The sequence below is a fragment of the Hyphomicrobium sp. genome (assembly GCF_036262015.1).
Classification (GTDB): Bacteria; Pseudomonadota; Alphaproteobacteria; order Rhizobiales; family Hyphomicrobiaceae; genus Hyphomicrobium_C.
This window is the reverse complement of the sequence record NZ_DATAJR010000008.1, coordinates 997,193-1,054,108: the sequence shown is the minus strand read 5'-3', so window position 1 is coordinate 1,054,108 and position 56,916 is coordinate 997,193. Positions and strand designations below refer to the sequence as shown.

Here is a 56,916-nt window from a genome sequence, read left to right as displayed (position 1 = left end):
CGCCATCGAATAGCTCGCATGAACGGGCTTCTCTGTGGCTCAACGAGTTCGTCGGGTTGCGGACCTAGGTCGGTGCCAAAACTACCCCCAATGTTTGCCGTGTCGAGGCATCCTTGGCGGGGAACATTCTCTTGCAAGGCGTAACGCGGCCGATGGCCCACAACGCACTCCTGTTCCGCGCCGGGGCCTCTGCCGGAGCGCAAGCTTCCGAAGCCAAAAAGTATTCCAAGGAGGAACACGTATGCGCAGATCAGGATGTGCAGCAGCACTACTGATGACGTCGGCACTGGCGATGCCCGCGTTCGCCAATCAGGACGTCATCAAGAACTCAAACGACTCGAAACAGTGGGCCCAGCCGACCGGAGACTATTCAAATCATCGGTTCTCGAAGCTTGACCAGATCAACGCGTCGAACGTTGGCGACCTCAAAGTCGCGTGGACCTTCTCGACGGGTGTTCTGCGCGGCCACGAGGGATCTCCGCTCGTGATCGGGAACGTCATGTATATTCACACGCCGTTCCCGAACAATATCTTCGCGCTCGATCTCGATGATGAGAACAAGATCCTTTGGAAGTACTCTCCAAAGCAGGACCCGTCAGTGATCGCCGTCATGTGCTGCGATACCGTCAATCGCGGCCTGGCCTACGCGGAAGGAAAGATCTTCCTCTATCAGGCCGACACGACCGTCGTCGCGCTCGACGCCAAGACCGGCAAGGAAGCCTGGAAGGCCGTCAACGGAGACCCAAAGAAGGGCGAGACCGGAACGATGGCTCCGATCGTGACCAAAGACAAGGTGATCGTCGGCATCTCCGGCGCCGAGTTCGGCATCAGGGGTCACGTCACCGCCTATGACATCGCGACCGGAAAGCGCGCTTGGCGCGGTTACAATGTCGGCCCGGACAACGAAATGCTGTTCGATCCCGAGAAGACATTGTCGCTCGGCAAGCCTGTCGGAAAGGACTCGTCGATCAAGACCTGGAACGGCGACCAGTGGAAGATCGGTGGCGGCTCGGTCTGGGGATGGTTTTCCTATGATCCCGACCTGAATCTCGTCTACTACGGCAGCGCCAACCCATCGACATGGAACCCGGCCCAGCGTGCTGGACCAGACGGCAAGCAGATCGACCAAAAGTGGACGATGGCGATCATCGCCCGAAACGTCGATACGGGTACCGCGGCGTGGGCCTATCAGATGACGCCGTTCGATGAGTGGGACTACGACGGTGTGAACGAGAACATCCTCGCCGAGCATGAGATCAACGGCAAGAAGCACAAAACGCTCGTTCATTTCGATCGTAACGGCTTCGCCTACACGCTCGACCGCACCAATGGCGAGCTCCTCGTCGCGAAGCCCTACGATCCGGACCTCAACTGGTCATCGGGCGTGGAAATGGACAAGACAAAGCCGAATTACGGCCGGCCAACGGTCATCGCGTCGAAGTCGACATTTCTGAACGGCCCGGACGTCAATTCGAAGAACATCTGCCCGGCGGCACTTGGCTTCAAGGATATGCAGCCGGCAGCCTACTCGCCTCAGACCGACCTGTACTACGTGCCGATCAACAACGTCTGCATGGACTACGAGCCGTTCAAGGTCTCGTACACGCCCGGCCAGCCGTATGTGGGTGCCACGCTTTCGATGTTCCCGCCGGAGGGTAAGACCAACACGGGACACGTCATTGCCTGGGACGCCGCGAAAGGCCAGATCGCCTTCAGTCACGATGAACGGTTCTCAGTGTGGTCAGGCGTGCTCGCCACGGCCGGCGGCATCTTCTGCCACGGAACGCTCGAAGGGTACTTCAAGTGTCGTGATCAGAAGGACGGCAAGGAGCTGTTCAAGCATCGCGTTCCGTCCGGCGTGATCGGCAATGTGTTTACCTACGAGCACAAAGGTAAGCAGTACATCGGCCTCTACTCTGGTGTAGGCGGCTGGGCCGGGATCGGGCTCGCTGCCGGACTCGACAAGCCGACCGACGGCCTCGGCGCCGTCGGCAACTACGCCGGCCTGAAGCAGTACACCGACCTCGGTGGCGCGCTTTCCGTCTACTCGCTGCCATAGCGCTTCCTCCAAAAAAGAGTTGCGGCTTGCGAGCACCTTGGACCGGCACCATTTCGTGCCGGTCCATCTTTCGTTTCGAGGCCCAGGAAGCTTGAACATGCTCGCTCCAGTTTCGGCCGTGGTTCTCTGCGGCAAAATCCAACCCCTCGGCGCCAAAGGTCACTCGAGCGGCATTGCCAAAGTGGTGACCGAAGGCCCTTGGCAGATCACGCGCGTCGGTCTCGTTGGCGACGCGCAGGGGGACCTCAAGCACCATGGCGGCCCTGAAAAAGCCGTGCATCACTATCCTCACGATCACTATGAAGTCTGGCGCGGCGAGATCGGCACGCATCCGCTGCTCGACAAGCCTGGAGCCTTCGGCGAGAACATTTCCACAACGGGCTGGACCGAACAGTCGGTCCATATTGGCGACATCGTCCGGCTCGGATCTGCCCTCTTGCAGGTCAGTCAGGGGAGGCAACCGTGCTGGAAGCTGAATGTACGCTTTGGACGCGACGACGTCGCCTCCCGCACCCAGTCAAGCGGACGCACCGGATGGTATTATCGCGTCCTCAAGGAAGGAACGGCCGAGCCGGCCGATCAGCTCAGCCTCGTCGAACGGCCGCGCCCCAAGTGGCCCCTGAGCCGGCTGGTCACGCTCTTGTACCGCGACAAAGATCTCTACGCTGAGCTAGAGGAAATGGCCGGGATCCCCGAATTAGCCAACAGCTGGCGAACGCTCGCCGCCCGCCGCGTTCAAGCCCGTGTCACGGAAGACTGGACCACAAGATTGAACGAACCTTCGAGGTGACTGGCCAATACCAACGTGGTGTCGGGCGGCATGGAGTAGTTCGCATGTGGTGCGCCTTTGACAAATGCAATCGACAAGGAGATATATGTTATAATATTACGCAAAATAGAACGGCGTGAGGGCCATTGGGATGAACGATCAAAACGTGTCGAAAGTGCTAAAAGGGTGCACGTTGGCATTCTCCTGCGCGTTGACGATGCTTGCCGCCGCACCCGTCTGCGCGTCTCAGGCCTTCATTCCGGAGTACGGACGCGGAACAGTCGTGGTTCTGGACCTCGCTGACAACAAGATCCTCGAACGCATCAAGACCGGAACAAGCACCTGGGGCGTCACCGTCGATGCGACGCGAAAAGTGGCGTACGTCACGAACAGCGGATCCGACGATGTTTCGGTCATCGACACAGAGACCCGCAAGGTCGTTGCAACAATCGACGTTGAACGCAATCCGACAGGCTTGTCGGCGACGGCGGACGGCCGGAAAGTTTACGTCGCGAATGCGGATGCCAATACCGTGTCCGTGATCGATGCCGCGACGCGTAGCGTCATCAAATCAATTGCCGTGCAAAAAAGCCCTCGGTGCATCGTGTCCCATCCGAGCTCCAAGTGGGTCTACGTAACGAACAACCACAGCAGCTCGATATCAGTCATATCGACTGAGACGGACGAAGTCGTGTCGGAGATTCCAGTCGTTGGCGAAAAACCCTACGGCATCGCCGTGCACCCGGATGGCAAGACCCTCTATGTGCCGGTTTTCGAAGCGAATGAACTCGCCGTCATCGATATCGAGACGAAGAAGACCGCAACTATTCCCGTCTCCGCCGGCCCGCAAGGCGTCGGCATCAGCGACGACGGGAAGGATGTCTATGTGTCCAGTGTGACGGAAAATGTCGTAACGGTCATCGATACGGCAACGATGCAAGTGAAGACGCGTATCGCGGTAGGAAATTTCCCCCGTGGCATGAGCTTCGATGCACGGACGAAGCGGATGTACGTTGCGACAACGCGGGCCAACACCGTCACGGTCATCGACGGAGCGACTTATCAGCCAATCGCCACGGTCGACGATCTACTCTGGCCCATGGCATTTGGAAACTTCATCGTTCAACGATGATCCATACTGCCGATCGCATGCCTACCGATCCTTACGCCTGAGTGTATCGGCGACAGTGTCACCTGGTACCTCAGGTGTTGAATGGGACACACGCAGTCTTCCGGGCCATAAATCCCACAAAAAATGGGGAGGAAGTCCCATTCACATGTGCGTCATAATGGATGTTATCTCTTCCCGGGAACATCTGTTGCGAAGTCTGTAAAGGCTTCCCGGCTCAGGTGCCGCGTGCATCTCATCCCAAAAAACAGCGTGCGTTGCGGGGCGAGGACGCCGCCTGCGACGCAAAAAAATATGCGTCCATGGAGGACATGTTGTGCGTATGCGTATCGATACCCTGCGATGAAGTGGAGCGAACGCCAGACATCCTCTTAGGACTCTGACCTGCGTTCGATCCCGATTTTCCAACGAAAACTAGAAAATGTGTCAACCCGCATCCGTGATGCGTTCGGGGGGAAGAGATGACTATTGCCAATTTGAAGGGGGTGCGTTGCAAGAGTATGCGAGTGCCATCGTGCTCCGGTGCAGCGCTTGCGCTCTATGCGTTCTCGTCCGTTGCGCCGGCTTTGGCACAAGAGACGCAGCTCGATCCGTTTGTAATCTCGGCGACGCGCAAATCTGAATCGCTGTCATCCTTGTCCAGCTCGGTCACAACCATCACCAAGGAGGAAATTGAGACCCAGGTTCGCCTGAGCAACAACGACTTGGCCGCAGCGCTCGGAAAGCTCGTTCCCGGGCTCTCCGTCGGCAATCAGACGATGAGCACCTACGGACAGACGCTCCGCGGCCGGAAGCCAATCATCCTTGTTGACGGCGTTCAGCAGAATCCGGCCTTCGATCCCGGCAAAAATCTTTGGGTGATCGATCCGGCCATGATTGAGCGGATCGAAGTCGTTCGGGGGACGACGGCGATCTATGGAGACGGCGCGACGGGTGGCTTGATCAACATCATCACTAAGAAGCCGACTGACGGGGCTCCCGTTCATACGACCGCGGTCGGTACGAATTTCTCGCTGTCGGGCCTCGAGGAGGACAGCTTCAGCAAGAGCATCAGCCACACCACGACCGGCAAGTCCGGCGCCATCGGATATGTTCTGGGCGCATCCTACGTCGACACAGGGGCTTTCTTTGATGCCGACGGCGATCGCATCGCGCCGAACCCGCATCGAGATGGAGGCATTTCGGACACCGAGCAGTGGGACTTCTTCGGAAAAATGTCGGTCGATATCGATCGGCTACAGACCGCTCAGATCACTCTGAATGCCTTCCAGAATCTTCAGGACACGAACTGGATCGGCGACCCGTCTCAGCACGAAGTCTACAACGGCGAGAAGGGGCGCGTCGTGAACGGCGCCCACTTCGATGATCCTGTTGGGGTGAGGAATCTCGCGGCGAACTTCGACTACAATCACCAGGACATCCTCGGAAGCGCCGTACACATCCAGGCCTTCTACAAAGATTACTGGGCACGCTCGACGCCGTTCTTCGGATTTGACCCCATCACGTATCAAGACCGGATCGAATCCGAAAAGGCGGGCGGCCGGCTCGAAATCGATACGCCGGTCTCGAGTGCGGCATCCGTCCTCTGGGGGCTCGACTATGTGCACGAGGACATTAAACAGAACGTTCGCGAAATGGATGCCGCAACGGTTGCCAGCAGCGGCCGGCGAATCTTCCGTTTCAATGGAAAAGAGTGGGGATGGCTGAACCCCTATGCGCAAGACAGCATCGCGGCGTTCGCTCAGGGTGAATGGCGCCCCCTTGATGCATTGACCCTGCGTGCCGGCGTCCGGCACGAAAAGGTTTTCATCGACGTCCCGACCTTCACCGTGCTCGGCACGAACAATGTCGTCGACGGGGGCAAACTTGATTTCGAGGCGACGCTCTTCAATGCCGGCGCAGTGTATGAGTTTTCGCCGTCGCTCAACGTGTTCGCCAACTTCTCTCAGGGCTTCTCCTTGCCGGACGTGCGGCAGGTTCTCCGGAGAGGCCGCGCAGGGCCCACAAGCACGCCGTTCAACGACGTCGATGGTCTGATCATCGAGCCGGAGCTGGTCGACAACTATGAGATCGGCGCCCGTGGAAACTGGGATCGCCTCAGCGCATCTGTCGCGGTCTTTTACAACGAATCCGACCTAGGCGCGAACCCGCCCCTCAATGTCAATTCGGCCATCGTGCGTGCTCCGGAGAAGATCTGGGGCATCGAGGTGACCACGGACGTGCGCGTGACCGAAACGCTGACGTTCGGCGGCACATTCACCTGGCTTGAAGGCAAGCAGGACCTCGAGACCGATACGGTGGGATGGATCTATCTCAACAACCAGCGCATCAGACCTCCGAAGGGCACAGCCTACATCGAGCATCAGACGACGCCTTGGATGAAGAACAGGTTCCAGATGCTCGCAAGCGGACACCGCGATCGGTTCGATGGCACCACTGACGCGTTTAAGCGGGAAATCAGCGGCTATGCGACGTTCGACTGGTTCAGCGAAATCAAGATCGGTGAAGACACCCTGATGCTGGGCGTCGAGAACATCTTCAACCGCCTGTACTACACGCCTCAGTCACAGCAGTTCCTCGAAGGCGACGTCACCCACGCCGCCGCTCAAGGAGCACTCTTCAGCGCGCGCTATACGCACAAATGGTGATGATCATGAGCCGGTTCTCTCGGTTGGTTCTGCTTCTGACAGTAGCGTTGGCATTCGGCACGACTGCGCCGGTGTCGGCAGAAACAATCGTCTATTCGACGGATGAGGGCGCCGGCTCCGTATCCATCATCGACGCGGAAAAGGGGGAAGTGATCGGTAGCATCGCCGTTGGCGACAAGCCGCGCGGTGCTGCCATCACGCCCGACGGCCGCACGATGTACGTCAGCGACCAACCAAACAATGCGCTGGTGGTCATCGATCTGGAACAGAGGAAGCGGGTGAGCAGTATCCGCCTCTCCTCGTCTCCGGAAGGCGTGGCCATTTCAGCAGACGGCAAGTGGATCGTTGTCGCCAACGAGGAGGCCAATACGGTCTCCTTCATCGACACAGCCGACAATACCGAGAAGTTTCAGGTCGCGACCCAAGGGGAGAATCCGGAAAGGGCCCAGTTCAGCCCCGACGGCAAGTGGCTCTACGTCACCGCCGAAAACGGGGCGGAGGTCGATGTCATCGACACGGCTCAGAGGAAATCGATCAAGCTGGTGACGGTTGGCGTGCATCCGCGAGACATTGCCTTCTCCGCGGACGGAAAGAGAGTATTCGTCGCATGCCAGGATTCCGAATTCATGGCCGTCCTGGACGCCACCACGCATGAAAGTCTGGCGCGTGTACCATTCCGAAAGGGTGGCGTTGGGCTAGCGGTGAACCCGGATGGCAAGACCGTCTACATCTCCAACAGGACCGATAACACCGTGACGGCGATCGATGCGTCCTCTCTGAAGATTTTGGCCGAAGTTCCCGTCGGCAAAAGGCCATGGAACATGGCGGCATCGCGCGACGGCAAACTGTTGTTTGTGGCCAACGGCAAATCGAACAGCGTCACCATCATTGATACCGCGACGAACACAGTAGCCAGGGAGGTTCCGGTGGGAGCTACGCCATGGGGCGTCTTCTTGCGTTGATACGCAGTGAAAGGGGCAGCAGCGCATGAGCGGTTCTGCTGACAATGGCTCCAGCGAAGATGCGCAGCCTCAAGACGAGGCTGCGCATCCGTTCGCGCCCGCCGAGGTCTATGCCCTGCCTTTCCGTTCCCTCCCATGGCCCCAGACGGAACTGCGTGACACGCCCGCGATCCGCGCTGCGAGTGTTTCTGCGTCCTTCGTTATTCATGTCTGCCTCGCCGCGGCCGCTGTGTTCTGGATAGGGGAGCAATCGGGCCTCATCAAAGAGATGTCCGACGCGATCAGCATCGAAATGCATCAAACCCCTATGACCGAGCAGCACGAGATCGAAGAGATGTCGGAGGTCGTGGAGGTTCCGGCGCCTGCGATCACAGCTGGCACGCCCGATGGCTTGAGCGAGCTCGAGCCGGTCGAAGCCGAAGCAGCCACCGCTGAGAGTGCCCCCTTGCCGCCTGTTTCCTCACAGGAGGGTATCGATGCCCTGAAGGGCGCCGAGACGGTGGACGAGGCCATCGGGACAGAGACGCGGGATGAAACCAAGCCGCACGAAGACGTCAGGGAACACAAACCCGAAAAGACGCAGCAACAGAAGGCCGCCGAAAGCACCGACAAAAAAGATGCAAAGTCGAAGAAAGGGATACCAGCCCCGGAAAATAGCGCGGGCGCCAAGGCGAAGGCCGCGCCAGTCTCTGCCAGCACGGGAAGCGTACTCAATTATGCGTCACGCGTGCGCGCAAAGGTCTCCGGGCATGTCCCTCGATCAGGGGCCGGAAAAGGTACCGTTGTGATTTCCTTTGCGGTCACGAAATCCGGCGGGCTCAGCGGAGCGCGTGTCTCGCGCTCGTCTGGAAACGCCGCCATCGACCGGGCAGCCTTGGCCGGAGTGCGCGCTTCCGCGCCGTTTCCGCCGCCGCCCGCTGGCGCATCACCCTCTCAGCTCAGGTTTTCCGTAGCCTTTCAGTTCCGCTGAGCATTCGGAGAATTTTGTCCGGCCGTGGCCCAACGCTGAAATGACTACAGACATTCGCTCTGAAGAGCTGTGCGCCGGAAGGACCCTGCTGGAGACCACCGCTCGGGAGCCTGAGCAGACACCCGATTGACCCGACAGCCGACTCGAGCCTCGGTCCAGTGCCTAAGCCGGATGTGACGGACGCAAGCCAAGCATATGGCAAATTCCATAGACGAGATCCGCGCGATTGAGTGTGTAAAAGTGGAAGTCCGTGATCCCGCGATCGACGAGGCCCATAACTTGCTCGGCGGCGAAGGCAGCGGCCGCAAGGCGATGCGTCTCACGATCGTCGTCTAGCCCGTCGAACCAGCGCGGCAGCAAGGCCGGAATGCTGACACCGGCCCGCGCGGCCACGGCCGCAACCTGGCGGAAGTTGTGAATCGGCAGGATGCCCGGAATGATGGGAACTGCGATTCCACGGGATCGCGCGAGGTCCTCGAAACGGAAAAACAGCTCATTGTCGAAGAAGAACTGTGTGATGATCCGATCTGCGCCGGCGTCGACCTTCGCCTTAAGCATCGCGATGTCGGCAGCGACGGTGGCTGCCTCCGGATGCTTCTCGGGATAGCCCGCGACCGTGATGTCAAAATTGGCAACGCGTTTGAGACCTGCGACAAGGTCGGCCGCGTACGCGTAGCTGTCGGACTTTGGCACGTACTCTTGATCGGGAGGCGGATCGCCACGCAATGCAACGACATTGCGTACGCCGAGATCCCAGTAGTTGCGTGCAATGGTGTCGATCTCGGCTCGGTTCGCTGCGATGCAGGTCAAATGCGCAGCCGGCCGGAGAGACGTTTCGCGCAGAATGCGCTCAATGGTTGCGTGCGTACGCGCAAGCGTTGCGCCACCAACACCGCAAGTCACGGCAACGCTGGTCGGTTGCATGGGCTCGAGCCGCCGGACGGACCGCCACAGCTTCTCCTCCATTGCGGTAGTCCGGGGCGGAAAGAACTCAAAGGACGCGCTAATGACGCCTTGCCCGAGGAGGCGACTGGTGCGCAGATGCGGCTGTTGACAGGGCGAGTACCGCGTTCGTCGCATCACAGGCATGCTTTCCTCTCCCGCTCCGTCAGCTGCTGGAAGCTAGTCCGCTGCAAATCTCCCGATGATGCGGGGCCTGCGTGGACCCTGAGCACATGCCCCGCCAGATAGAGCGATCCAAAAATGAGTACCCTGCCCGGCTCTCGCATAGCGGCCTGGGACAGCAGCAGTGCGTGGGCAAGTCCACGCGTCGGCACCGCGTCGAAACCTTCACGTTGAGCTATTGCGGCCAGATCGGTCGCGTTGAAGGCGTTCTCTTCATCGGGAATGGGAACCGCGTAGACTCGCGAGCAACGTCCTTTGAAGGATTCGATGACGGATGGAGCGTCCTTTGTATCCATCATCCCCCAGATCAGGTGCACCTCGCGCGGGTCGCGCGCGTTCAAAACATCGAGGTGTTTGGCAAGAGCGGCTCCGCCCGCAGTATTGTGCCCGCCGTCGAGCAAGACCTCGGTCTGCTCGCCGACATAGGCATCGAGACCGCCGTTGTTGAGGCGCTGCAGCCTCGCCGGCCACTTCGCCTTCGCAACGCCGTCCTCCAGCGCGTCGACCGTCAGTGCCTCGCCGAACAGCATGCTCGCAATCGCGATGGCGGTTCCGGCATTGTCGATCTGGTGCGCCCCTTCGAGGCAGGGCAACGGAAGATTAATCTGCCGTGTCGCCGAGTGAAAAATTAGTCGGCGGTCTCTCTCGAACACTTCGAAGTCGCGCCCAAAGACATGCAATGGAGCGCCGACGGCCGCCGCTTTGTCTTTGATGACGGCCAGGGCATCGGCCTCCTGTCGGCCGACAATGCACGGAACGCCAGGCTTGAGAATGCCCGCTTTCTCCGAGGCGATAGACGCCAGAGTGTTGCCAAGAAATCCGACGTGATCGATTGAGACCGGAGTTATCGCCGTGACGCGCGGCCGCTCAAGCACGTTCGTCGCATCCAACCGACCGCCCATACCCGTTTCAAGCAGCAGGATATCAGCCGGTACTTCCGAGAACGCGAGAAATGCGGCCGCGGTCGTGATTTCGAATTGCGTAATCGGCGCGCCATCGTTGGCAGCTTCAACCCGCGAAAGACAATCGACGAGCATTTCCTCCGAAATCTGCGCAGGTCCTTCTTTGCCCGCGAGGACGATACGTTCATGGAAGCTGACGAGGTGCGGTGACGTGTACGTGTGGGCGCGGAGGCCGAGCGACTCGGCAATCGCGCGCAAGAATGCGATGAGGGAGCCCTTACCGTTCGTACCCGCGACGTGAACCACAGGCGGAAGGCGACGCTCGGGATGTCCGAGCGTCGCGAGCAACCGCTCGACGCGATGTAGCGACAGATCGATTGCCTTTGGGTGAAGCCCTTTCAGTCGCTCAAGGAGTAGCGAGCTGGAAACAGGCCGCACGCGGCGGCTTTCAGAGCTTTCCGCAAACATAATCGTAGACATGTTCTTTTGCCTCACGACCGTCGCTGAGCAGCTGAGCAAGCTCGCCCGTTATTGCTGTCTTGAACTGCTCGTCCTTTATGGACGGCAGATTGATCTTGACGTTCATTATTGCACCCTCGAGCCCGGCGTAGGCCTGCTGCGCCGCCACGCCAAGATCGCTAAGCGCGTTGGGATTGGTTTTTCCAAGTAGGCTCTGAGAGAGGTTCAGTACGGTGATGCACTCCCGCGCAATCGAAAGCGGTGACTGGACAGCCTCCTTGTAACCTTGCTGGATCGCCGCTGCCCGCTTCTGCTTTTCGTCGTCAGTCCCTTTTGGCAACTTGAAGGCAGCCATGACGGAATTGAAGGCCTCGGTATCGAGATCGACGCGGCGGAGAAGACCTGCAGCAAGGCCATCGGCTTTGGGCAATGCGGATTTGATCTCGTCCGTGAAAGCCTCAAGGTCCTTCTTGCCGATGCTAAGGCGGCAGACCATGGCCACGAGCTCGGCACCGAGCGCGCCTGAAAGGGCCGCGACGCTTCCTCCTCCTGGAGCCGGAGCATCCGATCCGAGCACAAGGCCAAATTCTTCAAGTGTCATCTTTACGAGCATTTCGTCCTCATTTTTTTGTCCGGGTTCCTCTTTGAGCCCCGTCGCTTGCATCACATGAGGGCCTCAGAACAGCCCTTCGATCTCTCCTCTTTCGTTCAACTGAATCGTTTCCGCTGCAGGTGTGCGGGGCAGGCCCGGCATGGTCATGATTTCCCCGCAGATGCCGACGACGAAGCCTGCCCCTGCCGAGAGGCGCACTTCGCGCAATGGCAATTGAAAACCTGTCGGCGCCCCGCGCTTGTTGGGGTCAGTTGTGAAGGAGTACTGCGTCTTCGCCATGCAGACCGGCAGATGTCCGTATCCCGCCCGCTCCCACTGCGAAAGCTGCTCGCGGATCTTCGGGTCGGCAGTCACGCCTTCGGCACGGTAGATCTCTTTGGCGATGATCTCGATCTTTTCGAACAGGCCCTTGCCCTCAGGGTAGAGCGGCTTGAAGGTCGCCGTTCCAGACTTGCAAAGGTCAACGACTTTCCGTGCCAACTCCTCGGTGCCTTCCGATCCGAGCTCCCAATGCCGGCAAACGATCGCTTCCACGCCCTGACTCGAAGCATACGCTTTGAGCGCCTCGAGCTCAGTTTGGGAATCCTTGGCAAAATGGTTGATTGCGACAACGGCCGGAACACCGAATTTCTTCAGGTTCTCGATATGACGGCCAAGGTTGGCGCAACCCGCCTTCAGTGCCTCGACGTTCTCTGCCCCTAGATCCTCCTTCTTCACGCCACCATTCATCTTGAGAGCGCGCACAGTGGCCACGATCACGACCGCCTTGGGGCTCAGTCCTGCCTTGCGGCACTTGATGTCGAAGAACTTCTCAGCGCCAAGGTCTGCTCCGAAACCAGCCTCGGTGACGACGTAGTCAGCGAGCTTGAGCGCCGTTCGGGTTGCCGTTACCGAATTGCACCCATGCGCGATATTGGCGAACGGGCCACCGTGGACGAATGCCGGGTTATTCTCCAGCGTTTGGACAAGGTTGGGCATCAGGGCGTCTTTGAGCAGGACAGTCATGGCGCCATCGGCCTTGAGATCGCGGCAGTACACGGGCGAGCGGTCGCGCCGGTACGCAACGATCATGTCACCAAGCCGCTTCCTTAGATCGTCGAGCCCAGTCGCGAGACAGAAGATGGCCATCACCTCGGACGCGACCGTGATGTCGAAGCCCGACTGGGCGGGATATCCGTTTGCCGTACCGCCGAGAGAGGTCACGATATCGCGCAAGGCGCGGTCGTTCATATCGAGCACACGCCTCCACGCAATGCGCCGCGTATCCATATCCAGCGCATTGCCCCAATAGACATGATTGTCGATCATCGCGCTCAGCAGATTGTGTGCGCTGGTGATGGCATGGAAGTCGCCGGTGAAATGGAGATTGAGATCCTCCATCGGCACAACCTGCGCATAACCGCCGCCTGCCGCACCACCCTTCATGCCGAAGCACGGACCGAGCGAGGGCTCGCGCAGACAGATCATCGCCTTCTGGCCAATCCGGTTCAGTCCGTCGCCGAGCCCGACTGTCGTCGTCGTCTTTCCTTCGCCTGCCGGTGTGGGCGAGATCGCGGTGACAAGAACAAGGTTTCCATCAGGTCGAGATTTGACTTCGTCGATGTAATGGAAATCCACCTTGGCTTTGTGGGGTCCGTACCGAAACAGGTGCTTCTCCGAAATCTCGATCTTGGCCGCAACCTTTTCGATCGGCTGAAGCTTCGCAGCCCGCGCAACTTCGATGTCGCTGCCAACTTTTCTGACCATAGTGTGCCATCCCTCTAACGTTGCCATTCAGCTTTGAGCCGAATTTGTCACCTGGTTGTTCGCCAGAGGCGAGCAGCCAAATTTTGTATTGATATTGACGTGAGGTGGGGTGGGGCGGCTTCGATCTCACCGAACGTACAGGGGAGCCGTTCGCGCAGTGATTGATCGAAGCCGCACCCTATCCGGCTACGTCGCCCAGAAGATGAAGTGACCCGCTGCCATCGAGGCAATGCCGCCGGCGAGCGCAAGATAGGGAAGTACTCCAGCCCTGGTCGGGGGCAACTCCGTCTTCCCCTCCGGCACGAGGTCGGCCAGCATGTGAGGCGGGAACTTGCCCTTGTCCACGACGTAGTGCCGGTACCAGAACAGCGGTGTAGAGATGAACGCGGCGGCCAATCCCAGGAACAGGATGTGGTTGCCCCAGATATTGGCACCTGCACCGATGAGGAAGGCGTTCACGTAGGCAAGAACGATGCCCGCAGCCATGAGCAGCTTCGGCGTGCGGTATGGGCGCTTCGCGTCTGGATTGTCGAGGCGGTGGATCCAGCCGGCATTGAGGTTCAGGTAGTGGAACAGCACGTAATTGACGGCTGAAACGGCGAGTACGAACAGGTAGTCGGACATCAGCAGCAAGATCGCGTTGAAAGCCAAGTCCGTCCACATGGCGCGCGTCGGTACGCCGTTCTCGTTGAGCTGATCCAGGAATTTTGGCATCCAGCCGTCGTGACCGCCCTGGTAGAGCGTCCGTGAGGATCCGGCCATGGCGGTCATGATCCCAAGGAACAGGGTGAAAGTCAGCATGACTACGAGCAGCTTCGCCACGAAGTCGCTGGCGCCAACCATGCTGGCAAGTGCAGCGCCCACGCCTTCGCCGGTCACGATCCCGGGAGACAACATGTACTCGGTTCCCAGAACACCCTGGAAAACGAACGGCACGAGTGCATACAGGACGACGCAGAGCACGCCCGACCAGATAATTGATCGCGCACCATCACGTGCAGGATCCTTCATCTCGCTCATGTAACAGACAGCATTCTCCGCTGCGTACGCCGACCAGGCGGCGAGGAAGAGACCTCCAATTAGCAGTCGCCAGCCTTCGAGATTCCATTCGCCATTGAGCGGAACGAATGGCACGAAATTGTTCATCGTGACGCTCCCCGTGAAGAGCGGGATAATCGTCACGAAGAGCAGCGGAATGATACCGCCGAGCGTGAGAATGATCTGAACGCGGGCAGTCTTTGCGATGCCTGTGTGCTGAATGCTCCATACCGCCACCATCAGGATCGTCCCGATGACGAATTGCGCATTGATACGGATCGAGAGCCCTTCTTTGAGAAAGCCGAGATCAAAGAGCGTCAGCTTCCACGTAATGAGAGCGTGGTCTGGAGGAAGGAATATTGATAGAAGGTAGCCCGATCCCAAACCTGAGCCAATTGCGAGGATCGGGCTCCAGGCGAGCCAGTTCGACCACACCGACATCGGAGCGATGATGGCACTGTGTCGAATCCATGCGGTTGCACCGTAGACGGCCGTGCCTCCCGACTTGTTCGGGTGCATGCCCGCCATTTCGGCATAAGTGAAAATTGCCACGAATCCGATGAGAACAGAAATCAACCAGACCAAAGGTGAGATCGTACCGGTCACAGCGGATATTCCGCCGAGACTGAACATGACCAGTGCCGGAGATCCCGCGGCAATGAACACGACCTGCCACCAGTTCACGTCGCGTCTCATCGTGTGCGTGTCCGCGGGACTGTGAACTCGGTCACCGCCTTGCGCTATCCCGTACTCCATTGTCGGTCCTCCCAGGTACCGTAATGGAATCAAAAACCGGCTTCGCATTCTCGTTGAGCGGAAATGTTCTTGTCGAAGCCGGCCTTGATTGCCTCCCAGTTTGTTGATGATTGTCTTGGACGCGACGGCTCTAGCCCTCGAGCTCAAGCAGGTGGTTTTCTAGAATCTGGCTCTTGTAGTCCCAGGGACCGTTGATACCCTCGAGCTGCAGGTACCATTCAGCCGTCTGCACGAGGACCTCCGCCGCGATGGTGCCGCACACCTGTCCGGCCAGAACGTTCACGCCGTAGCGCGCGGCCTCTGCCTTAAGGAGATTGTAGATGCGGTGTAGTGGGGTCTTGAGCGGGTTGCTGACCTCAATGGAGACGATTGTCACCGCCTTGCCAGTACGACGATGCGTATTCGGGAGACCGATGACGCCCTGAATGTTCGTGAAGCCGCCGGACTTGCCACGCACATAGCTTGCGAGCTTCTTCGCAATGGCAAGATCGGTGGTGTCGAGAACGACGTTGAAGTAGGCGTCATGCTCATCGAGAGCACCGACGATGGTCGCGCCGGCAGTCGGATGCATCTTTGCCGGTCCGAGATCCGGGGCGCGATCCGGATCCTTGCCAATCACATCTCGTAGGCCCTCGTAGTTTCCTTTTCTGATAGCCGTGAGGCCCTCACGATCAGGCCGGCGAGCGTTCTTGCCGGTGAAGAAGATGGGCACGCCGTGGCGCTTGAACAGCTCCTTGCCCAGCTCCTCGGCGAACTCAACGCATTCCTCAATCGTGATATCCTTGGCCGGATAGATCTCAATCGTGTCGACCGCACCAATGCGAGGATGGCGTCCGTGCTGCTTCTCCATATCGATGAGTTCGTACGCCTTCGCTGCCGAAGCGAGGATCGCCTCCCTCATGGCCTCCGGCCGCCCAAGCACCTCGACCGGCAGGCGATCGAAGTCGGGATCCGGCTCGTAGCCGATGAGCTTCACCCCTTTCTTGTCGCGGAACGGAGCGACGATCTGATCGATAACCTCCTTGCGAGTCCCGTCGCTGAAATTCGGATCCGATAGAATATACTTCGCCATAGACTTCCTCCTGAGGTTGAATCCCGGTTTTGCGGGGCCGTCCGGAATTCCCTGTGGTGGTCGACACCTTGCGTCGATGTCCCCCTTTTTGATGGACCGAAGCGCGCACCGGTGGATCTGCCCACTGGACAACGCCGCTTACTGTCGCACCCTCACGCTATCTTCAAAAATGAATTAATCAAGCAATTAATTATCTCGCACTTGCGCCAGAAGGCTTGTGCGACGCGGAACACGAGATCATCTCTCGATGTGTTGTTGTCGCGGAAATGTCTTCGCTTGCCGGCGCAGATCTACGCACTCAGCCGGATTCGCGTTCTCGGTAGTGGAGCGGCCTTCGCATGCCATTGCCAAATGTCCGTCGCACGCGGAGACAGCAATTCGCAATGAGCCAACGCGCATATTTCATTATGCAATCAATTAAATTTCATGGGGCGCCTGTACGCATGCATCCCCTAAGCGCTTCGCCTGTTAGAAGCATCGAGTAGACGCAGACTGCGATAGCGAACGTTTGCGATGGCTGAGTGCCGCAAGACTGCGCTACTCGTAATTCCGCCGTATCACTCGTTTTGTGCAAAGCGGTAAGCCGCAGTCCCACGCTCTGTGGAAATCGGGCGCTGTTCGCACCAAAAGCCAACGTCGCGTCGGGTCCGCACGCCCCTCAGGTCTCGTCAAACGCTGTCGAAGAGCAGCCATGCATACTGCGCATGTTACGATCAGACTGCTGCACGGCTACACTCTGGCAGCTGGCACACCGGACGCGTCGATCACAAACCCTTTTTTTTGACGCGGAGTGTGTATTCCGGGTGGGAGGCACGACTTCGCGCTTGCCGCCAGCGCCGGCACTAATTAATTAGGCTATGAATTCAGCAAGGTCGAAGACGATGGCACTCAAAAAGAAGGAAGAACCGAAACTCGGGCGCAGGGCCGCAAAGACTGCGGGTCCAGATGCGGACGAACTCGCGCGCATTGCGCTGGATCTGTTCGCCGAGCGCCACTTTGCTTCGGTGACCATCAAGGACATTGGCAACGCTGCGAACGTAAACAGCGCCATGATCTACTACCATTACAAGGACAAGCTGGCCTTGTTCAACGCTGCCATCGACAGCGCAATAGACGAGGCCTTTCAGTTCTTTGCCGTTCATTGCCACAATGAGAAACACGAGAATGCCGTGTCGGCGATCACAGCGTGGATCGACGTGCACGTCGCGCTGCACAAGCGGCTGCGCAACGTCATCAAGATCAGCCTGGACTGCAGCGGACCGGAATTTGCGGACGCAAGAAGTTCAATCCGGCGCTTTTATAGTCACGAGAACAAGATTCTCCAGGAAATCATCCGCGACGGCATAAGAGGCGGGATATTTCGCCAGGTCGATCCGTCCGTAATCGCCACCATGGTCTCCGCATTCCTCGACGGCGTATTGGCGCGCTCGCTGATATTGAGGGATTTTGACATGCCGAAAACCGTCGAAGAGTTCAAGCGCGCGCTATGGCTACAGCTCGGCTACCGAGCCGTGCGAGGACGAGCCTCAGCGCGCGCCGAAGGGATCGATCGCAAATTCGCATGAACTGGAAGCAATCAATGAAGCCTGTCTTGATACTCCAAAACGACCCCAAAGAGGGCGCCGGCCTGCTCGCGACGCTGATGGCCACCCGCGGTCTAGATCAGTACGTTGCGCAAGGGTCTACTGCGCAATATTCGGATCTTGATGCTGATCGTTTCAGTGCGTTGGTCATTCTCGGCGGCCCTCAGAGCGCCTACGAGACTCAGAAGTACCCTTTCTTACAGGGAGAGATGGACCTCTGCAGAGCCTTCGTGGAGGCCGACAAGCCTATCGCAGGCTTTTGCCTCGGCGCCCAAATTCTGGCAGTTGCCTTGGGTGGTGAGGTTGTTGCGGGCAAGCAAAAAGAGATCGGTTGGTACGATCTCATGCTCAGCGACGAGACGTCAAGCGACGCGTTGATGAGGGACCATCCGCGAACGCTCCTCTCCTATCACTTCCACGGCGACGTCATACGTGATGTCCCGGGCAGCACGATTCTAGCCTCGTCCGAGATGACGGAATACCAGTTGTTCCGGTACGGAACGGCTGCATACGGCTTTCAATATCACGCCGAAGTCGATAGCCCCCTTCTGGCAGGGATGTGCCAGAACAATCGCGAATATCTCGCCGCGAATGGCATCGATGCCCAGAAGCTTGTCGATGAAAGCCGCTTGAACTTGCCTCCGTTCGAACAGCAGTGCGCAACCGTACTTGGACGTTGGCTTGATCTATTTTCCCGTGCGCCAGGAGTACATTGAAGACCCGGCGAGTAGCGCCTCCGCCAGTGCCTCGCTTGGCGCGCGGCACAGGGGCTTGCTGTTCGCCCCAACTGTCGGTGTCCGCTTGGGGCAGGTTGCGGCTCATTTTCGAGCTTCGGACAACACCATTTTCCACGGCATGACCCTGGAAAAAACCCATGATGGATAAAAAACCCATGATGGATGATGAGCGGACGCTGCGGACCGTCCGCTTGCGGCCGCGCAATGATCCCAAGCGAAAGTCGCGTCTGTTGCATTGTCACTGCAGAACGTTGTCCGCATACGATCACCATCGTCAGATGGTGGCTTTGGAGCCCCCCTGCTCTCGCCCGACACCCCTCACAGTATCTCAGTCAGCATCACTGGCTCTGCCATCAGACGAGTGGGTCGAACATGATCTCCCTAACCTCCTGTGCGCATCGGCAAGCGGCAGCGAACTTGGCAGCCCACTCTAGCGCCGCAGCGTGTGATAGTCGGTGGAGGTGAAGTTGTTCCGATCATGTCCGCATATTGGTAGCGATCGATCACATCCCTCCGGATCACCGACGGCGGCTCAAGCCCCGGAACGGACATCAATCTCGGCACGACGAAATATGTCGCTCAAGGAAATCCATGACGCGCGATGCCTGGCCCGGAAGGAAGTGGTAGCCCTCTTCGATGAAGCATATCTCCGCTTGCGGAGCGACCCGCTGCAATCTTTCCGTCGTGTTCCGTGAGTCCAGCAGAACGTCCCGCCCGCCGATTATCGTTAGAATCGGCATGTCAAGTCTGCGGAGTTGGGTGTCCGTCAGCTGCGGAATTTTGACCACGCGCGGCTTAATTGCTCGCCCTACGCCTTCCATGAGGTCGGCGAGCGGCCGCACCTCTTCCGGCAGTGTCCTCGGAGCGGGACCGAATACCAGCTCCCGCATTTTGCGCCTACCCCACGGGCCCAGCAAAAGCAGTGGCGCCGCTTTCAGGAGGAAGTTCTTCTGTCGGCCGATACCGGCCGGGCAGATCAACGCAAGCGCTCGAATGGCTGCTGGCCTTCTGCTGGCGTAGTCAAGTGCGAGCCATCCTCCCAGCGACGTGCCGACGATGGCGGCACGAGACAGTCCCAGCGCAGCAAAAACATTATCGAGCCAAAGGGCATGCGCATCCCCGCCGAGTTCGGGTCTCACTTGTGCGCTCAAGCCAGCCTCACCGATCACATCAACCGCGAACAGCCTGAACTTCGTTGACCACAGCGCAACATCGAGCATCCAGGACGCCGAGTTCGCCTGAGCGCCATGGAGCAGCACAACCGGTGGCGCGCCTTCGGGTCCGCAGACCAGGACGAATGTCGCGCCCTGACGTGTTGGCACTTGTAGCTCGGCTTTTGGAACCGGCCATTGCTCCAGAACCCTTCTGTATTGCGCCTCGATTCCTCTCGCCGCTTCGGCGCTCTTATAGACGAGGTTGCTCATGGCCGGGCCCTCAATTGCACCTCCAGCATCTCCAGCAGCTTGGCCACGTCGGACGGAATGCCGATCACCACCACTTTCATGGCTTTGGTGAGCGGATCGAATGCCGCTTCGAGATGCAGCGGCGGCGTGTCGGCATTGCCGGTCATTGCAGCGGCATGGAGAAACGTTGCCATTCGCTCTGCCCGATCCACTGAGACCTCGGGGATATCGACGATGCACGTCGTCCGCACATCTCCTGCTGTTTCGGATCTGCCATTCGCGACGCCGGCAAAGGCGTCCAGGTTGGCGCGAGCGATGCGATAGGACTTTCCGATCCGCGTTGCCGGTAGCCGCCCGTCGCGGATGTAGCGAAGGACAGTCTTGGGGTGCAGGTTCAGAAGCTCGGCCGCCTGCTCAACGGTGACTAGACTATCCGACATCATATATTCCCAATTGATCCATAAATTGGATACATTATAAGATTATTGGCAGCAATAAGGATCAATTGGGAAGATGGCGGTCGACGCTGGAAGAGAAATGAAAGCTAAGCTGCGTGGCGATATGCGCGCTGCCATGAAGGACGGCCGCTCCGTCGAGGTGGAGGTCATTCGAACGCTTGTCACCGCGATCGACAACGCTGAAGCGCCACCCATCGACGCAGTGAATTCATCGGTAAAAGTTGAACCGCTAGTACTGAGCAGTCCTCAAGTGCGTCTTGTGATCATGGAGGAGGTCCATGAGCGCGAGCGCGCAGCTGCTGAGTTGGAGCGTCTGGAGAAGGCGGATCGCGCCGAAGCTTTGCGTGCCGAAGCTCGTCTAGCAAAGCGATACGTCGAGTGATGAGTTTCGCAGCCCATCGGGAAAGAAGCGGAGTAAATCGAACGAGGCGAAGAAAATCAGCTCCTGACCCGAACGCAGCTCATCAGGAATGTTTCCTGGAGAATTTTTCCTAAAAGTCCACTCACAGGCAACAGCCTGTAACCAGACTGACGAGCGCTACATCTTCGACCTCTTGTCTGATGTCCAATGATGTGCCCTTGAGCGGGAGCTTAGCGGCGGTTTCGCGCTTTTCGTTTTTGCTTGCGGCGCTTGGGGGCAATTGTTCCTCGGTCAAGAGCCCGCATCGCAGGCGTTCCGATCGAAACGGACGGAGGCGTTTGAATTCGAATGCGCGTGTGCCCGCTTTCGCGACACGGCTCGAATCGCAGCAGCTTTGTTGCCAGCGTCTGCGCTTCCGCCTCATCGTGTGTCACCATGACGATGGTCGCTCCGGTGTTACGCCACAGATCACGCACCAGCAGTTGCAGTTGCGTTCGATTGGTCGGGTCCAGTGCACCGAACGGCTCATCGAGAAGAAGCAATTTTGGCCGGGCAATCATCGCCTGCGCAATCGCGAGACGTTGGCACATTCCACCTGAAAGTTCGTGCGGATACTTCTGTGCCGCTTTCTCAAGGCCGACATCCGCGAGCGCTCGCATGGCTCTATCACGGAGACCTCTAAGAGCGTCCCCGAACACCCAACCCGTACGCGGCGCGTGCTTGAATTTCAAACCCAGCAGGATGTTATCCAAAGCCGTCCTATGTGCGAAAACAGAATAGTTCTGGAAGACAACGCCGCGATCCGGCGTGGGATGGTCCGGCATCGGCGCACCCTCGAGGAGAACGCGTCCTTCGGCGGGCCGAAGCTGACCGAGGAGAAGCCGCAAGAACGTCGACTTGCCGCTTCCCGACGGTCCCGTGATTGCACAGAAACTCCCCCGCTCAACGGTGAGATTGATCCCTCTGAGGATCCACTGATTGCCAACCTCGACTCCGAGGCTCTGCACATCGATCGCGCTCATGGGTTGGCCCTGTTCGCATAAATCCAGGGCCCCATGTATTCGGCGCCGCGCTTGAGTACGTAATCGAGTGTAAACGCCAGAAGCGTAATCCAAAGGACGTAGGGGATGATCACATCCATCGCCATGTAGCGGCGCACCAGAAAAATGCGATAGCCAAGACCGCTCTGCGACGCGATGGCTTCTCCCGCCAACAAGAACAGCCAGGCCGACCCAAGACCCACTCGGACACTTTCCAGAAGGCGCGGCAGCATCTGCGGCAGCACGATGGTCTTCACAATGAGATAAGTGGAGGCGCCAAGCGTCTGCGCCTTGATCAAAACCTCCACCGGAATTTCCTGAGTTCGTGTCGCGATGTCGCGCGCGATGAATGGCGCAATGCCAATGACGATCAGGAAGATCTTGGATGCCTCACCCAGCCCCATAGAGATCAGAATGATGGGAAGGAGTGCGAATGGCGGAATGATCGAGACGACCGCAACGAACGGCGAGAACGTTGCGCGGACGAGCGGAAACAGACCGAGAGCGATACCGACGGTCAATCCGATCAAGGCAGCCAGTCCGAGCCCAATCGTGAGGCGCTCCAGGCTCGACAAAGTATCCGCGAGAAAGACACAAAGCCCCGAGTGGGGATCGATCGCGCCGCCGATCCGCTTCACACCCTCGTACATGGCAAATACGGACGGTAGCAGATTGTCGCGCGCGTTCGCGGCAAGGCGCGACGCAGACGCGTTGGCATAGGCAATTGCAATTATGACGAACGGGGCCGCCCCGAGAGCCAGAGCGGCTCTACGGGACGGCCTTGCGTTGATGAGCTGCGCCATGCTCACAGCTTTCCGGCCGCCGCTTGCACGATGAGGTCGCGATCGAAGCGCAGCAGCACGTTGTCCTTCTTACCCACGACCTCTCCGGTCGGGAGCTGAATTCCGATCGAGTCCGCGTCCTTGACTTCTTTTCCAAGTAGCTGGTAGCGATGCGCGAAATCGCGAACACGAACCAGAGTGTCTTTCGTCTGCGCACGATCGGCGAAGGCCAGGGCATCTGCGCCGTTCGAGAACAGCCCGACGGACGTAAGCTGCTGTTCGTAAGTCACCGGATCCGTCGCCGAGGTTTCCGCAAGCGCCTTGATCACTTCAGGCCGCTTGGGATCAGACTTGTTGTTGATGATCGAAGCCACTTCGTACCACGCACCTAGAAGCGCTTTGGCGTAGTTCGGGTTCTCCTGGAGTTTACTGGTGCGGACGATGATCGACTCGAAAATCTCGCCCGGGATATTCGAGCTGTCGAACACGATGTGCGCATCGCCGCTCTGCTTGAGCTGATCAATCTGCGGCTGCCAGGCTACCAGAGCTGAAAGCTCAGGCGCCTTGTACGCGGCGACGAAGTCCGCGTCTCCAATATTGGTCCGCTTGATGCTATCGAGCGGAATATTCGCCGTCTCGAGAGCGCGGTCCAAAAGGTAGTGGGAGACCGAATACTCGACGAGATGGGTAGTCTGCCCCTTAATGTCGACGAGCTTATCCTTCCCCTTCAGCACGATGGCGTCCGCCCCGTTCGAATAGTCGATGGGGAAGATCGTCGTATCGACGCCGTTGGCTACGGGAATAGAGTAGACATCGGCAATGCTTGCCAACACGCCATCAAGGCCGCCAGCGGAATACTGGTTTACGGATTCGACATAGTCGTTGAGTTGCACCAGCTCAATATTGACGTTGTATTTATCAGCCCACTTTTTCAGGATGCCGCTCTGCTGAGCATAGCTCCACGGAACCCACGGCGTGAACACGATCCACCCGAAGCGGAAGGTCGGCTTGTCTGCCGCCCACGCTCCGCCTGTCGATGTAAACACTGTCGCAAATGATGCGATCAGCATCGCAACTAGTCGCACGTTCCTCATCTTCCACTCCGATTTTCAAAGAACATCTTCAATCAAGATCAGAACGCCAGGAGGTTCTCTCTCAGCGTTTTGTGCGTATATTCGGTTCGCACCAGTCCGCGCCGTTGCAGCGCGGGCACGAGCCCATCGGTCACCGAAATCACATGTCGGCGATTGGTCGAAAGCGCAGGCGTGGTGATAAGGAAGCCGTCGCCGCCGACCTCTTCCATCGCGGCCTCCATTTGGTCAGCGACAGTGTCCGGCGTTCCGACAAGCTCGATTGACGCACAGATGCCACCCGAAGCTTCGATGACGAGTTGCCGGAGCGTCTTGTTTCTTCCCCACTGCTGGAATTTGTCGAGCGACCCCTGCTCGCCGTTCGTGACAAGCTTTTCCGGTAGGGGCTTGTCGAGATCGAACGCTTTGAAATTGATGTCGGTGATGGCCGAGATCAGCGCCAGGTTCTGTTCGATGAACGTGGCGTCATGCGCGGTACGCTCATATTGTGCCCTCGCCTCCTCGTCCGTCTCGCCAAGAACGGGCGTGACCAAAAACAGGACTTTAATATCGTCCGGATTCCGCCCGTGCTTCACTGCGCGCGCGCGTACGTCCTCACGGTAGGCTTTCATGCCTTCGATGCCGTTCTCGACAGCGATGATTGCGTCGGCATGCTTGGCCGCAAAATCGCGGCCCGTCGGCGAGCCACCCGCCTGCAAGAGCGTGGGACGCCCCTGCGGAGAGCGAAGCGTATTCAGCGGCCCGCGGCACTTGAAATACTTGCCCTGGAAATCGATCTTGCGGACCTTTGTGTGATCGACATAGGTCCCGGTTTCACGATCCCTTACGAGGGCGCCTTCTTCCCAGGAATCGATCAGCTGGTAGAAGAGATCCATATACTCATGGGCTACCTCGTAGCGCTTTTCCCGCGGCGGCAGCTCGTCCAGACCAAAGTTCTGCGCGGCGGCGTTTTCCGCGCTGGTCACGATGTTCCAGGCAAACCTTCCGTTGGTGAGATGGTCGACGGTGGAAGCGAGACGGGCAAGCAGGAAGGGCGGATATCCAAGCGTCGACATCGTCGCGACGACGCCGAGCCCCTTGGTGTGTGCTGCCATCAAGGTCGCCAAGGGCACCGGATCATGCTTCGGCGCCATGCCGAGGCCAAGCTTCAGGTAGCTTTCGAAGCTGTCACCATAGGCTTCCGGAATGGCCAGCTTGTCCTCAAGCATGATAAAATCGAAACCGGCTCGGTCGAGCGCGCGCGCCATGTCGATGTGGAAACTTCCGTCCCAGCTGTTACCGCCGTTGGAGAATGGGCCGTTCCATTCGTCGGCGGTAAAGTTGGTGAACCACCCCAGATGAAACTTCTTCTTCGTTCCTGAATTCGACGTCGTCTTTGACACTGTGTAGACCCCATGAAGTGAAATTTGCGCCCAACGGATTGGTCGCGGCATGCTCAGGCGAATGAAAGCTCGGCGGTGCTGGAAGCCGCGCTGTGCACTCGCGTTTTCAGTCGCTCGCTTGTTTCCCGCGCGTTTGCAGCAGCGATCGTCTTCCGGGCTTGTTCCAACGCCACAGCCGACTTGATCCAGCCGTAAGGGTTTTCAGGACGCGCCGTGATGCGCTCCGAGGCGAGCGAGGTTGCGAGATTTGTCCAACCGGAGCGGATGGCCGCTTCGAGAAGCGTACGATCGAGAACGTCGCGCTGCGCCGCCGAGCCGCCGAACTCCACCGCATGACCGCGCGCGTTCAGAATCTCCTCGGCGGCGTCGCGATAGCGCTGTTCGCCGAAGGCAAGAAACGCTCTCGCCAGCGGGATGCCGACGCGTCGGCCGTTGGCCCGGTTGTTCGTTTCCTTCCCATCCGATGAGACGAAAGCTTCGAGATTGGCGACGACCCGGCGCGCCTCGTCCAGCTTCCCCGCGCCCACGTGCGCCATCACTGCATGGACGTCATTAAAGACATAGTGAGACACATCCGGAAGAACGGTCTCCCACGAGGTTGAAAGCTCTTCGAAACGCGAGCGGACGTTCACGCCTTCCAAATGGATCCGCCACAGCAGGGCAGACGCGTCGAGAAGAACCAGCGCAATTTTCGGACTGTTGTCATGAAAGAGTGCCTGGTCGTAGACCTGCAGCGCGCGGTCGTATTCGCCAAGATCCAGATGAAACAGTCCCTTGTGCCACCAGTTGTGCGCACTGAAGAGGTTGCCCGACGCCCAGCTGTCATTCCGCGATCCTAGAAAAGAAAGCCCGGCGCCAATCGCACCGCGCATTTCGAGAGAATGCGTCACGGCGTGAATTGCCCACACGTCGTCGGGCCGATATTCGAGCGCGAGCCGGCCGTGGTCTTCCGCCCGCTCATACTCGCCGTTTTCCTCAAGGCCGAACGCGTAGCAGCCCTGAACGACACCGTATTGGGCATCGCTGCGATGCCACTGCCCCAGCTGACGTGCGACACGGTCTTTCAGATTTCGCGTATTGCCTGAGAAGAAGTCGAGTTCGTGCCCGATGCGAAGGCCGAGAATATCGCGCGGCTCATCCAGTCCCAGCCGGTCGAGAACGCGGGCCGCACGACGCATGTCCCCGGCAATCCAGGCATCGATCGCCTCAGCGTGCGCTCGCTCACGGTCCGACCAGGACGATACGTGAGCATGCTTCTTCAATTCCGTGATCGTGCTAGCAGCCACGGCCGTCGAAGCAGGCTCAGTCATGAACAGGTGCAAGTAGGCCTTGGCGAACGAAGCCATCGGAAAATTCGGACTGGCCGAGATCGCTTGATCGAGCGTGTCAAACACGGAGTTCTTGAACAGCACCAACTCGTCTATGCCCTGGCGATAGAGCCTGGCCGATTCAGCGTCCGCACCGGTTAGCGGCAGGCCTTGCAAGTCCACCTGCATTGGCTTTCTCACTTTCAGTAGGATGGTCGAAAGTTTCGCGACGAGTGCTGATTGCGGCGACAGCGCGTTCTTGATTTCCTAGTCAACGATCGCTTCCCCATACTTCCGCGTCCCCTTGGCCTGCACAGATTCCTGAGCGTTGATCCCGAGTTCCGGAAAGAGCAGCTCGGCGACACGATGCGCCTCTTCCAGATGCGGGTAGCCGGAGAGAATGAATGTCGAAATTCCGAGCGATTGGTATTCGCGCAGACGCGCAGCAACCGTTTGCGGATCTCCGACCAGCGCGGTGCCGTTCCCGCCCCGCGCCAATCCAATGCCGGCCCAGAGATTGGGACTGATCTCAAGATTGTCCCGGCGACCGCCATGCAGAGCAACCATGTGGCGTTGTCCGATAGATTGTGAGCGCGAGATTGTCTGCTGCGCCGCAGCTAGTTCCTCATCGGAGAGATCTTCTATCAATCGGTTGGCGGCGGCCCACGCCTCGTGGGCGGTTCGACGAACCACGACATGAATGCGCAATCCGAAGGAAACATGCCTGTCGGCAGCCTCTGCGAGAGCTCTCACCGTCTTGATTTTCTGAGCGACTTGCTCGGGCGGCTCGCCCCAGGTCAGGAATGTGTCGAAGAGATGTGCGCCGAGCTCATAAGAAGTCTGCGAAGAACCGCCGAAGTACGTTTGCGGTCTTACCTGAGGCGGAAACGAGAGCTGGGCCTGCTCGATACGCACGAACTCGCCAGCATGGCTGACGCGCTCTCCGTCAAGGAGCTTGTTGAATACATTCACCCACTCGTCGAGCTGCCGGTAACGTTCGGCATGATCGAGAAAGAGACCATCAGCAGCGTTTTCGACAGGGTCGGCCCCAGTGACGACGTTCACGAGAACGCGCCCCCGCGTCGCACGATCCAATGTCGCCGCCATGCGCGCTGCTACGGTTGGAGAAACCGTTCCGGGACGCACGGCTATGAGGAATTTCAGCCGTTCAGTGACTGAGGCAGCAACTGCCGAAACGATCCAGGGATCTTCGCAACTGTTGCCGGTTGGAACGAGAACGCCTTCATAGCCAAGAGAATCCGCCGCAAGAGCAACCTGTTTCAAATAGGAAGAATCTGGTTCACGCCCACCTACATCAATGCTGAGCGAGCGGCCGTCTCTATTCGTTGGCAAAAACCAAAAGACTCCAAGTTCACTTGGCGGTGATTTAGAATTTGATCTTTGCATCGTCGATCCAGCAGCCTCAGCTCACTCGCGCTTCGGCCGAGATTTCTAACGAGCACGAAAATCAAAACAACGATGATTTTCTGATATGCAAATCAAGCCGCTTGATGCGTACTCAAACGGCTTGACTTTGCATGTTTGCAAACAAGCAAATGAAGTTTTCGTATTTGCTCCTCAGCTCCCAAGTGGGGTAGCCACCTCGGCAGAGCGCTCGTCATCCTGCATCACGGATGCGCAACATTTGTCCTGTCAGCCAAGGCTTCCCATGAGCAGAAATACATCCCGCCGCCCTAGCGGTTCATTCAAAATCGCCGTGGTATCCGCTGGCCAACGCAATCCGTCACGCACGCGCACCTTGGCGCTCGCCATCGCGGATGCCATCGGCGATCGCGTGAAATCCGAGACAACAGTCGTTGACCTGTCGACACTGTGGAAACAGATCGCGGTGCTGGCCAGTCCTAGCGACGCCGATCAGGATGTGCGGGCCGCATTCGACGCCGTCGAAGACGCTGATCTTCTCGTCACTGCATCACCCATATTCAAGGCCTCCTACACGGGCGCATTCAAGCACTTCTTCGATCTGTTCGCGCCGGACGCCTTGGTAGCAAAGCATGTCATATTGGCAGCTACGGGCGGTTCAGAACGCCACTCTCTGGCACTGGAGCACAACTTCCGGCCTCTGTTCAGCTTCTTCGCCGCGCATACGCTCCCGACAACGGTCTATGCGGTTGATAGCGACATCGTCGACGGCGCCTACATCGTCGAGTCGGTTGCTCAGAGAATCGCGAAAGTCGCGGACGAGGCGGCACTCATTCTTCGTCAGCGGGACCAATATGATCTCGCAAACGTGGCCGCTGTTGCGAGCTAATCGCCGAGACATGGCCGTACGCTCGATATTCGACGACGGCCACTCACCAATCTGTACTCGCGCCCGATTGCGGGCACCCCGGCTCCAATCGGGCAGGTGGAGAAGGTGCGCGATCCGGCAATCGTCGTTGCGCTGATCAGAACGTAGCCGGCGTGTTGAACCAAAGCACACGCAACATCGTGTCGCCGGTGTTCCGATAGCCATGCGAGAGCTCTGATGGAAAATAGAAGGTATCGCCAGCATTCAGTGCGTAGGTCTCATCCCCCACTGAAAGCTCAAGCGTGCCCTCCAGCACGTATCCAAAATCCTCGCCCTTATGAACAATCCGGCCGTCACTCCCACAGCGCGGAGGCACCGTATGAATGTTGGCCTGGAACAACACCGGACCCGGCGACGGGGTCAGCAGCTCCAGGGACACGTCGCCCCCATCCGCACCGGCATTTTGAGCGATCGATGGGCGCGTCCCCTGACGCATCACCACCCGAGCGGCACTAGGATCGAACAGTGACGTCATATTCGTTCCGAGAATTGCCACCAGCCATGCAGCAAACCAATCGATGGTGTAATGCGATCGTTTTCGACTTTCGAGAGCATGCTTTCGGAACAGTCGACCCGGCTTGCCACCTCTTTCAGGGTCAGGCGTTTCGCGAGGCGAAACTGACGAAGCTTAGCGCCCATTTGCACCATGTTCGCCCGCGCCTCCGATACCATTGCGTTTCTCCCCGACCATTCGCCGCGCCAATTATACATTCTTCGAGGCAACGACAATCCAATTCGGGGATAATCACTCCCACATCATTTTCATATCAAATGCAGAAATACAGCAGGGTCACTTTAAGAGCCGGTTGAAGCGTTGGTCGCGTGTGCCGAAATAGCGATTTTCTCCAGGAGACTAAGAAGCACCTTATCGGCGCGGTTCGCTCGCTTGCTGCTGCCTAGGTGTGCAAGTGACGACGGTCGGACGTGCAGTCTGCCGTCCGACTTCCTGCTGCGGATACTACGCGGAGACCGAGTTCTGCGTTGCCGAGTTTGCGGACATCGAACCGATGTAGCGCAAGCCTAGTCGCGTGCGCAGATGGTGGGGGTTAGGCGATCGCGCCTTTTCAGCCCGCTAAGGCCTAGTAGTGCATTCTCGGAAACGGGTGGCGAGAACAGATAGCCTTGTCCCAAGGTGCATCCGCTAGCGAGAAGAAGTTCCCGTTGCTGCTCACTCTCTATGCCTTCGGCGAGCACCTCGCGACCAAGACACTGAGCCAATGAAATGACCGCTGTCACAATGGCTTTCGAGACAGCGTCCGAACCGATGTCAGTTACGAAGCTCCTATCGATCTTGAGCGTATCGAATGGCAGCTTCTTGAGATACGAGAGTGATGAGTAACCAGTGCCGAAATCGTCAATGGCAATTCGCACGCCGATGGATCTCAAGAAGCTCAGGGTTGCAATCGTCGCGTCGTCGTTGCTTACGAGCGCACCTTCGGTGATCTCCAATTCGAGATACTGAGGCGCAAGGCTCGCCTTGTGAAGCGCTGTTACGACGGACGCGGCGAACTCCGGATGCCGAATTTGACGTGCTGAAATGTTCACCGCCATGGAAGTCACGCTGCCCCCCTGATCGATGATCCGCCTCATTTGGGCGCAAGCCGATTGGAGGACCCAGCCTCCGATAGGCACCATCAGACCAGTCTCCTCCGCAACCGGCAGAAAATCGGCCGGTGGAACAAGACCGCGCGCAGGATCGTCCCAGCGAAGCAGAGCTTCAAATCCAAAAATTTGTTTGTCCGCCAGCGAAACGAGCGGTTGGTAGTGCAGGGCGAGTTCATTGCGATCAAGGGCGCGACGGAGCTGTATCTCAAGAGTAAGGCGGACGCTCGCCCCCGCGGTGAGGTCCGGGGAGTATGAGCGGTGCGTCGACTTGCCGGCCGTTTTTGCTTGGTACAGCGCCGTATCGGCCTGCTGGAGCAATGTTTCTGGATTGTTGCTGTCTCCCGGGAAGAAGCTCATGCCAACGCTCGCGCCGATACAGACTTCGTGTCCCGATGAAAGAACGAACGGCTTGCTGAGCCGCTTGATCAAGCTGGCCGCGACCTTCTCTGCCGCGTTTCGCGTCGCTTGCTCCAAGAGGACGATGAACTCGTCTCCGCCGAAGCGCGCCATAAAGTCATTCGCTCGAAGAGCTTCCTTGATCCGCTGCGCCGCGAGCGTAAGCAGCTCATCTCCGGCGCCATGGCCAAGGCTATCGTTGACTAGCTTGAATCGATCGAGGTCTACGAAGATGACAGCGCCTGTTACACTTTCCTTGTTGGCGCGCTCCAATGCTTGGTTGAGACGCAAGAGCAGAGACCGCCGGTTGGGCAACTGTGTGAGTTCGTCGTGATGCGCGAAGTGGTCGAGTTCGAGTTCGGACTTCTTGATGCGGCTCAGGTCGACGCTGGTTCCTACGTAGTAGGTGGGCTCGCCCACCCTATTTCTCACGCTGCTGATGGTCAGAAGTGCCGGATAGACGTCGCCGTGCTTTCGTCGGTTCCAAATCTCTCCTTGCCAATACCCGGATCGAGTCACATGGCTCCATATGTCTTGATAGAAAGATTTCTGGTGCCGACCGGATTGCAGGCTTCGCATGTTCTTCCCCACGATCTCGAGCGCGGAATAGCCCGTGATCGCGGTGAAAGCAGGATTGACGCCGATGACAGTGCCGCGGTTGTCCGTGACGACAATGGCCTCTTGCGTTGAGTTGAATACGATGTTGGCAAGATCGAGCGCGATGTCGGACACAGCACTCAGTGCACTGCACGATGTATTGGCCCGTTGCGCGGCGTTGATCGAAATCAGTTGGTCCATCGAATAACCCTCCACCTGCGACAAAATATGCAGTTCGGGGCCTATCGATGTGGTTAAAGGACCGCGCGTTTTTTGTTGGTCACATCAATGATAATCACACATCGGTCGAATCCTGAAACAACTGGTTTTGGAACGCAAGCAAATCGCCCCCTCTGTTGACGAACTCTTCCGTTCTTGCCGATATGTCGGCCAGAAGAGGCGGAGCGGATGTTGTCATTTGAAATCAGGGAGCTGCTACTGCAGCTGGGCAGGGGCATGCTTGCGGAGCGTTCGAACGATGCCCTCACGACTGCGCAATGGTTTGCATTGCGCTTTTTTTCAAGAGCCAACCTGTTCAGCCGGACATTGTCCGAGCTCGCAGCCTATCAGGCTACAACCAGGGGGACCGCCTCTCAAACCATCAAATCCCTTGAGGAACTGGGCTACATCAAGCGCGAGAGATCCACTCACGATGGCCGCAGCTCGATACTCAGCGTAACTGACAAAGCCCGGGCGCTGATGGACGAAGACCCGCTTGCGTCGATCTTCAAAGAAATAGATGCGTTGGACGAACAAGATCAAAAATTTCTGAGGAACATCCTCAGACAGCTCGTTGGGCAACTGGGGAGCGAGTCTCGGAAGACGGTCGGCACTTGCGGAGATTGTGTTTTTCTCCTGATGCGCCGCCTGAGTTCACGAAGCCACGGCACCAAGTCTGACTTCTTTTGCCAGTGCAACGAAATGCCCGTGAATGAAGCGGACCTAAAGCTCCTCTGCACTTCCTTCCGCGCGAAATATGAAACACGCGCGTGACCTGACCAAGTGATCCGGGCTTGAAAGTGTGAGCCTACGCCGCCCGGATGGTCGAGACGAAATCCGCTGCCACCTTGGCCAGCTCGTTGGCCTTGCTGTCCAGATGCTTCGCGGATGCCATGAATTGGCTCGCAGCGGAACCGGTCGAAGTCGCCGCTTGACTCAGACCGGTCGTATTCGAGGACACCTCGGCCGTACCCAACGCCGCCTCCTGGACATTGCGGGCAATCTCGACGGTCGCCGCTCCTTGTTCCTCGACGGCGGCGGCGATCGCCGTCGCGATCTGGTTGATTGACTGAATGACTTCGCTGATGGTTCCGATTGATGTAACGGCCTCTGCGGTCGAGTTCTGGACTTCGTTGATCTGTGTCCCGATCTCGGCCGTCGCCTTCGCGGTCTGCTGGGCGAGCGATTTCACTTCCTGAGCGACGACGGCGAAGCCTTTGCCTGCTTCGCCTGCGCGCGCGGCTTCGATCGTCGCGTTGAGCGCCAATAGGTTGGTCTGCCGGGCGATGTTGCTGATGAGATCGACCACGGTTCCGATCTTTCCCGAGGACCGCGCGAGTTCGCGGACCTTCTCTGAGGTCAGCTCCGCCATCCGCACGGCTTTGTCTGCGACCTCCGCCGAGCTCGTCACCTGGCGACTGATTTCGCGGACGGAAGCCGATAATTCATTTGCCGCTGCGGCGACGGTGCTTACGTTCGCCGAAGCCTGCTCCGACGTGGTGGCAACCATGGCCGACTGATCGGCCGTTTTCTGCGCCAAATCGGACATGGCGGCCGCCGCCGCCTGCAGCTCACTGGCAGTCGCGCTGACTGAGTTGACAACGCCCGTCACAGCCCCCTCGAACTCGTTTGCGAGGCGATCGAGCGTCGCGCGCCGATCTCGCCGCCCAGCCTCGAGGTAAACGGAAATCGCAAGATCCATGTCCACCATCGCGGCCCTTATGATCGCGTCCTGTAGGGCCGTCTTGAGGTCGATGCCTCGCCCGCGGATCATGCGGTCGATCTGCGCGTTTACTGGGCGCGATGTGCGCAGCTTGCTGTCGATAACGGCAACGAGGCCGGTGACCAGACCATTGTAGCCGCCAATGTACCAGCGCGGGTCGAGCCCAATTTTGTTGTGCGTTTCACCGATCCGCATGATCGAGGTCACGTAAGTCTCATCGAAGCGCCCGTCCATGATCATCGCCCAGTGGCGCAGTTGCGCCTGCTTGGCGCTTATCATGTGAGCGCGATCCTTAAAGAATGCGGTCGTTTCCTGAAAGCGGCTGACCTGATCGTAGAAGAGGTCGAGGACGGCCGGCAGCTCGGCCATGATGAAGGCCTTGTGCTCGCGCAGGATCACACCGGTGATCTCATCGATTCCATTGTAGGCTAAACGCGCTCGGATCGTGCCGTTGCCGCTCATTGAGCCCTCCATCCCATCTTCGTCAGAATCTGGACAATGGAGAGTTCTCATGGTGTTTGCGTGCGGCCAATCGTTTTGCGCGAATGCGTTTGTGCCGCTGACAGATTAATCCGCCGAAGGTTTTCCTTGATAAGGATGTAGTTTCGAAAAGCCAGCAAATACACCGAGTGCTGCCAATGATTAGCGAACAAATCGCGACGCTCGTACACCAGGCAGTCGAGAACAGGATCTTTCCCGGATGCGTCCTGGGTCTGGTGGAAAATGGCCGTCAGGACGTGCGTGCGTTCGGGAAGCCAATGTATGAAAGCGACGCACACCTTTCCGAGTCCAGCATCTATGACGTCGCCTCCATCACAAAGACGGTCGTTACCGCTACGCTGATGCATCTCCTGATCGATGCGGGGCGCTGCGGGCTGACGGAGCCTGTCTGCAAGTACATTCCCGAGTTTGCCGCCAACGGCAAAGGTGGCGTGCTGATCGAGCACTTGATGAGCTACACGGTCGAGCTCGCGTCGGCGTATGTCGACGATTGGAAAGGGGACACGACGCTTTGGACCTTTCCTGAGTTGCTGCAGCTTTTCTATGCCGCACCGCTCAAGACCGCGCCGGGCGAAAGCTATCGATATACGGACGCAACGGCAATCTTGCTGGGCGAGCTCATCCGCCGGATCGCCGGAGCCAACTTGGATGTCCTCGCGGAGCAGCGGATCTTCCTGCCGTTAGGCATGCGCGACAGCACCCTGATCCCCTCATGCGAGAACAAGCGTCGCATCGTACCAACGGGGTATCGCCCTGATGGGACGCTTCTCTGGGGGATCCCGAACGACGAAAAGGCTCATATCGCCTTTGCATCTGGAACGCAGTCAGGATTGGCGGGGCTATTCTCTACCGTGCCCGACATTCTGCGCTGGATCGAGATGGTCTTCGCCAGCGGCCGTGTGAACGGGCACGCGTTCCTCAGCCCGCGCGCAATCGAGCTAATGACGCATGACTACTATCCTGGAAAACGCTTTCGCAGCGCTCTCGGATGGGGCGACGGCAAAACCTATCAATCGCTCAATGGCGCCGGCGGCGAGAGCATACTCGCCAAAGGTGGCTATACCGGGTGCTTCATGGTAGGCGACGTCCGTACAAAGAAGGCGGTCGTCCTCCTTTCGAACCGGGTCTATCCTGAAAGGCCAGAGAACCTGGAGCCTTGGCAGGAGTTCCGCAGGACTGTCGTTCGGCGCATATTTGAGTAGTCCTTTGGCGAGCATCCGGAACAGCCCAATCCAATGAATGCACCGTCGCCGACCGACGCAAGCCCACGCTCAGCGATGCTGTCCGGGCTGACCGTCTATCTGCGCCCCCGCGTCCTGATCATCCTGCTCTTGGGATTTTCCTCCGGACTGCCGCATTCCGCGTCCAGAGCTTGGCCGACGACGAACAGGCCGCCGGGATGGCAAGCTACGTCGCTTCGTACCGCATCGGCATGCTGGCCTCCGGCGCGGGCGTGATCGGTCTTTCGGCATGGCTCGAGTCGAAGGGTCTGAGCAAAGAGGCGATCTGGCCGCTCGCCTACACCGGTGCCGCCTTGCTCGTGCTTGTCGGCCTGGCCGCAACCCTGCTGGCGCAAGAGCCGGCTAGTGCTGCGGATGATGCCGCAAATGTTCGGGCTGGCCCGCTCGAGCGCCTGTCTGAAACGGCAAAGGGAGCTTTCCTCGAATTCTTCAATCAAGATGCGGCCTTCTCAATCATGGCCTTCGTGGTGCTTTTCAAGCTCTGCGATACTCTGTCCGGCGCAATGACAGCACCCTTCGTCGCCTGCTTAGAAAGCTCACGTCTGGTTTGGGCCACTAGCGACGGTTAGCCGAAGCACCTCGTTGTCCGCTCATAACCTCTAAGCGGACCTGGATCAGCGGATGCATCGAAGCACGACCACGAATATGGGCGATGTCCGCTGTTGGGACACATCAACTGAGCCCCAGTCGCGATGCCGAGAAACCGGATGACCTGGGCGTCGACGCCGAAGTTCGGGCCGAGCTGCTCGCGGGAGATCCAACCCCACGAACGGTGAGGCGAGGAAGATCATTCAGGCGGCGTCCGCGAATTGTGGAAATTGTCGGCGCGTGATGCTCCGCTTGTTACACAGTTGGGCACCGCGAATTTCTCGTTTCGCCGCCTAATGTTGACTTCCTTCAAACTGCGTCTATCTTCATCAGCATGTTACAGCTTCCGACCCTACCCATCGCGCGACGCCGCATCAAACATGTCTTGGCCCGGGACGTCGTTACTGCGCTTTTAATAGCAGGGCAGTAAGCGACCGTTACCCGGGACGTCCTTCACAAACAGAGACGTGGACTGTGTTGTCGCCCAAAGCGAACGCACAGCGGAGCTGTGCCTGTAGGTTTTTCTGCCATACCTGCAGTCACCAGCTCCGACGAGGAGTGACCTCGCTCTCTTGGGTGCTTTTGAGCCGAACAGCGCCTCCGCAGCCAGCCAGAGGCTGACGGAGCTTGGCCTCCCCCAGCTCCTTCCACGAAACATCAACAGCAGGCTTAGCCTTTTTCATCGGTGCTTGCCTCGCCGCACTTAGAGCGAGGCTGAAGAGGCGACCAGCTCAGAAAGCTAAAAGGAAATCGAGATGCGCAAGCGCAAGGGTAAAGGCCGCAACTTGCCTGTTCCCGCCCGCAGCTATGCCTATGAAGGCCGCAACAACAGGAAACGCGAGAAGAAGAAAATATCAGAGAAACAAACTGGCGCATAAAGTCTGCAGACTAGGCCGGCGCAGTGGACTCCACGGCAACCGTACCCACCCACTGCGCCGCACCTCTGCGTCCCCCAAATTGTCCCGTAGATCCTGACGGATGACCGGACGGTCAATCGCTGGCGGGCGTGAGATCTCAAAAGCCGACTAAAGATGGTTAGCCGAAGCACATTGATGGCCGCTTGCCGTCGCCAAGTGTACGTGGCTACGCAGTCAAAGGAATGCATGACCGCGCATGTCTCTGCGACGGGCCAGTAGCAGAAGACGTACTGTTGCCTGCCAGGCAGCATTGACAATTCACGCGTGTCGTTGGATTTTTAGTGCCAGTGCGCTTTGGGGCGCCACCTGTCCGCGGCAAGGGAGCTGGCTCCCACCCATTCGAAGGCACGACTGCGTTCGATCCCTTCTTCCGGCCTGTCTCAGCGGACATCAGGCGACACGGAAGGAAGGTTGTCCATGAGCCGCACGCTCACCCCCGAGTCCTCTCTGGAACTCCTCAAGAAAGAGGCCAAGCGCTGGCTGAAGGCCCTGCGGGCCGGCGATCCAGAGGCCCGACGGCGCCTCGTCGCCGCCACTCCGGCCGCACCGGTTGATCCCAGCTTGCGGGACGTACAATTGGCGCTTGCACGCGAGCATGGTCTGCCCGGATGGGCCGATCTCAGGCAGGAGCTTTTTGATCTGGCCATGTCGCAGCGCAGCCTTGAGGAGCGCGTCGATATCGTGTTGCGTTCGGCCTGGGGCGGTGATCTGTCTGCCGCCCTGCGTATCCTCTCTCGCTGGCCCGAGATCGCTACCCATGATCTTTACATTGCCGCTGCGGCGGGAAACCCCGCTGAGGTCGAACGACGTCTTGCTGCCGATCCGGGCGCCGCTACGCGCAAGGGCGGGCCGCTCGATTGGGAGCCCTTGCTCTATGTCGCCTATGCGCGATTGCCCGACGGCGAGAGATACGCGCTCGATGTCGCGAGGATCCTGCTCGACCATGGCGCCAACGCGAACGCGCAGTTCGACGATGGCTGGGGCAATCCGTTCAAGGTTCTCACCGGCGCGATCGGCCAAGGCGAAGGCGATAAGCGCCAGCATCCTCAGGCGCATGAGCTGGCTCTGCTGTTGATTGAGCGCGGTGCCGATCCTTACGACTTTCAGTCGCTCTACAACACCTCGATCACACGCGACGCGACGACCTGGCTCGATTTCCTTTGGGCTGAGTCCGAGCGGCGCGATCGTCTGGAAAAATGGCGTGATCCAGCAACGAAGATCGGCGGCAACGTTCCGCTTTGCGCTCTGGACTACCTGCTCGGCAATGCTGTTGCCTACAATCATATTCTCCGCGCCGAATGGCTGTTGACGCACGGCGCCAACGCCGACGGCGTTCATGCGTACTCGGGCCGTCCCCTCAGAGAGGAGGCACTGATTTACGGTCACGCGGCGATGGCGGAACTGCTGGTTCGTTGTGGTGCCAGCGTGTCGCCACTCGAAGGCCAGGCTGCATTCCAGGCTGCGTGTATGCGGGGCGATCGCGATGCAGCCCGCAGGCTGGCTGATCAGCATCCAGAATGCCTGCACGATCCGGCTCCCATGCTGACCGCAGCGCGCCAGGGCCGCGCGGATGTGGTCGAGCTGCTGCTCGAGCTTGGAATGGACGTCGATGTCGCCGACGAGATCGAGCAGCGCGGACTTCAGGTCGCCGTCGCGGGCGGGTCGCTGGAGGTGGTCAAGCTGCTGGTCGCCCATGGCGCCGATATCGACCGGCCCACGACGAGCTTTGGCGGCGGGGCGATGGGATATGCGGCCCATTTTGATCGCCGAGAGATCGCCACCTTCCTCATGCCGCTCAGTCGCGATGTGCTTGAGCTCACCTATCTGGGGATGGCGGAGCGGGTGCGCGAGTTGTTCGCCGAGGATCCTCAACTCGCCAACGCAGTTTCCAAAAAATTCGGCGTTACACCACTTTTCTGCCTGCCGGACGATGAGGACGCGGCCGCGGAGATGACAACGCTCCTCATTGCCCATGGCGCTGATCCACGTTTCGCGAACAAGGACGGCCTGACCGCAGAGCAGGTCGCACGAAAGCGCGGATTGATCGATGCCGCGGATCTCATAGCCGGCGGCGAGATGGCCTGAATGCAAACTAGCCTGCAGCCCAATCACCCGCTCGGTTGACTACAGACCTAGAGTGAGTTGCAACGTTCTGGCGTCTTGCTTGCCTCGGCGTTCGATCGGTAGGCCCCACTGCGAATGACCGCTCCGGGTCACCAAAGACGGTTCGCAGAAGCGGGCTGATGCCCGCTCCTCTCCAGTATGCGGACGTGGGTCTGCGGACATATCAACGCGCGACCATGGCACCAACGATGTCGCTATTGGGACCTTCCGGTCAATACGTAATGGCAGCGCCGTCCCAATTGCAGACCTTGCGTCATGAATAGCTCGATGCAGTATATGCCTCATGCGGAAGGGGCACTTCGGTTAGACCAATGGCACGGGCGGGTTAGAGACGGATTAAGAGTGACACTTTCACTCGACAACATGCGACTACGCACACGGAGCGTTCAATGACCGACTTTCGCGCTAGATTGCGTTCGGCAACTGGCAGCCTGGAAAAGCACGTCCCGGCCGCGTTCAGGTCGAGACCTGGCAGTCTGCTAGGTTTGTGTGCTCGGGCAAGTTTTGCCACACGATGCATGGGACACGTTGTTCGGTCGAGTGCTCTCGCCGCGTTGATCGCCTTCCTTCCCAGCTATGCGCGCTCGGAGCAGCAGCCCGTGCGCGTCGCAGTCGTGAACACGCCTCAGTTCAGCGGCTTGATGGAAATCCTTGCAGCGGATTTTGCGGCCAAGACCGGAGGGCGCATCGCGATCTATAGCGGCAACGACGTCTATGACCGTGCCCGCGCGGGCGAAGCCGATCTTGTAATTTCCCACTACGGAAAGAAGGAAATCGAACGTTTTGTCCTCGACGGCCATGGCACTTGGCCGCGTATGGTCTTCTCCAACCAAGCCGTTATCGCGGGGCCGAAAAGTGATCCCGCCAAGATCGGTGGCCTAACGAGCGCATCCGAAGCGCTCCGTCGCATCGCCGATGCGCGCGCTCCGTTCGTTGCCAATGCGCTTCCAAGTATGTCGTATATTTTCGAGCTTATCTGGCAGGAGGCGGGCCGCCCGCCCAAGGACGGCTGGGTCATCGCGACCGAAGAGAGCAAGGGACGCGCGATGAAACTTGCGGAGGAGAAACAGGCCTACGTTATGTGGGGCGCATTTCCATTTCTGCGCTTTAAGGAGAAGCACAATTCCGGACTTGAAATTCTTGTCTCTGCGGACCCTCTTCTCCAGCGCGTGATGGCGGCCGTTGTGGTTAGGCCGGACAAGGTTCAGCGTGCAAACGCGCAAGGCGCCGAGGAATTCGTGACTTATCTCCTCGCGCCCGAGACGCAGGCCAAGATCGCAGCGTTCCGCTCGCGCGGCAGCGACCTTCAGCTCTGGTGGCCAGCCGCACGCAATAATGCGCATGAGGGTGTGGACGATTGACAGCATCTGACGTCGATCCCGTATGGGGCTGGTGTTGTCCTACTGCGCGCCGATAGTGTCGTTGTGGAGCGCGGCGGGCCACCAGAGCTGCATGTCTTTCGAATCGGGTGTTCGAAAGGCTGCGACGAGCGCCTGTGCCCGAGCGGACAGGAGGTACCTTTCGAAGGCCGTCGCTCCTTCCGCATTTGCGCCCGGGACTTTGTCGGGATTGACGACGACCGAGCACATGACGCGCTGAAAGATGGGATCGTTCGCAACCAGGATCTGCAGTTGAGTTTCGTGTTTTTGGGCGAACTGAAGAAATGGCGGCGCGCCCCAAATCACGTAGCCCCCCTTTTCTTCCGCTAGCTTTATGGCTCGTCCCTTGGCCTCTGTGGTCTCCAAAAACCAGCCGGTCTTGTCGGGCCGCCCTGCCCCCTCCCAAAGATAGTCTGTTAGATGCACGACGGCTGGGAGGGCATTCGGTACGAACGTAGCTTTGACCTCCGCGAGCCGGCGAAACGCCTCAATCGCGCTCGTGGCTCCGCGGATCCGCGCCGGATCATCCTTCGGTCCGATGATGACCATTTGATTTGAGAACACCTGCCGAGGCCAACGGCCATATCCATCCTGGACAAACCGCTCGACTTCGCTGAACCCGTAGTGGGAAATGACGATGTCCGCCTCCCCCGCACGTGCACGGTCATAAATGTCCATACCCGCGACGATCGTAACGTCGTGACCACTCTGCTTTTTGAAATCATCGATGAGAGTGGTCATGAGGCCGGAAAACATCGGCGCGTAGACCACAGCGAGGCGGATGGGCTTGGCCGCGGCTTCTTCTGTGACATTTGCGGTTGCTGCCGGATGGGCGAACAGCAGCGCGAGAACGACAGCGCACCACGCAGACCGAATTCTGATTGACACCGTTCTCTCCCCTGATCGTATTTCCATGGCTATAGCGACGCTTGTTACTGATCTGCAACAGAACACAAGAGAACGATAAAATCGCGTTGCCCCCACCAACATCGCTGTATACGGTCAGCTATAGAGAAGTGTGTATATGTTGAGTAGCGTTGTGCGTCATCATCACATCGGTTTTCTTTTGGCTTCGGCTTCGATTGGCCTGTGCGCGGTAACGGCTCAGGTGTCAGCGGCGGATCCGGAGTACGATCTCCCGGAGATTATCGTCACGACCGAGCCTGGCAAGGCCTCAAAGCCCGCCCAGAAGAGCCCCTCCCAGGCCAACACGCCGACAGAAGGAGCAGTGGAGACAGCTCCCGGCGAGCCTGCGGGCACGAGTGGGCTGGCGCCTGCCTACCAAGGCGTGAGCAGCGGACGCGCGCTATCCGATCGCATCGTTGAGCAGATCTCGACGGTCGACGAGGTGACCGCAGCGCAAATCGAGCGGTCTGGCGCGGGCACGCTCGATGAAGCAATAAAGCTCATGCCGGGTGTGTCCATCGTCAATGGCGGCGACGGCGTGCCGCGTATCAATATTCGCGGTTTCCGAACGCGCAATATTACGCTGCTGATCGATGGCGTGCCCCAGAGTGCGACGTACGACGGTCAGTTCGATCCGCGTGCTGTTCCGGTTGAAAACATAGCAAGGATAAAAGTCACGCGTGGCGGAGGCTCGGTGCTATACGGCCCCGGAGGCAATGCCGCGGTCATCGATATCATCACGAAGAGTGCCGGACCTGGACTGCATGCCACGACCGAGGCCAGCTTTGGAGCGGGTAAAGACAAGGAAGGGCGTGTTACCGCGAGCTATGGGTCCGACACGGTCAAGAGCTTCGCAAGTGCATCGATCTACGACCAGGACGCCTACCATCTCTCGGATGATTTCAACTTCACTAAACTTCAGCCGAATGATGCGCGCACAAACAGCGATCGCCAGGACCGCTCTTATTACGCCAACACACAGTGGACACCGTCAGACGCTTTCCAGTGGGGCTTCAGCGTAAATCATCGCAAGGGCGAATACGGCAAGCCGCCGACCGCCTTCAACAGCTTCAACAATGCGGGCGTTTGTCAGAATCAGGCGACGAACGGCCCTTGTGACCCTTTTTCGACCGGTGTCAGGTTCGAACGCGTTGATGACTATAGTGGCCTGAGCCTGCAAACGTCTGGACTGATCAAGTTGGGGAACGGCTTCACGCTCAGGCCGACCGCCTACTATAACGAGCTCGACGAGTTAACGAACCGCTTCGACAATGCCAACTACAGTTCGCAGCTCCTGAACGGAGCCTTCAGCGAGGACGCCACGACGCGGATTTTCGGCGGCGGCGGTCAGCTCGCCTATCGTATGGACGAGCGCAACCTCGTCACGTTGGCCTACGATGCCCATCGCGAGGACTGGAACTCCCAAGGCTTCAGCCGCGGGAACCAAACTGTGACCACGCAGGGGACCACTGCCACGACCTGTAACGCGGCCTGTCAAACGCGACTGAGAAACGCTTGCACTGCTTTGGGAGGGACCTTCGGAGGCGGTGGAGGTGGAGGTGGCGGCGGAGGAGGTGGAGGCGGCATCAACACCGTCGGTGGTGTCGCCAGGGGCCCGTGCAACAACGTGCGCGGCGGCGTTTCCAACGATAACAGCCTGGACGTACAATCCGCTGCCGTCGAGTACGAGACGCAGATCACGCATCAGCTCTCTGCTGTCGTCGGCGCCGGCTGGGCCGAGCAGAGACGTGAGGACACCTCCGACAGCGACTACACGTACCTAGCCGGGCTTCGGTTTGCAGTGACCGAGGATACGGCGCTTCGTGGTTCGGTCGCCCGCAAAATCCGCTTTCCAACGCTTAGGAACCTCTACGGAACGAATGAAGGGGATCCGTCTCTCCAGACGGAGATCACGCACAACTACGAGATCGGGCTTGAACAGCAGCTGCCCGCCCTGAACGCGTTCTTGAGCGTGACTGCCTTCCGTATCGATGCCGAAAATTTCATCTCTAAAGATAGGACCACCCAGCTCTTCGAGAACAAGGATTTGTTGCGCTTCCAGGGCATCGAAACCACGGCGACCTTCCGTCCTGCCGACGATTTCGGAATTCAACTGGGCTACACGTACCTCAAATCCGAAAATCTGGCTCCCGTGCCGGGCGGAACGAGCGCAGTCCAGTTCGAGCCCGAGCACATGGCCACAGTCAGCGCCACGTATCGGGTGTGGGCCGGTACGGCCCTGAGCGCTGACTATCAGTTTGTCACGGGAAGCGTCGCGATCTCCAGAGATGAACTCTCGACATTGGAGCTCGATCCCTATCACCTCCTCAACCTTGGCATTACCCAAGATCTTGCGGGTGGCGCGGCCCAGCTCTTTGGCCGCGTCGAGAACGTGCTCGATGAGGACTACGAGACTGCCTATGGATTTCCGGAGGCTGGCCGGGTCATTTACCTCGGCATGCGTACCAAGCTTTGAATGCCCCATCCGAGTTATGAAGGCGTATTAGACAACAGATGAGTGAAGGATACGTCCGTGGTGGTTCCGCACTCATCGCAGCGATGCGACGCAAGGTCCAGCTATTGGATGCTGTGCGTCGCGGAAGAACATGACAGCTCATGTTCGATTTGAGTCCGGTTGCGGTCTTTAAGCTTGCCATCACTGTCAACCCGTCAAGCTTCCATCTGCGGTTTTTTAGCCCCGCTATCGGTCCACTCGGGTGGCAACCCGAACTTGTCACCAACTGCGCCCGCGATGCCTGGGGATCACACAGCAGGTAATGCCACATGTTCAGCACTACGTCGAACCTTCCCAACCACAACGGCGGCAATCCAAACGTACGTGAAATGCGCCAACGCGGTCATGAACCTTCGTCCGCGACGCCGGTTCGACGACAACTGTGTAAACTTGATCCGCTTTCCCGCACTATAGTCTTTGCGTGGCGGCTCACGGCGCGCTGAAGACAGCCCGCCATCTTATGAAAAAGTCAGCATTCGGCGACTGTAGAGAACAATAAATCTTGTCTCATATTCCTGAAAATCACTGGCTGAAGACCCAATATCAAACGTTGTTTCGGTTGCGTCCTGACAGGCGAATAGAGCGCGAGAACGATCCGGACTGCTCGCCGGGGCCGCGATTCTGGTTGGCAGGTTGCCCTGAGGGCAACCTGTTCGGACTGCGCGATGATTTGTCAGATGAACTGGTGGCGAAAATGGAAGGTCTCGCCGCCACCGAACCGCCGCTCACCCACTCGGCGATACCAAAGCACCTTGAGTGCTACCTGTCGTTGCTGAGCAGTGATGATCCGGCATCACACGATCTTGGTCTAATTTACGACTTGCCGCACGCGCATCCGTACCCGAGCAAAGCTCGGCTCATCAACAGCGACTCCATGGAAGGCCGAGATCTGGTGCATTCTTGGGCGTCGACGGGCGTGCCCGAAAACCTGTTTGAAATTGGCTTCCGTCGCGTGGCCGACTTCTGGGCACCTTGGTGCGCCGTCATTGTCGACGGTCGCATCGCCTCGATCGCATTTGCAGCGCGGCTTTCCGATACCGGGGCTAAACTCGGGTTGGTAACAACTAATGCATTCAGAGGGCAGGGGTTCGCAGCCGCTGCCACGGCCGGTTGGACGCAGCTTTCCTCACTCCGTTCACGTACGCTTTTCTACAGCACTGACCGAGACAACATCTCATCGCAACGTGCTGCCGTGCGCCTCGGCCTTCGGCTTCGTGGAGCGAGCTTGCGGGTCTCATAGACCGATTGCAAATATGGATCATCAGTGTCCCTGCGTTGCAGCGGCTGCTCGGTTTGAGGCCTTAGGGGCGCGTTTGCTGCGGTCGCGCCGATACAGTTGGGGCAATTGCCGATAAGGCACCGCTCTGGTTGGCCAAGCCGCATATAAAATAATAAGGACAACCACACTGTTATTTGTGGACAGGCACGGTATCAGGCTATAATGAGAACGGATAACCGCATTATTACATAGGACAGTATGGCACGGACACGCAACGATGAGCTGCATAGGCGCCGCAGGATGCAGGTTCTCCGCGCGGCGGCCGAAGGCTTCGCCCGCAAGGGTATTCACCAGACTACGATGCAGGAGATCTGCGAGGCCTCGGGAATGAGCGCAGGTGCGCTCTATCGCTATTTCCCAACCAAGGAATCCATCATCGTGGCCTTCGCCGAAGAAGAGCGGGCCGAAGCGGCAAACCTCTTCTCTCATCTCAATTCAGCACCGAACATTGTCTCCGCGCTTTCGGAGATCGTTCCTGAACTGATCAACGGTTTGACGGACGAAAATTATGGCCGTCTAACCCTCGAAGTCGCGGCCGAAGCCGCGCGCAATCCGGCGGTCAAGGCGGCATTTGATAAGAACGAAACGGAGTTGTGCGAGCGACTGTCCGCTGCGTTGCTGAGGGGACAGACCGCTGGCCATGTGGACCCCGAGCTCGACCGCGACTCCGTGGTGTTTCTGCTGATTGCGCTCCTTGACGGTATCGCCGGACGCGCAGCGTTTTCTCCGGAATTCGACAAGCGTCGGCTTGCTCGCGGCGTCGATCATCTGCTGCGGAGCATGCTTACGGCACCGATGGTTGCGATAGATAAACGAAGCAAATGACAGGTGCTAATATGATGCCTGAGCGTTTGGAAGTCGCGATAGCCGGCGGTGGCATAGCTGGCCTTACGGCCGCGCTAACCTTTCGGAAAGCCGGCTTTAAAGTCACCATCCTTGAACAAGCCGTTGCATTTGCTCCTGTGGGTGCAGGTATCCTGCTGCAAGCCAACGGGCTGATGGTCCTTGACGTTCTCGGGCTCGGTGAGCTGGTCCGCGCTCACGGCACAGCAATGCCACGTCTCCTGCTGCGTGATCGCCTAGGTCGGTGTTTGGTAGCGACGGAGCTGCACGCCCATCTCCCTCCCCGATATTGGCCAGTCTGCATCCATCGTGCACACCTGCACGACATTCTTTGGCAAGCCTGTGCCAGCGCGGGCGTCACAACTCATTTCGGCTGCAAAGTGAAAGCCGTCGACACGAAGGCGGGCATGCCTGCACTGGTCTGCGAAACAATTGACGGCATCATGACGATTTCAGGAGATCTCATCGTCGGCGCCGATGGCGTCAGGTCAGCTGTTCGCGAGGCGGTCGGAATCCCCACTCATCTTTGGCCGATTGTTGAAGGCAGTGTGCAAGGGGTCGTTCCGCATTCGGTTCAGGCTGCTTGTCATGGCGAGTATCTAATGGGGGCAGAAGCCTGCGGTATGCTGCCTATGGCGCAAGATTCTACGTTCTGGTTTTGGGGTGGATCCAGTCAAACTGCGGCTGGCGTCGCAACGCGAGAGTTCGCCAATTGGAAAAACGATGTATGCCGCCGGTTTCCTCCGATGCATGTTGTCCTGTCAAAGTACAACAGCTGGGCAGACATAGTGCTCCTGCAGCATCGCAGCGTTCGTTGCGACGCCTGGTCATCCGGCAAGGTGGTACTGATTGGCGATGCTGCGCACGCCATGAGCCCAAACCTCGGCCAAGGCGCGAACTGCGCCCTTGTCGATGCCCTGGCACTTGCCGGCCACATCGCAGCAGGAAACCAGGATGGTGACATTGCCGGTGCTTTGGCTAGCTTCGAAAAAGATCGTCGACCACTGGTCGACAGGCTGCAAGAACGGGGACATAGCGAAGGCGCGAGCGTGCAAGGGCGCTGGCTCGGGTCAGAGGCTATCGTCAATCTGGCGGTTCGACTAACCCGATTTGCCTCATTCAGTCGACAGCGGGCCGATATTTTGGCGATGAGTGGCCTCGATGGGAACGGGTTTGATCTCACCGCAGCAGGTATTCGCGCACCGGTCCCATGGTAAAATTACCCAGCTCTCACTCGCCTCTTGGCTAGTATTGGCAACAGAGTTCAGCAATGAAGCCTTGTACTCTTTTCCATCCAACGTGCTACCACATGGTCAAGCGGCGAAACGCAGCCGTGGGCCTTTTCCAAGTCACAAACCACACATTGCGCGCCACCGGCATCATCACATTCCTAGATGCAAGGGGCACACTCGATGACGCCCGGCGTCTGCGCGCCTAGCTTGAGCTGTTTCCAGTGTTCCTGCAGATCCCGAACTGCTGCACTAGCAGCTTGGCACGGACTGCACGGGGTCCTGCCACACAGCAATCCCGTGCTCCACACGATGGTGTTGCGCCCGACGAGCGCCACCATGTTTTTGGGTACCCTGCGCACCAGGTACCAGTAGCCGTCACGATTGATGGGGTTTGCTTCTTTGGGTTTGTTGGCCATGTCCGTCCTTCCGCTCCTTGCGGCAACATGGACGGATGAAACATCGACCGATATGTCGACGTATTAGGCCTACTCCAAGCTTCTCTCGCGACGCGAAAGAATGTAACATTTCAACAGATTGTAGCTGATTTTCGTGGCGCCCCGTAGGGGACTCGAACCCCTGTTACCAACGTGAGAGGCTGGTGTCCTAGGCCACTAGACGAACGGGGCTCTCTCCGAAGGGGCCACGTATAGGAGAGCCCGCGCCGCCGATCAAGGGCGAACTTCACCTCGCACACGCTCCGATATCGAGCAATGAGCCGCAGTCAGCGGGTCGCTCCCGGCGCGATTTCGACACGCCGCAGCACCGCACCTGTCGCCAAGTCCAGCACGACAATGCCGCTTCCAGCTGGCGTCTCGTAGTGAACGGCCAGCCGGTCGCCGCTGGCAGAGACCGATTTGACGACTGCGCCGGGCGGCAGCTCGAGCCGAGCGGCCTCAGTTGTACCAGCTCCGCCTCCCTCGGAGGAGATCGCCGGTTGCGCGACAGGTGTCGACGAGAGATAGATGATCCTGAGAACAACGGCCGCAATTCCGGCCACGATGAGCAACCCGAGAAACGCGACAATGAACACCAGAACGCGCTCCTTCATTTTGCGCGCTTCTGCGTCATCGGTCTCGCGGCTAGCCGAGCCGGTCGGAGGTTGGGTCATGCCGAAGTCCTTGGAATTCGCCGTGGCGGGATTTGCTCTAACAGCTTTGCAGTCCGCAAGGCGACAGAATTTCACCTCAGGGCAAACAGCCGCTGCCGGAAAGGCGCGACGCGATGACCGGCGAATCTGAAAACGACGACGAATTCGAGCTCGACGAGATTGCCGAAGCCGCGGCTGAGCCGCTCACCGGCACGCACGAGCTTGTCGTCGGCGAAGCAGAAGTGGGATCGCGCCTCGACCGCTTTCTCGCGGGAAGCCTTCAGGGCATCAGCCGGGCACGTGTTCAGGCCCTGATCCGCCAAGGCCACGTCGAAGGTCCCGACGGGACGGCACACGATCTTGGTGCGAAGGTCAAACGAGAGCAGACGTTCCGCATCACGATCCCGCCTCCGGAACCCGCAGGTCCGGCACCGGAAACCTTGCCCCTTTCGATTGTCTATGAGGACAAACATCTGCTCGTGATCGACAAGCCAGCGGGTCTTGTCGTGCACCCCGCCGCAGGCCACGCCCAGGGCACGCTCGTCAACGCGCTCATCGCACATTGCGGCGACGAGCTGTCGGGCATCGGCGGCGTGAAGCGGCCCGGCATCGTGCATCGTCTCGACAAGGACACATCCGGCCTTCTCGTTGTGGCCAAAACGGATGCAGCTCACCGGGGCCTTGCCGAACAATTCGCCGCGCACGGATCGGACGGTCGCCTCATCCGCGCGTACGAAGCCCTTGTGTGGGGCGCCCCTCCGCGCCTGACGGGAACGATCGAAGCCAATCTCGGACGCAGCCCTGCGAACCGCACGCGCATGGCTGTTTCACGCGGCGAGCATGGCCGTCACGCGATCACACATTTCGAGGTCGCGGAAACCTTCTTGGGCGCCGACGTCAAACCTCTCGCGTCACGAATGCGGCTGGTACTCGAAACAGGGCGTACACACCAGATCCGCGTCCATCTCGCGCACATCGGACATCCAGTGATGGGCGATCCGGTCTATGGCGCAGGATTCAAAGCGAGCGCCCGCAAGCTTACGGAAGATGCCGCAGAGGCCCTGGAGTCTCTCGGACGTCAGGCGCTCCACGCCGCGGAACTCGGCTTCGAGCACCCGATCACGGGGCGCCCTCTTCATTTCACAAGTCCGCGACCGGCGGACATTGAAGCGCTCTACAATGCCCTGAAACCAAGGCCTCAGGCAGCTGACAAGGGCCCAAAAGGCCGCGCGAAACGGATGGTTTCCAAACGGTAATTAGCCCCGGAGACGGATTCCGCGGTAGCCTAACGTTATAGGTTCAAGAGGCTGAACCGGCGTGGTGATCCAAACGTTGGACTGGCGCGTAGAACATTCAGGCGTACGAAACCACCCACCTAAAACGAGCAGTGGTGGCTTCACACGGACGAGAGTGCATTTTCGCTCAAGGCGCCACGGCTATGGGCCCGAAAGCGGCCTGAAGACGATGAGCGTCTTCAGGATATGACATGGGGAGCGTACACTGACCGGTCAACCCGGAAAGTCGCGTTAAATGACATGGCAGCTAAATCTCTTCCGACAATTGCAGGCGGCGCAGGCGGTCTCTCCCGGTATCTCGAGGAAATCCGTCGCTTCCCGATGCTGGAACCCAACCAGGAATACATGCTGGCCAAGCGTTGGCGCGAGCATGCGGATCCTGAAGCCGCTCATGAACTCATCACATCGCATCTCCGTCTCGTAGCACGCATCGCCATGGGTTACCGCGGCTATGGCCTGCCGATCGGCGAGGTCATCTCCGAAGGCAACGTCGGCCTGATGCAGGCGGTAAAGCGCTTCGAGCCCGATCGCGGATTCCGGCTGGCCACGTATGCCATGTGGTGGATTCGCGCCTCGATCCAGGAATACATCCTGCGCTCGTGGAGCCTCGTCAAAATGGGCACCACCGCGGCCCAGAAGAAGCTGTTCTTCAACCTGCGCCGCGCCAAGAGCCAGCTGCAGGCGCTGGAAGAAGGCGACCTGAAGCCGGAGCACGTCAAAACGATCGCCAAGAAGTTCGGCGTTTCGGAAGACGACGTCGTGTCGATGAATCGCCGCCTTGGCGGCGACGCGTCGCTCAACGCTCCGGTACGCGCCGACTCCGAATCCGGCGAGTGGCAGGATTGGCTGGTCGACGATAGTCCCGATCAGGAGGAGCAGCTCGTCGAAACCGAGGAGCTGGGACGGCGCAAATCGTATCTCAGCGACGCGCTGTCGAGCCTCAACGACCGGGAGCGTCGTATCTTCGAAGCCCGCCGTTTGGCCGACGATCCAGTCACGCTCGAGGAGCTCTCGGCTGAATTCGGCGTATCGCGCGAACGCATTCGTCAGATCGAAGTGCGCGCATTCGAAAAGGTCCAGAAGGCGGTCCAGAATGCCGCGCGGCTGGAAACCGGCGACGCCGCTTAAGCGCAAAAAAGGGATCACTCCGCATCAACGCGGAGTGATCTCAATGGCAACGCAACCACTCGCGGGCGCTCTTCTGGGCGGCCGCGATTTGCTTTTTGGTCATCTCGCGCGAAAGTTCGAGCCGATAGGCCTTCGCTTCGTCATTGCCACGCAGGGCCGCGAGATTGAACCACTTGTGCGCTTCCACAAGGTCGACATCCACATCGCGCCCTGCGCAATACATGAGCCCCAACTGGAAGAGCGCATCGGCTCCGCCATGCTGGGCCGAGCCGTCAACGACGTCCTCGGCAGAAAATTCAAATCGTGCCATTCCTGTTTACCTCTGACCGCAGATCAATCTGCACCTGAAGCGCCAAAACGCGCGCCTCTGGCCAGAACGATAGGTCTGGCTGCGATGAAAAGCGGTAAACGAGGGAACAGCCTATTCAGAAACGAGACGCTATTGTCCGGTCCATTTCGACCCAAACGCGCATCTTCCGAGCAAAGAGAAATCGAAATTTAAGGGATACGGAAACCAAGCGCTAACCATAGCGAACGATTGAATTCCATATCAAGTCAAAGCCTTGGACATTCCGCGCTTCACACCCTCTCGGGCCGCCATTACGTCCATCCACCGTTTGACATTGGAAAAGTCTTCCAACACCTGCCCCTGGAGCTCCCAGGACAACACCCACGGATAAGTCGCCATGTCAGCAATTGAATAGTCGCCCGCCATGAAATCGCGGCCGCTCAGCTGCTTGTCGAGCACGCTATAGAGGCGCGTCGTCTCCTTGGTATAGCGCTCGATACCGTACGGGATCTTCTCCGGCGCATACCTGCGGAAATGGTGAGCTTGCCCGGCCATAGGGCCAAGTCCGCCGACCTGCCAAAACAGCCACTGCTCGACGTCGACGCGCGCGCGTTCGTCGGTGGGATAGAACTGTCCTGTTTTGCGCCCGAGATACTGCAGAATGGCACCGCTCTCGAACACGGAGATCGGTTTCCCACCCGGTCCTTCCCGATCCACGATCGCTGGCATCTTGTTGTTGGGCGAAATGGCCAGATACTCCGGCTTGAATTGATCGCCTTTACCGATATCGACTGGCTTGAGATTGTAAGCGAAGCCGCACTCTTCGAGCATGATGCGGATTTTGTGCCCGTTCGGCGTCGGCCAGAAATAGAAATCGATCGGCTTCGCGGCCATGGAATCTCCTGTTCGGTGATGGAGGTCTCTGCGATCTCGCTGCACGTAGTGATGCACGATCGCAAGTTTCGACGCGACGCTCTAGATGGTCAATACCGTCGAGCCCGTGGTCTTGCGTGCCTCGAGGGCCTGATGCGCGGCCGCAGTCTCTCTGAGAGGAAACGTCTGGTTGACGGATATTTTGATCGCGCCGCTCAGCACCATCTGGAAAAGGTCCTGCGCATTCGCATCGAGTTCAGCATGCGAGGCCGTATACGCCATGAGAGACGGCCGCGTGGCAAAAAGCGAACCCTTGAGCTGTGTCAGCTCGAACGGCGGAACAGGGCCGGACGCGTTGCCGAAGCTCACCCATAGGCCTCGCGGTCTCAAACAGTCGAGCGAGCGAGGAAACGTGTCCTTGCCGATGCCATCGTAGACCACATCGCAGCCCTTCCCGCCCGTGATCTCGCTCACGCGGGCAACGAAATCCTCGCGCGACGTATTGATCACGTGCGTGGCGCCATTGGCACGGGCCACGTCCGCCTTCTCGTCCGTGCTGACTGTACCGATCAGTGTCGCACCCAGCGCGCGCGCCCATTGGCAGGCGATCAGCCCGACACCACCCGCTGCGGCATGAAACAACAGTACGGTATCTCGTTCGACTTTGTAGGTTTCGCGCAGAAGATAGCGCGCTGTCATGCCCTGCAGCATCATGGCGGCTGCCGTTTCGTAGGAGATGCCGCCTGGAAGCTTCACAACACGGTCGGCGGCAATGAGCCGTTCCTCCGCATAGCCTCCGAGCACGCCCGCATAAGCGACGCGATCGCCCACGGCGACGTCCGTCACGCCGTCCCCGACCGCGACCACATCGCCGGCCCCTTCCATCCCGATCACCGCCGGTAGCTTGGCAAGCGGATAGAGCCCGTTGCGATGGTAGACATCGATGTAGTTGAGACCGGCGGCGCGCTGTTTGATTCGCACTTCGCCAGGACCGGGTGCGCCAACCTCGATTTCGTCCCAAGACAGACGATCGGGCCCGCCGACCTCATGCACACGCACACCATGCACCATGTCAATCAACTCCATGAAACGCATTGAGTTTTAACACCGGCTTGAGGGAGTGGCGAGACCGCCGGAAAGGCGCGCAAGGATGAGCGCCTTGACCCTGCCACGGCTGCCTTCTATTGGCTGATATCAGTGATCACAAGAGGCCCCGAGATGAGCGAGCGCCCCGCCGCCACCCGAAAAGCGGCGACTTGGACCCTCGTCGTGGGGTCTCTCACCCTTGGGGCATGCGCGATAGGCGCCAGCCCGGAGATCGAGTCGCGCGCTGGCCTCGGCTGTGTGGACGACTCCGCGGAATGCGTGCGACGCCGCCAAGCGACGTTGCGCAACATGGTCGACGACAAATCACGCAGTTGGATCAACGAGAGCCCGACACCGGAAGCCTACGCCTCGGGCGTGCGGCTCTTCGCCTACAAGTCCAAGAAAAAGGAATTGTCGTGCGATGAACTCAAGCGCGGAAAGCTGGAAGCCGATACCGCGCGCACAAGTCTCCAAAGCGTCGGCACCCGACTGACGCCCGCCCAGGTGTCCCGAAGCGTCATGCTGGCAGGGGAAGTGGGCCGTGAACTGCAGAATGAAATCAATCGGCGTTGCAAGACGGGCTGACCCTGGCCAAACTGAACCCAGGCCCCATATCCGCCCCGTAGTCTCATTTCCCCTTACCGACAAGCCGGCATTCCCTAGGGATCGGCCCGCCGACAAGAGAGAATTTTGCTGATGGCACTAGAGACAGTTGTCGAGACGGTCGTGGCCTTCGTGAGGGAGCATGAAAGTTGGGCTGCACCGGTCGCTTTCGCCGTCGCCTTCGCGGAAAGCTTTTGCTTCATTTCGCTCATCGTACCGGGAACCGCCATCCTCGCAGGCATTGCAGCACTGCTCGCGGCGAGTGGCATACAAGCGAACATATTGATGCCCGCGATCCTCGCTGCAGGCCTTGGCGGCACGCTGGGTTATGCGACCTCATTCTGGATCGGCCGCTACTTCAAGGACAGCGTGCACAAGATCTGGCCCTTTACGACGCGCCCCCATCTGATCACGCAAGCCCAGGAGTTCTTCGAATCTTACGGAGCGTTCGGCGTCTTCCTCGGCCACTTCTTCGGGCCTGTCCGCGCCGTCATTCCAGTCGTCGCCGGCATGTTTCAGATGCGCGAGCTCCCGTTCCAGATCGCAAACGTCTTGAGCGCCTTCATCTGGGCCGCTGGCGTCATCGGCCCGGCCTTTTACCTCGTCACCTTCAAAGACGAGGTCATCGCCTTCCTCGCCGCGCACGAATATGCCGTTGCCTCGGCGATCTTCCTCCTTGCAGTGGCGAACAGTATTCCCCGCCCTATTCTGTTCGTCCCGACGCTGGTCCTCGTGTTCGCCGTAGGCACGCTGATGGTGCTCGGCAACGGTAACATCCCGCTGATCCTGTTTGCGGCATCGGCCGGCGCCTTCGTCGGCGACTTCTACGCCTACTACAAAGGTATCCTACACAAGGAAGATCGCTCGCTGACATGGCCATTCTGCGCCACCGACAAGCAGCACGCCGACGCGCGTGCTTTCGTCGAGAGCCACGGCCCGACAAGTCTCATCGTCAGCAAGTTTCAGGGCTTCAACCGCGGATTGGTGCCGCTCGAAATGGGCGCCGTCGAACGGCCCTTGATACCGTTCATCGCCATGAGCCTGGCCTCCGCCCTACTCTGGGCGGCGGCCATCCTCTCGCCTGCCATCGTGATCGGCAAGCTCCTCGCTTAGCGCAAACTCCCGGACGCTTGTCCCAACCGGCGCAGGCTTCCTCAGGATCGCGCTGCATGCGTAATCGCGGAACGGCCGCTCGAACGTCAGTTCGGCGCCGGTTTCGTTTGCGAGGCGTCGCAGCTCGGCCTCAAGCTCGGCGCGCGGATACACCGAGAACTTCTTGAGCCACCGCCGAAGCCCTGCCCGGAACAGCGACGGCAATCGGCTCTGCTCACCGAAATCAACGATGTGCAGCGAACCGCCCGGACGCACCGCCTGATAAGCACAGGCCAGAGCCTCCCGCCACGGCGGGATCATCGACAACGCATACGAAATGAACACGCGATCGAAGTCATCGCTGCCAAACAACGGCTTCGTATCGAGCCGCGCTGCATCCGCTTGCGCCAGATGAATGCAATGGGCGAGGCCATGACGCGCGATCGAGGCGGCGGCCGTCTCGAGCATGACTGAGGAAACATCGACGCCGAAAAAGCGGGCGGCAGGATAGCGCTCGCTGGCGAGGATCAGATTGCGGCCGGTGCCGCACCCGATCTCCAACACGGAGCCGCCGGGCGGAGGATCGAGCGAATCCAGGAGCTGATCGCGACCGAGCAGATAGTATTTGCGCGAGGCGTCGTAGATGTGCCGTTGGACGCGATAAATCGCGTCCATTTCCGCAGCGGCATTCCCCATCGTGTCATCCTTCGAGCGTATAGAGATGGAACCCGCCGTAGATCGACGAGCGGTCGCGCTCCGTAAAGGCACGGCCTTGCTCCGCATCGTAGTGGAAGCGGCCGAGGATACTCTGCGGAACGCGCCCCGGGAGGATGGTCTCCTCACCCGCCGTGCGGAAGATCACGCGGCAGCCCGGCTTGGCAGTACGCACGATCTCTCTCCAGAGCGTCGTCAACTGCTCGTCGGTCATCCAATCCTGGGCATCGAGCAACACGAAGGCGTCGTACGTCGGCTCGGAGAAACGCGACAGGTGCTCGTCGAACTTGGCGTGCTCGACCGTCACGTTGTCGACGCGCGCCTTGAGCGTCTCCCAGTTTCCGCGTTCGAGATACGGCGGCAGCGGGCCATCGCCGCCGGCTGCATAGCCGCGGCCAAAGGCCTGCCACGCGAAATAATTGTCCTTGAGATCGAAACCGTGCGCGAGGCGCGCGAGACGCGCCTTCAGCACATCAGCCATGTGGGGCGACGTCCCCTTGAGGGCATCGAACTGCGACGGCGGAATACCGAGCCCGAACAGCGAAGCGGGCTTGTCCATCAGCCAGCGCATATGGGCCATATCGAACAGCGGCGCGAGCTCTTCGCGGAAAATCTTCTCCTGCTCCGCACGGTCCTTAGCCGCGAGTATCTTTGCCGGATTGCGCCCATGCACACGCGATACGACGTGCCCCATCGTGATGAAGCTGCCGAGCAGACCCTGGCGATAGAATTTGCAGCGAAAATAGCTGATGCGCCGGCGGCCGAGCATGTCGCGGCCTTCCCAATAGGCGCGCGTCGCGGCGTCGAGGTGAGGAGCGAACAGCTGATCGTAGATCTTCCCGGTCTCGGCATCGGCCGCAGAAACGAAGAAGCGAGCGAACGTCTCATAGTCGGGGCTGTGCTGCACAGCAGCCAGCTTGAGCTTGTTCAGGGCAACGTGAGCCGGATTGAGATCGAGCGCCGTGACCCGCACGTCTTCCGCTGAAGCGTACGAAAGCGCGTTACAACCGCCGGACGCGATCGCTGCGACATTCTGGCCGGGCTTGAGCGCCATGGCCTCAAGATCGATAAGCGGATCTTCCCAGATCTGGGGATAGACAAGGCCGGAAAATGCCCAGGTAAAGAAGCGCTCTTCGAGCCCTTTACGGCTGGCTGCTCCATATCGGTGGACAGCTTCGGCCAGTCGATGGTTCCGTCGCCCGTGGAGGGCTTCTTCACCTTGTACCTGCGCCTCGGCAGCTCCACTCATTGCCGTCCCCCGAAAATGCTTATCATCCGGCCGGAATTATAGTTGTCATGTTTCACCCCTGTGACAGCGCACACGCCCCCGTGTGGACACACCGTTTGGCCCGCCGGTCGTACCCGCGTCTCCCTGCCCGGCTTGCCTAGGGCCCCAAGATCCCTTAGAGGAAGCGTCATAGAACGGATACGCGGGCGTAGCGCCCGGCTTTCAAAGGAAATTCCCCATGACCGCCCGTCATCACCGCAAGGTCGAGACCCAGAAGAAGAAGGCGCGCCGCGCCATTCCGCGCGACAAGGTAACCCGCATCCAGGGCAACACGGCTGCCGCCAGAAAGCGCCTGAAGAAGCAGGCCGGCAAGGCACGCACCGCCAAGGCCAAGGCCTCGGCGTAAACGCTCTCTGACAGCATCGAATGTTATTGAACTCGGGCGCACTGCGCCCGAGTTGCATTTGCGCGCCTTGTTCAGACGCCCCCTATCGCCGGAACACGGCAAAGGCCTCGACGTGCGCTGAGTAGAGGAACTGGTCGATCGGCGTAACGGGCCCCATCCGGAAGCCGCCGTCGATCAGAGACCGCGCATCGCGGGCGAGCGTGGCCGGACTGCAGGACACGGCGATGACAAGCGGCACCTTCGACTTCGCAAGCCGTTCTGCCTGCTCCGCAGCCCCAGCGCGCGGCGGATCGAACACGACCGCATCGAATGCCCCAAGCTCACGCGCCGAAAGCGGGTCTCGGAAC

Annotated in this window: 52 protein-coding genes and 1 tRNA gene (1 of these 53 running past the window's edge); 25 read left to right on the top strand and 28 right to left on the bottom strand. The window is 59.1% G+C overall.

What is annotated here, in order from left to right; translation table 11 throughout:
* The first annotated feature begins 241 nt into the window (after positions 1-241).
* The 6 genes from VHO05_RS13520 (at position 242) to VHO05_RS13495 (ending at position 8,537) form a co-directional block, all read left to right on the top strand.
* Positions 242-2,059 (top strand): methanol/ethanol family PQQ-dependent dehydrogenase, encoded by a 1,818-nt coding sequence (locus VHO05_RS13520; protein WP_329647105.1) that lies wholly within the window; start codon positions 242-244, stop codon positions 2,057-2,059.
* Between the two features lie 97 nt (positions 2,060-2,156).
* Entirely contained in the window at positions 2,157-2,849 is a 693-nt protein-coding gene (locus VHO05_RS13515) for an MOSC domain-containing protein (RefSeq protein WP_329647104.1), read from the top strand.
* Positions 2,850-2,979: 130 nt separating this feature from the next.
* A complete protein-coding gene (locus VHO05_RS13510; protein ID WP_329647103.1) occupies positions 2,980-3,960 on the top strand; it encodes a beta-propeller fold lactonase family protein in 981 nt (326 codons plus the stop codon).
* 503 nt (positions 3,961-4,463) lie between these two features.
* Positions 4,464-6,605 carry a TonB-dependent receptor gene (locus VHO05_RS13505; protein ID WP_329647102.1) on the top strand — a complete coding sequence of 714 codons (2,142 nt, stop codon included), beginning with the start codon at positions 4,464-4,466 and terminating at the stop codon, positions 6,603-6,605.
* A 5-nt stretch (positions 6,606-6,610) separates the two neighbouring features.
* Positions 6,611-7,567 carry a beta-propeller fold lactonase family protein gene (locus VHO05_RS13500; RefSeq protein WP_329647101.1) on the top strand — a complete coding sequence of 319 codons (957 nt, stop codon included), beginning with the start codon at positions 6,611-6,613 and terminating at the stop codon, positions 7,565-7,567.
* A 25-nt stretch (positions 7,568-7,592) separates the two neighbouring features.
* Entirely contained in the window at positions 7,593-8,537 is a 945-nt protein-coding gene (locus tag VHO05_RS13495; protein ID WP_329647100.1) for a TonB family protein, read from the top strand.
* A 162-nt stretch (positions 8,538-8,699) separates the two neighbouring features.
* On the opposite strand, the gene metF is transcribed toward VHO05_RS13495, so the two are convergent.
* The 6 genes from metF to ftcD all read right to left on the bottom strand — a co-directional run bounded on the left by metF (position 8,700) and on the right by ftcD (position 16,248).
* The gene (metF, locus tag VHO05_RS13490; RefSeq protein WP_329647099.1) at positions 8,700-9,617 is read right to left on the bottom strand and encodes a methylenetetrahydrofolate reductase [NAD(P)H]; all 918 of its coding nucleotides are present in this window, start codon (positions 9,615-9,617) and stop codon (positions 8,700-8,702) included.
* Complete coding sequence (locus VHO05_RS13485) at positions 9,617-11,044, bottom strand: folylpolyglutamate synthase/dihydrofolate synthase family protein (RefSeq protein WP_329647098.1); 1,428 nt, start codon at positions 11,042-11,044, stop codon at positions 9,617-9,619. Before VHO05_RS13485 ends, metF begins: the two co-directional genes overlap by 1 nt.
* On the bottom strand, positions 11,013-11,636 hold the full coding sequence (locus tag VHO05_RS13480) for a cyclodeaminase/cyclohydrolase family protein (RefSeq protein WP_329647097.1): 624 nt from the start codon (positions 11,634-11,636) through the stop codon (positions 11,013-11,015). The genes VHO05_RS13485 and VHO05_RS13480 overlap by 32 nt, the downstream gene beginning before the upstream one ends.
* Positions 11,637-11,699: 63 nt before the next feature.
* Positions 11,700-13,382, bottom strand: a complete 1,683-nt coding sequence (locus tag VHO05_RS13475) for a formate--tetrahydrofolate ligase (RefSeq protein ID WP_329647096.1) — start codon at positions 13,380-13,382, stop codon at positions 11,700-11,702.
* A gap of 186 nt (positions 13,383-13,568) precedes the next feature.
* Entirely contained in the window at positions 13,569-15,116 is a 1,548-nt protein-coding gene (locus VHO05_RS13470) for an APC family permease (protein ID WP_329647095.1), read from the bottom strand.
* Positions 15,117-15,306: 190 nt separating this feature from the next.
* On the bottom strand, positions 15,307-16,248 hold the full coding sequence (gene ftcD / locus VHO05_RS13465) for a glutamate formimidoyltransferase (RefSeq protein WP_329647094.1): 942 nt from the start codon (positions 16,246-16,248) through the stop codon (positions 15,307-15,309).
* Positions 16,249-17,129: 881 nt separating this feature from the next.
* Between ftcD and VHO05_RS13460 the strand changes: the two genes are divergently transcribed.
* Together VHO05_RS13460 and VHO05_RS13455 are read left to right on the top strand one after the other, a co-directional pair.
* A complete protein-coding gene (locus tag VHO05_RS13460; RefSeq protein WP_329647093.1) occupies positions 17,130-17,813 on the top strand; it encodes a TetR/AcrR family transcriptional regulator in 684 nt (227 codons plus the stop codon).
* Positions 17,810-18,547 (top strand): type 1 glutamine amidotransferase, encoded by a 738-nt coding sequence (locus VHO05_RS13455; RefSeq protein WP_329647092.1) that lies wholly within the window; start codon positions 17,810-17,812, stop codon positions 18,545-18,547. The genes VHO05_RS13460 and VHO05_RS13455 overlap by 4 nt, the downstream gene beginning before the upstream one ends.
* A gap of 572 nt (positions 18,548-19,119) precedes the next feature.
* Here VHO05_RS13455 and VHO05_RS13450 read toward each other — a convergent pair.
* Positions 19,120-19,992 (bottom strand): alpha/beta hydrolase, encoded by an 873-nt coding sequence (locus VHO05_RS13450; RefSeq protein WP_329647091.1) that lies wholly within the window; start codon positions 19,990-19,992, stop codon positions 19,120-19,122.
* A complete protein-coding gene (locus VHO05_RS13445; protein WP_329647090.1) occupies positions 19,989-20,411 on the bottom strand; it encodes a helix-turn-helix domain-containing protein in 423 nt (140 codons plus the stop codon). Before VHO05_RS13445 ends, VHO05_RS13450 begins: the two co-directional genes overlap by 4 nt.
* A gap of 73 nt (positions 20,412-20,484) precedes the next feature.
* On the opposite strand from VHO05_RS13445, the gene VHO05_RS13440 reads away from it, so the two are divergent.
* Complete coding sequence (locus VHO05_RS13440) at positions 20,485-20,811, top strand: hypothetical protein (RefSeq protein ID WP_329647089.1); 327 nt, start codon at positions 20,485-20,487, stop codon at positions 20,809-20,811.
* A 209-nt stretch (positions 20,812-21,020) separates the two neighbouring features.
* On the opposite strand, the gene VHO05_RS13435 is transcribed toward VHO05_RS13440, so the two are convergent.
* From VHO05_RS13435 to ssuD, 6 genes are all read right to left on the bottom strand, one after another.
* Positions 21,021-21,812: an ATP-binding cassette domain-containing protein gene (locus tag VHO05_RS13435; RefSeq protein WP_329647088.1), complete on the bottom strand. Its 792-nt coding sequence runs from the start codon at positions 21,810-21,812 to the stop codon at positions 21,021-21,023.
* Positions 21,809-22,633: an ABC transporter permease gene (locus tag VHO05_RS13430; RefSeq protein WP_329647087.1), complete on the bottom strand. Its 825-nt coding sequence runs from the start codon at positions 22,631-22,633 to the stop codon at positions 21,809-21,811. The genes VHO05_RS13435 and VHO05_RS13430 overlap by 4 nt, the downstream gene beginning before the upstream one ends.
* A 2-nt stretch (positions 22,634-22,635) precedes the next feature.
* On the bottom strand, positions 22,636-23,706 hold the full coding sequence (locus tag VHO05_RS13425; protein WP_329647086.1) for a putative urea ABC transporter substrate-binding protein: 1,071 nt from the start codon (positions 23,704-23,706) through the stop codon (positions 22,636-22,638).
* A gap of 38 nt (positions 23,707-23,744) precedes the next feature.
* Positions 23,745-25,085, bottom strand: coding sequence for an NtaA/DmoA family FMN-dependent monooxygenase (locus VHO05_RS13420; RefSeq protein ID WP_329647085.1), 1,341 nt, complete (start codon positions 25,083-25,085; stop codon positions 23,745-23,747).
* 53 nt (positions 25,086-25,138) lie between these two features.
* Positions 25,139-26,581, bottom strand: a complete 1,443-nt coding sequence (locus tag VHO05_RS13415) for a tetratricopeptide repeat protein (protein ID WP_329647084.1) — start codon at positions 26,579-26,581, stop codon at positions 25,139-25,141.
* Between the two features lie 78 nt (positions 26,582-26,659).
* Positions 26,660-27,799 (bottom strand): alkanesulfonate monooxygenase, encoded by a 1,140-nt coding sequence (ssuD, locus tag VHO05_RS13410; RefSeq protein ID WP_329647083.1) that lies wholly within the window; start codon positions 27,797-27,799, stop codon positions 26,660-26,662.
* Positions 27,800-28,061: 262 nt separating this feature from the next.
* Here ssuD and VHO05_RS13405 point away from each other — a divergent pair, with 262 nt between their 5' ends.
* Positions 28,062-28,664, top strand: coding sequence for an NAD(P)H-dependent oxidoreductase (locus tag VHO05_RS13405; protein WP_329647082.1), 603 nt, complete (start codon positions 28,062-28,064; stop codon positions 28,662-28,664).
* A gap of 136 nt (positions 28,665-28,800) precedes the next feature.
* Here the strand turns inward: VHO05_RS13405 and VHO05_RS13400 are convergent, their stop codons facing one another.
* From VHO05_RS13400 to VHO05_RS13390, 3 genes are all read right to left on the bottom strand, one after another.
* A complete protein-coding gene (locus tag VHO05_RS13400) occupies positions 28,801-29,178 on the bottom strand; it encodes a cupin domain-containing protein (RefSeq protein WP_329647081.1) in 378 nt (125 codons plus the stop codon).
* Positions 29,175-29,375 (bottom strand): helix-turn-helix transcriptional regulator, encoded by a 201-nt coding sequence (locus VHO05_RS13395; protein WP_329647080.1) that lies wholly within the window; start codon positions 29,373-29,375, stop codon positions 29,175-29,177. The genes VHO05_RS13400 and VHO05_RS13395 overlap by 4 nt, the downstream gene beginning before the upstream one ends.
* 348 nt (positions 29,376-29,723) lie before the next feature.
* Positions 29,724-31,502, bottom strand: coding sequence for a putative bifunctional diguanylate cyclase/phosphodiesterase (locus VHO05_RS13390; protein WP_329647079.1), 1,779 nt, complete (start codon positions 31,500-31,502; stop codon positions 29,724-29,726).
* A gap of 207 nt (positions 31,503-31,709) precedes the next feature.
* Here VHO05_RS13390 and VHO05_RS13385 point away from each other — a divergent pair, with 207 nt between their 5' ends.
* Complete coding sequence (locus VHO05_RS13385) at positions 31,710-32,294, top strand: MarR family winged helix-turn-helix transcriptional regulator (RefSeq protein WP_329647078.1); 585 nt, start codon at positions 31,710-31,712, stop codon at positions 32,292-32,294.
* A 34-nt stretch (positions 32,295-32,328) separates the two neighbouring features.
* On the opposite strand, the gene VHO05_RS13380 is transcribed toward VHO05_RS13385, so the two are convergent.
* Positions 32,329-33,705 (bottom strand): globin-coupled sensor protein, encoded by a 1,377-nt coding sequence (locus VHO05_RS13380; protein WP_329647077.1) that lies wholly within the window; start codon positions 33,703-33,705, stop codon positions 32,329-32,331.
* Positions 33,706-33,881: 176 nt separating this feature from the next.
* Between VHO05_RS13380 and VHO05_RS13375 the strand changes: the two genes are divergently transcribed.
* The 5 genes from VHO05_RS13375 (at position 33,882) to VHO05_RS13355 (ending at position 39,975) form a co-directional block, all read left to right on the top strand.
* Positions 33,882-34,946, top strand: coding sequence for a serine hydrolase domain-containing protein (locus tag VHO05_RS13375; protein WP_329647076.1), 1,065 nt, complete (start codon positions 33,882-33,884; stop codon positions 34,944-34,946).
* Between the two features lie 197 nt (positions 34,947-35,143).
* Entirely contained in the window at positions 35,144-35,554 is a 411-nt protein-coding gene (locus tag VHO05_RS13370) for a hypothetical protein (protein WP_329647075.1), read from the top strand.
* 774 nt (positions 35,555-36,328) lie between these two features.
* Positions 36,329-36,451 (top strand): hypothetical protein, encoded by a 123-nt coding sequence (locus tag VHO05_RS13365; protein WP_329647074.1) that lies wholly within the window; start codon positions 36,329-36,331, stop codon positions 36,449-36,451.
* Between the two features lie 456 nt (positions 36,452-36,907).
* Positions 36,908-38,575: an ankyrin repeat domain-containing protein gene (locus tag VHO05_RS13360; protein ID WP_329647073.1), complete on the top strand. Its 1,668-nt coding sequence runs from the start codon at positions 36,908-36,910 to the stop codon at positions 38,573-38,575.
* A 557-nt stretch (positions 38,576-39,132) separates the two neighbouring features.
* On the top strand, positions 39,133-39,975 hold the full coding sequence (locus VHO05_RS13355; protein ID WP_329647072.1) for a substrate-binding domain-containing protein: 843 nt from the start codon (positions 39,133-39,135) through the stop codon (positions 39,973-39,975).
* Between the two features lie 39 nt (positions 39,976-40,014).
* On the opposite strand, the gene VHO05_RS13350 is transcribed toward VHO05_RS13355, so the two are convergent.
* Positions 40,015-40,881: a substrate-binding domain-containing protein gene (locus VHO05_RS13350; RefSeq protein ID WP_329647071.1), complete on the bottom strand. Its 867-nt coding sequence runs from the start codon at positions 40,879-40,881 to the stop codon at positions 40,015-40,017.
* Between the two features lie 136 nt (positions 40,882-41,017).
* Here VHO05_RS13350 and VHO05_RS13345 point away from each other — a divergent pair, with 136 nt between their 5' ends.
* The 4 genes from VHO05_RS13345 (at position 41,018) to VHO05_RS13330 (ending at position 46,753) form a co-directional block, all read left to right on the top strand.
* Positions 41,018-43,375: a TonB-dependent receptor gene (locus tag VHO05_RS13345; protein WP_329647070.1), complete on the top strand. Its 2,358-nt coding sequence runs from the start codon at positions 41,018-41,020 to the stop codon at positions 43,373-43,375.
* A gap of 541 nt (positions 43,376-43,916) precedes the next feature.
* Positions 43,917-44,654 (top strand): GNAT family N-acetyltransferase, encoded by a 738-nt coding sequence (locus VHO05_RS13340; protein ID WP_329647069.1) that lies wholly within the window; start codon positions 43,917-43,919, stop codon positions 44,652-44,654.
* Positions 44,655-44,933: 279 nt separating this feature from the next.
* Entirely contained in the window at positions 44,934-45,518 is a 585-nt protein-coding gene (locus VHO05_RS13335) for a TetR/AcrR family transcriptional regulator (RefSeq protein WP_329647068.1), read from the top strand.
* Entirely contained in the window at positions 45,515-46,753 is a 1,239-nt protein-coding gene (locus VHO05_RS13330; RefSeq protein ID WP_329647067.1) for an NAD(P)/FAD-dependent oxidoreductase, read from the top strand. Before VHO05_RS13335 ends, VHO05_RS13330 begins: the two co-directional genes overlap by 4 nt.
* 173 nt (positions 46,754-46,926) lie before the next feature.
* Here the strand turns inward: VHO05_RS13330 and VHO05_RS13325 are convergent, their stop codons facing one another.
* From VHO05_RS13325 to VHO05_RS13315, 3 genes are all read right to left on the bottom strand, one after another.
* Complete coding sequence (locus VHO05_RS13325; protein ID WP_329647066.1) at positions 46,927-47,184, bottom strand: hypothetical protein; 258 nt, start codon at positions 47,182-47,184, stop codon at positions 46,927-46,929.
* A 134-nt stretch (positions 47,185-47,318) separates the two neighbouring features.
* A tRNA-Glu gene (locus VHO05_RS13320) sits at positions 47,319-47,394 on the bottom strand.
* A gap of 95 nt (positions 47,395-47,489) precedes the next feature.
* Entirely contained in the window at positions 47,490-47,876 is a 387-nt protein-coding gene (locus tag VHO05_RS13315) for a hypothetical protein (protein WP_329647065.1), read from the bottom strand.
* 113 nt (positions 47,877-47,989) lie between these two features.
* Between VHO05_RS13315 and VHO05_RS13310 the strand changes: the two genes are divergently transcribed.
* Both VHO05_RS13310 and rpoH read left to right on the top strand, forming a co-directional pair.
* Entirely contained in the window at positions 47,990-49,111 is a 1,122-nt protein-coding gene (locus VHO05_RS13310) for an RluA family pseudouridine synthase (protein ID WP_329647064.1), read from the top strand.
* A 279-nt stretch (positions 49,112-49,390) separates the two neighbouring features.
* Positions 49,391-50,278, top strand: coding sequence for an RNA polymerase sigma factor RpoH (gene rpoH / locus VHO05_RS13305; RefSeq protein WP_329647063.1), 888 nt, complete (start codon positions 49,391-49,393; stop codon positions 50,276-50,278).
* Positions 50,279-50,318: 40 nt separating this feature from the next.
* Here the strand turns inward: rpoH and VHO05_RS13300 are convergent, their stop codons facing one another.
* From VHO05_RS13300 to VHO05_RS13290, 3 genes are all read right to left on the bottom strand, one after another.
* Positions 50,319-50,588, bottom strand: coding sequence for a hypothetical protein (locus VHO05_RS13300; RefSeq protein ID WP_329647062.1), 270 nt, complete (start codon positions 50,586-50,588; stop codon positions 50,319-50,321).
* A 240-nt stretch (positions 50,589-50,828) separates the two neighbouring features.
* Positions 50,829-51,461: a glutathione S-transferase N-terminal domain-containing protein gene (locus tag VHO05_RS13295; protein ID WP_329647061.1), complete on the bottom strand. Its 633-nt coding sequence runs from the start codon at positions 51,459-51,461 to the stop codon at positions 50,829-50,831.
* Positions 51,462-51,542: 81 nt separating this feature from the next.
* Entirely contained in the window at positions 51,543-52,511 is a 969-nt protein-coding gene (locus VHO05_RS13290) for a quinone oxidoreductase (RefSeq protein WP_329647526.1), read from the bottom strand.
* A gap of 147 nt (positions 52,512-52,658) precedes the next feature.
* Here VHO05_RS13290 and VHO05_RS13285 point away from each other — a divergent pair, with 147 nt between their 5' ends.
* Together VHO05_RS13285 and VHO05_RS13280 are read left to right on the top strand one after the other, a co-directional pair.
* A complete protein-coding gene (locus tag VHO05_RS13285; protein ID WP_329647060.1) occupies positions 52,659-53,111 on the top strand; it encodes a hypothetical protein in 453 nt (150 codons plus the stop codon).
* A 111-nt stretch (positions 53,112-53,222) separates the two neighbouring features.
* A complete protein-coding gene (locus VHO05_RS13280) occupies positions 53,223-54,242 on the top strand; it encodes a DedA family protein (protein WP_329647059.1) in 1,020 nt (339 codons plus the stop codon).
* Here the strand turns inward: VHO05_RS13280 and VHO05_RS13275 are convergent.
* Together VHO05_RS13275 and VHO05_RS13270 are read right to left on the bottom strand one after the other, a co-directional pair.
* Complete coding sequence (locus VHO05_RS13275; RefSeq protein ID WP_329647058.1) at positions 54,183-54,917, bottom strand: class I SAM-dependent methyltransferase; 735 nt, start codon at positions 54,915-54,917, stop codon at positions 54,183-54,185. The genes VHO05_RS13280 and VHO05_RS13275 overlap by 60 nt on opposite strands.
* A 4-nt stretch (positions 54,918-54,921) precedes the next feature.
* A complete protein-coding gene (locus VHO05_RS13270) occupies positions 54,922-56,184 on the bottom strand; it encodes a DUF3419 family protein (protein WP_329647057.1) in 1,263 nt (420 codons plus the stop codon).
* A 217-nt stretch (positions 56,185-56,401) separates the two neighbouring features.
* Here VHO05_RS13270 and VHO05_RS13265 point away from each other — a divergent pair, with 217 nt between their 5' ends.
* Positions 56,402-56,569, top strand: a complete 168-nt coding sequence (locus VHO05_RS13265) for a hypothetical protein (protein WP_329647056.1) — start codon at positions 56,402-56,404, stop codon at positions 56,567-56,569.
* A gap of 82 nt (positions 56,570-56,651) precedes the next feature.
* On the opposite strand, the gene VHO05_RS13260 is transcribed toward VHO05_RS13265, so the two are convergent.
* Positions 56,652-56,916 carry the end of a class I SAM-dependent RNA methyltransferase gene (locus VHO05_RS13260; RefSeq protein ID WP_329647055.1) on the bottom strand. Its footprint extends 959 nt past the window's final position, so the window shows 265 of its 1,224 coding nt (coding positions 960-1,224); its start codon lies beyond the right edge, outside the window; the stop codon is at positions 56,652-56,654.

Bases quoted from the DNA above. Each gene is read 5' to 3' on its own strand.
- VHO05_RS13270 (WP_329647057.1), bottom strand. From the start codon at position 56,184: ATGAGTGGAGCTGCCGAGGCGCAGGTACAAGGTGAAGAAGCCCTCCAC.
- VHO05_RS13310 (WP_329647064.1), top strand. From the start codon at position 47,990: ATGACCGGCGAATCTGAAAACGACGACGAATTCGAGCTCGACGAGATT.
- VHO05_RS13280 (WP_329647059.1), top strand. From the start codon at position 53,223: ATGGCACTAGAGACAGTTGTCGAGACGGTCGTGGCCTTCGTGAGGGAG.
- VHO05_RS13460 (WP_329647093.1), top strand. From the start codon at position 17,130: ATGGCACTCAAAAAGAAGGAAGAACCGAAACTCGGGCGCAGGGCCGCA.
- VHO05_RS13480 (WP_329647097.1), bottom strand. From the start codon at position 11,636: ATGCTCGTAAAGATGACACTTGAAGAATTTGGCCTTGTGCTCGGATCG.
- VHO05_RS13290 (WP_329647526.1), bottom strand. From the start codon at position 52,511: ATGGTGCATGGTGTGCGTGTGCATGAGGTCGGCGGGCCCGATCGTCTG.
- VHO05_RS13300 (WP_329647062.1), bottom strand. From the start codon at position 50,588: ATGGCACGATTTGAATTTTCTGCCGAGGACGTCGTTGACGGCTCGGCC.
- VHO05_RS13435 (WP_329647088.1), bottom strand. From the start codon at position 21,812: ATGAGCGCGATCGATGTGCAGAGCCTCGGAGTCGAGGTTGGCAATCAG.
- VHO05_RS13430 (WP_329647087.1), bottom strand. From the start codon at position 22,633: ATGGCGCAGCTCATCAACGCAAGGCCGTCCCGTAGAGCCGCTCTGGCT.
- VHO05_RS13475 (WP_329647096.1), bottom strand. From the start codon at position 13,382: ATGGTCAGAAAAGTTGGCAGCGACATCGAAGTTGCGCGGGCTGCGAAG.
- VHO05_RS13375 (WP_329647076.1), top strand. From the start codon at position 33,882: ATGATTAGCGAACAAATCGCGACGCTCGTACACCAGGCAGTCGAGAAC.
- VHO05_RS13485 (WP_329647098.1), bottom strand. From the start codon at position 11,044: ATGTCTACGATTATGTTTGCGGAAAGCTCTGAAAGCCGCCGCGTGCGG.
- VHO05_RS13315 (WP_329647065.1), bottom strand. From the start codon at position 47,876: ATGACCCAACCTCCGACCGGCTCGGCTAGCCGCGAGACCGATGACGCA.
- VHO05_RS13425 (WP_329647086.1), bottom strand. From the start codon at position 23,706: ATGAGGAACGTGCGACTAGTTGCGATGCTGATCGCATCATTTGCGACA.
- VHO05_RS13455 (WP_329647092.1), top strand. From the start codon at position 17,810: ATGAACTGGAAGCAATCAATGAAGCCTGTCTTGATACTCCAAAACGAC.
- VHO05_RS13355 (WP_329647072.1), top strand. From the start codon at position 39,133: ATGGGACACGTTGTTCGGTCGAGTGCTCTCGCCGCGTTGATCGCCTTC.
- VHO05_RS13365 (WP_329647074.1), top strand. From the start codon at position 36,329: ATGCGCAAGCGCAAGGGTAAAGGCCGCAACTTGCCTGTTCCCGCCCGC.
- metF (WP_329647099.1), bottom strand. From the start codon at position 9,617: ATGCGACGAACGCGGTACTCGCCCTGTCAACAGCCGCATCTGCGCACC.
- VHO05_RS13345 (WP_329647070.1), top strand. From the start codon at position 41,018: ATGTTGAGTAGCGTTGTGCGTCATCATCACATCGGTTTTCTTTTGGCT.
- VHO05_RS13385 (WP_329647078.1), top strand. From the start codon at position 31,710: ATGTTGTCATTTGAAATCAGGGAGCTGCTACTGCAGCTGGGCAGGGGC.
- VHO05_RS13470 (WP_329647095.1), bottom strand. From the start codon at position 15,116: ATGAGACGCGACGTGAACTGGTGGCAGGTCGTGTTCATTGCCGCGGGA.
- VHO05_RS13400 (WP_329647081.1), bottom strand. From the start codon at position 29,178: ATGACGTCACTGTTCGATCCTAGTGCCGCTCGGGTGGTGATGCGTCAG.
- VHO05_RS13370 (WP_329647075.1), top strand. From the start codon at position 35,144: ATGGCAAGCTACGTCGCTTCGTACCGCATCGGCATGCTGGCCTCCGGC.
- VHO05_RS13405 (WP_329647082.1), top strand. From the start codon at position 28,062: ATGAGCAGAAATACATCCCGCCGCCCTAGCGGTTCATTCAAAATCGCC.
- VHO05_RS13285 (WP_329647060.1), top strand. From the start codon at position 52,659: ATGAGCGAGCGCCCCGCCGCCACCCGAAAAGCGGCGACTTGGACCCTC.
- VHO05_RS13325 (WP_329647066.1), bottom strand. From the start codon at position 47,184: ATGGCCAACAAACCCAAAGAAGCAAACCCCATCAATCGTGACGGCTAC.
- VHO05_RS13395 (WP_329647080.1), bottom strand. From the start codon at position 29,375: ATGGTATCGGAGGCGCGGGCGAACATGGTGCAAATGGGCGCTAAGCTT.
- VHO05_RS13510 (WP_329647103.1), top strand. From the start codon at position 2,980: ATGAACGATCAAAACGTGTCGAAAGTGCTAAAAGGGTGCACGTTGGCA.
- VHO05_RS13415 (WP_329647084.1), bottom strand. From the start codon at position 26,581: ATGCAGGTGGACTTGCAAGGCCTGCCGCTAACCGGTGCGGACGCTGAA.
- VHO05_RS13445 (WP_329647090.1), bottom strand. From the start codon at position 20,411: ATGTCGGATAGTCTAGTCACCGTTGAGCAGGCGGCCGAGCTTCTGAAC.
- VHO05_RS13380 (WP_329647077.1), bottom strand. From the start codon at position 33,705: ATGAGCGGCAACGGCACGATCCGAGCGCGTTTAGCCTACAATGGAATC.
- VHO05_RS13330 (WP_329647067.1), top strand. From the start codon at position 45,515: ATGACAGGTGCTAATATGATGCCTGAGCGTTTGGAAGTCGCGATAGCC.
- VHO05_RS13450 (WP_329647091.1), bottom strand. From the start codon at position 19,992: ATGAGCAACCTCGTCTATAAGAGCGCCGAAGCGGCGAGAGGAATCGAG.
- ftcD (WP_329647094.1), bottom strand. From the start codon at position 16,248: ATGGCGAAGTATATTCTATCGGATCCGAATTTCAGCGACGGGACTCGC.
- VHO05_RS13265 (WP_329647056.1), top strand. From the start codon at position 56,402: ATGACCGCCCGTCATCACCGCAAGGTCGAGACCCAGAAGAAGAAGGCG.
- VHO05_RS13360 (WP_329647073.1), top strand. From the start codon at position 36,908: ATGAGCCGCACGCTCACCCCCGAGTCCTCTCTGGAACTCCTCAAGAAA.
- VHO05_RS13390 (WP_329647079.1), bottom strand. From the start codon at position 31,502: ATGGACCAACTGATTTCGATCAACGCCGCGCAACGGGCCAATACATCG.
- VHO05_RS13520 (WP_329647105.1), top strand. From the start codon at position 242: ATGCGCAGATCAGGATGTGCAGCAGCACTACTGATGACGTCGGCACTG.
- VHO05_RS13515 (WP_329647104.1), top strand. From the start codon at position 2,157: ATGCTCGCTCCAGTTTCGGCCGTGGTTCTCTGCGGCAAAATCCAACCC.
- VHO05_RS13500 (WP_329647101.1), top strand. From the start codon at position 6,611: ATGAGCCGGTTCTCTCGGTTGGTTCTGCTTCTGACAGTAGCGTTGGCA.
- rpoH (WP_329647063.1), top strand. From the start codon at position 49,391: ATGGCAGCTAAATCTCTTCCGACAATTGCAGGCGGCGCAGGCGGTCTC.
- VHO05_RS13495 (WP_329647100.1), top strand. From the start codon at position 7,593: ATGAGCGGTTCTGCTGACAATGGCTCCAGCGAAGATGCGCAGCCTCAA.
- VHO05_RS13295 (WP_329647061.1), bottom strand. From the start codon at position 51,461: ATGGCCGCGAAGCCGATCGATTTCTATTTCTGGCCGACGCCGAACGGG.
- VHO05_RS13335 (WP_329647068.1), top strand. From the start codon at position 44,934: ATGCAGGTTCTCCGCGCGGCGGCCGAAGGCTTCGCCCGCAAGGGTATT.
- VHO05_RS13440 (WP_329647089.1), top strand. From the start codon at position 20,485: ATGGCGGTCGACGCTGGAAGAGAAATGAAAGCTAAGCTGCGTGGCGAT.
- ssuD (WP_329647083.1), bottom strand. From the start codon at position 27,799: ATGCAAAGATCAAATTCTAAATCACCGCCAAGTGAACTTGGAGTCTTT.
- VHO05_RS13275 (WP_329647058.1), bottom strand. From the start codon at position 54,917: ATGGGGAATGCCGCTGCGGAAATGGACGCGATTTATCGCGTCCAACGG.